34 protein-coding genes and 1 pseudogene are annotated in these 41,221 nt (G+C 66.1%); 21 read left to right on the plus strand and 14 right to left on the minus strand.

The genetic code is table 11. The annotated features are described in order from the left end of the window. Positions 1-93 precede the first annotated feature (93 nt). From ABD255_RS00785 to ABD255_RS00805, 5 genes are read left to right on the plus strand one after another with little or no spacing between them, the layout of a single operon-like run. Positions 94-855 (plus strand): amidohydrolase family protein, encoded by a 762-nt coding sequence (locus tag ABD255_RS00785; RefSeq protein WP_344208613.1) that lies wholly within the window; start codon positions 94-96, stop codon positions 853-855. Between the two features lie 32 nt (positions 856-887). Beyond that, the gene (locus tag ABD255_RS00790; protein ID WP_344208614.1) at positions 888-1,955 is read left to right on the plus strand and encodes a mandelate racemase/muconate lactonizing enzyme family protein; all 1,068 of its coding nucleotides are present in this window, start codon (positions 888-890) and stop codon (positions 1,953-1,955) included. Continuing rightward, on the plus strand, positions 1,952-2,827 hold the full coding sequence (locus tag ABD255_RS00795; protein WP_344208616.1) for an amidohydrolase family protein: 876 nt from the start codon (positions 1,952-1,954) through the stop codon (positions 2,825-2,827). Before ABD255_RS00790 ends, ABD255_RS00795 begins: the two co-directional genes overlap by 4 nt. Further along, complete coding sequence (locus ABD255_RS00800) at positions 2,824-3,564, plus strand: amidohydrolase family protein (RefSeq protein ID WP_344208618.1); 741 nt, start codon at positions 2,824-2,826, stop codon at positions 3,562-3,564. Before ABD255_RS00795 ends, ABD255_RS00800 begins: the two co-directional genes overlap by 4 nt. After that, a complete protein-coding gene (locus ABD255_RS00805) occupies positions 3,561-4,511 on the plus strand; it encodes a dihydrodipicolinate synthase family protein (RefSeq protein WP_344208620.1) in 951 nt (316 codons plus the stop codon). Before ABD255_RS00800 ends, ABD255_RS00805 begins: the two co-directional genes overlap by 4 nt. An 86-nt stretch (positions 4,512-4,597) precedes the next feature. Here ABD255_RS00805 and hisD read toward each other — a convergent pair whose 3' ends face one another. Further along, positions 4,598-5,863, minus strand: a complete 1,266-nt coding sequence (hisD, locus tag ABD255_RS00810; RefSeq protein ID WP_344208622.1) for a histidinol dehydrogenase — start codon at positions 5,861-5,863, stop codon at positions 4,598-4,600. A gap of 498 nt (positions 5,864-6,361) precedes the next feature. On the opposite strand from hisD, the gene ABD255_RS00815 reads away from it, so the two are divergent. From ABD255_RS00815 to ABD255_RS00830, 4 genes are all read left to right on the plus strand, one after another. After that, positions 6,362-6,784 carry a RidA family protein gene (locus tag ABD255_RS00815; protein WP_344208624.1) on the plus strand — a complete coding sequence of 141 codons (423 nt, stop codon included), beginning with the start codon at positions 6,362-6,364 and terminating at the stop codon, positions 6,782-6,784. 303 nt (positions 6,785-7,087) lie between these two features. Further along, entirely contained in the window at positions 7,088-8,425 is a 1,338-nt protein-coding gene (locus tag ABD255_RS00820) for an ABC transporter substrate-binding protein (protein ID WP_344208626.1), read from the plus strand. A 59-nt stretch (positions 8,426-8,484) separates the two neighbouring features. Then, positions 8,485-9,363 (plus strand): carbohydrate ABC transporter permease, encoded by an 879-nt coding sequence (locus tag ABD255_RS00825; RefSeq protein WP_344208629.1) that lies wholly within the window; start codon positions 8,485-8,487, stop codon positions 9,361-9,363. A 79-nt stretch (positions 9,364-9,442) separates the two neighbouring features. Further along, the gene (locus ABD255_RS00830; protein ID WP_344208631.1) at positions 9,443-10,252 is read left to right on the plus strand and encodes a carbohydrate ABC transporter permease; all 810 of its coding nucleotides are present in this window, start codon (positions 9,443-9,445) and stop codon (positions 10,250-10,252) included. Positions 10,253-10,545: 293 nt separating this feature from the next. On the opposite strand, the gene ABD255_RS00835 is transcribed toward ABD255_RS00830, so the two are convergent. Both ABD255_RS00835 and ABD255_RS00840 read right to left on the minus strand, forming a co-directional pair. Continuing rightward, positions 10,546-11,343: an IclR family transcriptional regulator gene (locus ABD255_RS00835; RefSeq protein WP_344208633.1), complete on the minus strand. Its 798-nt coding sequence runs from the start codon at positions 11,341-11,343 to the stop codon at positions 10,546-10,548. Between the two features lie 160 nt (positions 11,344-11,503). Next, positions 11,504-11,905, minus strand: a complete 402-nt coding sequence (locus ABD255_RS00840) for a TIGR03618 family F420-dependent PPOX class oxidoreductase (RefSeq protein WP_344208635.1) — start codon at positions 11,903-11,905, stop codon at positions 11,504-11,506. Positions 11,906-12,313: 408 nt separating this feature from the next. Between ABD255_RS00840 and ABD255_RS00845 the strand changes: the two genes are divergently transcribed. Both ABD255_RS00845 and ABD255_RS00850 read left to right on the plus strand, forming a co-directional pair. Beyond that, on the plus strand, positions 12,314-12,919 hold the full coding sequence (locus ABD255_RS00845) for an HD domain-containing protein (RefSeq protein ID WP_344208637.1): 606 nt from the start codon (positions 12,314-12,316) through the stop codon (positions 12,917-12,919). An 813-nt stretch (positions 12,920-13,732) separates the two neighbouring features. Further along, complete coding sequence (locus ABD255_RS00850) at positions 13,733-14,014, plus strand: VOC family protein (protein WP_344208639.1); 282 nt, start codon at positions 13,733-13,735, stop codon at positions 14,012-14,014. Here ABD255_RS00850 and ABD255_RS00855 read toward each other — a convergent pair. From ABD255_RS00855 to ABD255_RS00865, 3 genes are all read right to left on the minus strand, one after another. Then, complete coding sequence (locus ABD255_RS00855) at positions 13,963-14,748, minus strand: glutamine amidotransferase (RefSeq protein WP_344208641.1); 786 nt, start codon at positions 14,746-14,748, stop codon at positions 13,963-13,965. The genes ABD255_RS00850 and ABD255_RS00855 overlap by 52 nt on opposite strands. Further along, entirely contained in the window at positions 14,745-15,032 is a 288-nt protein-coding gene (locus ABD255_RS00860) for an MDR/zinc-dependent alcohol dehydrogenase-like family protein (RefSeq protein WP_344208643.1), read from the minus strand. Before ABD255_RS00860 ends, ABD255_RS00855 begins: the two co-directional genes overlap by 4 nt. A 350-nt stretch (positions 15,033-15,382) precedes the next feature. Then, complete coding sequence (locus tag ABD255_RS00865) at positions 15,383-16,669, minus strand: MFS transporter (RefSeq protein WP_344208645.1); 1,287 nt, start codon at positions 16,667-16,669, stop codon at positions 15,383-15,385. Positions 16,670-17,134: 465 nt separating this feature from the next. On the opposite strand from ABD255_RS00865, the gene ABD255_RS00870 reads away from it, so the two are divergent. The 4 genes from ABD255_RS00870 to ABD255_RS00885 all read left to right on the plus strand — a co-directional run bounded on the left by ABD255_RS00870 (position 17,135) and on the right by ABD255_RS00885 (position 21,520). Continuing rightward, positions 17,135-17,731, plus strand: a complete 597-nt coding sequence (locus ABD255_RS00870) for an amino acid synthesis family protein (RefSeq protein WP_344208647.1) — start codon at positions 17,135-17,137, stop codon at positions 17,729-17,731. Between the two features lie 73 nt (positions 17,732-17,804). Continuing rightward, a complete protein-coding gene (locus ABD255_RS00875) occupies positions 17,805-18,728 on the plus strand; it encodes a LysR family transcriptional regulator (RefSeq protein WP_344208650.1) in 924 nt (307 codons plus the stop codon). A gap of 54 nt (positions 18,729-18,782) precedes the next feature. Beyond that, complete coding sequence (locus ABD255_RS00880; RefSeq protein WP_344208652.1) at positions 18,783-20,312, plus strand: aldehyde dehydrogenase family protein; 1,530 nt, start codon at positions 18,783-18,785, stop codon at positions 20,310-20,312. Continuing rightward, entirely contained in the window at positions 20,309-21,520 is a 1,212-nt protein-coding gene (locus ABD255_RS00885) for a CaiB/BaiF CoA transferase family protein (RefSeq protein WP_344208654.1), read from the plus strand. The genes ABD255_RS00880 and ABD255_RS00885 overlap by 4 nt, the downstream gene beginning before the upstream one ends. A 70-nt stretch (positions 21,521-21,590) precedes the next feature. On the opposite strand, the gene ABD255_RS00890 is transcribed toward ABD255_RS00885, so the two are convergent. The 3 genes from ABD255_RS00890 to ABD255_RS00900 form a co-directional block, all read right to left on the minus strand. Then, entirely contained in the window at positions 21,591-22,106 is a 516-nt protein-coding gene (locus tag ABD255_RS00890; protein ID WP_344208656.1) for an SRPBCC family protein, read from the minus strand. Positions 22,107-22,483: 377 nt separating this feature from the next. Further along, positions 22,484-26,359: an RICIN domain-containing protein gene (locus ABD255_RS00895; RefSeq protein WP_344208658.1), complete on the minus strand. Its 3,876-nt coding sequence runs from the start codon at positions 26,357-26,359 to the stop codon at positions 22,484-22,486. Between the two features lie 86 nt (positions 26,360-26,445). Beyond that, positions 26,446-32,664, minus strand: a complete 6,219-nt coding sequence (locus tag ABD255_RS00900) for an RHS repeat domain-containing protein (RefSeq protein WP_344208660.1) — start codon at positions 32,662-32,664, stop codon at positions 26,446-26,448. Between the two features lie 114 nt (positions 32,665-32,778). On the opposite strand from ABD255_RS00900, the gene ABD255_RS00905 reads away from it, so the two are divergent. The 4 genes and pseudogenes from ABD255_RS00905 to ABD255_RS43595 form a co-directional block, all read left to right on the plus strand. Continuing rightward, complete coding sequence (locus tag ABD255_RS00905; RefSeq protein WP_344208663.1) at positions 32,779-33,150, plus strand: LLM class oxidoreductase; 372 nt, start codon at positions 32,779-32,781, stop codon at positions 33,148-33,150. A 120-nt stretch (positions 33,151-33,270) separates the two neighbouring features. Next, positions 33,271-33,876: a macro domain-containing protein gene (locus tag ABD255_RS00910; protein WP_344208664.1), complete on the plus strand. Its 606-nt coding sequence runs from the start codon at positions 33,271-33,273 to the stop codon at positions 33,874-33,876. A 9-nt stretch (positions 33,877-33,885) separates the two neighbouring features. Continuing rightward, positions 33,886-34,026, plus strand: a complete 141-nt coding sequence (locus ABD255_RS00915) for a phosphotransferase-like protein (RefSeq protein ID WP_344208666.1) — start codon at positions 33,886-33,888, stop codon at positions 34,024-34,026. Positions 34,027-34,226: 200 nt separating this feature from the next. Next, positions 34,227-34,454 (plus strand): annotated as a pseudogene (locus tag ABD255_RS43595) (phosphotransferase-like protein); the annotation flags it as partial. A gap of 1,113 nt (positions 34,455-35,567) precedes the next feature. Here the strand turns inward: ABD255_RS43595 and ABD255_RS00920 are convergent. Together ABD255_RS00920 and ABD255_RS00925 are read right to left on the minus strand one after the other, a co-directional pair. Then, a complete protein-coding gene (locus ABD255_RS00920; protein ID WP_344208668.1) occupies positions 35,568-36,029 on the minus strand; it encodes an Rrf2 family transcriptional regulator in 462 nt (153 codons plus the stop codon). A 76-nt stretch (positions 36,030-36,105) separates the two neighbouring features. Next, the gene (locus ABD255_RS00925) at positions 36,106-37,260 is read right to left on the minus strand and encodes an MFS transporter (protein WP_344208670.1); all 1,155 of its coding nucleotides are present in this window, start codon (positions 37,258-37,260) and stop codon (positions 36,106-36,108) included. A 194-nt stretch (positions 37,261-37,454) separates the two neighbouring features. Here ABD255_RS00925 and ABD255_RS00930 point away from each other — a divergent pair, with 194 nt between their 5' ends. Then, positions 37,455-38,048, plus strand: a complete 594-nt coding sequence (locus ABD255_RS00930; protein WP_344208672.1) for a TetR/AcrR family transcriptional regulator — start codon at positions 37,455-37,457, stop codon at positions 38,046-38,048. Positions 38,049-39,103: 1,055 nt separating this feature from the next. On the opposite strand, the gene ABD255_RS00935 is transcribed toward ABD255_RS00930, so the two are convergent. After that, on the minus strand, positions 39,104-39,475 hold the full coding sequence (locus tag ABD255_RS00935; RefSeq protein ID WP_344208674.1) for a nuclear transport factor 2 family protein: 372 nt from the start codon (positions 39,473-39,475) through the stop codon (positions 39,104-39,106). A gap of 134 nt (positions 39,476-39,609) precedes the next feature. Here ABD255_RS00935 and ABD255_RS00940 point away from each other — a divergent pair, with 134 nt between their 5' ends. Next, positions 39,610-40,200 (plus strand): TetR/AcrR family transcriptional regulator, encoded by a 591-nt coding sequence (locus ABD255_RS00940; RefSeq protein ID WP_344208676.1) that lies wholly within the window; start codon positions 39,610-39,612, stop codon positions 40,198-40,200. Positions 40,201-40,583: 383 nt separating this feature from the next. On the opposite strand, the gene ABD255_RS00945 is transcribed toward ABD255_RS00940, so the two are convergent. Then, the gene (locus ABD255_RS00945; protein ID WP_344208677.1) at positions 40,584-40,910 is read right to left on the minus strand and encodes a DMT family transporter; all 327 of its coding nucleotides are present in this window, start codon (positions 40,908-40,910) and stop codon (positions 40,584-40,586) included. 52 nt (positions 40,911-40,962) lie between these two features. Further along, the coding region (locus ABD255_RS00950; protein ID WP_344208679.1) for an SDR family oxidoreductase at positions 40,963-41,221 on the minus strand (259 nt) is incomplete at its 5' end.

Here is a 41,221-nt window from a genome sequence, read left to right on the forward strand (position 1 = left end):
TCCCGAGCGCGGCTCGGAGGACAAAGGCAAACAATGGTTCGACCTGCTCGCGGCCACACTCAGCAGTCGCCTGATCGAGCTGGCGGAGGCACTGTGATCGACTTCCACACCCACACCCCGGCCTGGGAGACAGTGACCTGGCTGGCCGGGACGCCGTTCGGCGCCGATGAGTTCGTCACCTTCATGGACTCGGCCGGCCTCGATCAAGCGGTGGTGCTCAGCCATGACGGGTTGTTCAACGCAACCCCGGAGGCGAATGACCAGCTCGCCGCCTTCGTCCAGGCGCACCCGGACCGGCTGGTCGGATTCGGCACGGTGAACATCCGCCGCGACGGCGCGCTGGCCGAGACCGAGCGGATGGTGACCGACCTCGGCCTGCGTGGCCTGAAGCTGCACCCCTGGCTACAAGGATTCAGCATGCACGAGGTGGCGCTGGACCCGATCTGCGAGGTGATCACCGAGACCGGCGGGATCCTGCTCAGCCACGACGGCACCCCGCCGTACTCGACTGCCGGCCAGATCGCGGCCCTGGCAAGGCGGCACCCGCGGCTGCCGGTGGTGCTCGGCCACGGTGGTCTGCACGACCTTTGGCGCGAGTCGCTGGCCATGACCCAGGAGACCGACAACCTCTACCTCTGCCTCTGCGGCACCCCGCCGTACGCAGCTCGCCGGATCCTCGCCGAGGCACCGCCGCACAAGGTGCTCTTCGGTACTGATGCGGGGCTTTCGGACAAGCCGAGTCAGGACTATGCCGTGGCCCGGGTCAAGGAGATCGACGGCTGGGGTATCACCGACGCCCAGCGGCAGGCGATGCTCGTGGACAACCCGGCGCGACTCCTCGGCGCAGCGGCATGAGGCCGACCATCAGGGCTGTCCACACCGCCCATGTGAGCCTCGATGCGCACCCCGACCTGATGGTACGCGGCGCCAAGGGTGCACACGAGCGCTCAGAGTTCCTCCTGGTCCGTGTGGTCACGAGTGACGGCGTTGAGGGGTACGGCGAGGTCAGCGCGACGCCCCTGTGGAGCGGCGAGGACGGCGCCAGCGCCGACCACTTCATCCGCTCGGTTCTCGCGCCGGCCCTCATCGGCACTGCGCTGACACCGGTCGGCGCGGCGGATGAGCTGATGGATAAGGTGCTGCACGGCAATCCGTTCACCAAGGCAGGGCTATCTATCGCCTTGTGGGACGCGTACGCCCGGACCTTGGATGTCCCGCTCGCCGTGGCCCTGGGCGGTCCCTATCGTGACGAGATCCCGATCAAGCTGTCGTTGTCCGGCGACGGACCTGACCTCGAGCGGGCCTACCACGCTGCCCGCGCGGCCGGGTTCGGCGCGTTCAAGGTGAAGGTCGGGCTGGGGGTGCCGACGGACGTGGCGCGTTTCGACCAGGCCCGTGCGCTGGTCGGCGACGGTGTGTTCCTCGGCTCGGACGCCAACGGCGGCTGGTCGAGGGCAGAGGCAGTCCGGGCAATCCAGGCGCTCGACCGACTAGGCGTCGCTTTCGTCGAACAACCACTCCAGCGAGATGATCTTGCCGGTCTCGCAGACCTCCGCGGGCTCGGCCCGCCGATCGTCGCCGACGAGTCGGTCTTCGGCACCGCCGATCTGGTTCGGGTGATCGAGGCCGGCGCAGCCGACGTCATCAGCCTGTACGTCGGGAAGTCGGCCGGCCCGGGTCGGGCCGTCGGGATGGCCGCGCTGGCTGCGTCATTCGGGCTGGCGGTGGTGATCGGGTCGAACGGCGAGCTCGGGCTCGGCGCCGCGGCACAGCTTCACGTAGCAGCCGCGATCCCTCGGCTCGCGGCGATTCCGAGCGACATCATCGGCGCGCACTACTACACCGAGGACGTACTGGCGAAACCGCTCGACAGCGATGGCCGGCGCGTGCGGCTCAGCAGTGAACCAGGACTGGGAGTTACTGTGCGAGATGACCTGCTACGGGAGTTCCGATGATCGTCGACGTGCACACCCACACCCCGACGCATCGGTTCGCGGTGCCCGCAGAGGAGCGCCGGGTGTACGAGAACTGGCGGACCGACCGACCGGTGGTGACGACGAACTCGTGGGCCGACTACGACGAGGCGATGGCAGCCGCGGACGCGACGATCGTGTTCAACATCGCCGTCGACGATCCACTCGCGGCGACCGGCCTGTCCTATCCTCCTGAGCGGTGCAACGACGCGACCGCCGAGTTCGTCGCGGACAACCCGGCGAAGCGGATTGGGTTCATGTCGGTCAATCCGGCCCGGCCCGGCGCATTGGAGGAGGCAGACCGGGCCCGCTCCCTCGGTCTCGTCGGCGTCAAGCTTGGGCCGAACTATCAGGACTTCGACCCGCTGGGTCAAGCCGCGTTGCGGTTCTACGAGTACTGCCAACGGCACAGCCTGCCGATCCTGTTTCACCAGGGTGCTTCACCGATGCGCCACGCGCCGCTGCGATACACCTATCCGCTGGTGACGGACGAGGTGGCGCTGCGATTCCCTGAGTTGCGAATCGTGATGGCACACATGGGTCATCCGTGGAGCCGGGAGACGGTGGTGACGATCCGCAAGCATCCGCACGTGTATGCGGACGTGTCGTCGATCTACCTGCGGCCCTGGGTGCTGTACCAGTCGCTGATCAACGCGGTCGAGTGGGGCTGCGCCGGCAAGCTGCTGCTCGGTTCGGATTTCCCGATCGCCAACACCGGTGAGGCCATCGCCGGGCTGTGGACCGTGAACAACATGCTCGAGGGGACCAAGCTGCCACGGGTTCCGGACGAGGTGATCCAGCAGATCGTGCACGCGGACGCGCTCGGTGCGCTCGGTTTGGAGCTACCCGCATGATCATCGACGCGCACGTCCGGATCGGTGACAGCCGGGACGCGAGCCTGCCGGTCGACCGGTTGCTCGCGACGATGGATTTACTCGGCATAGACATGGCGCTGGTCGCCCCGGCTGAGCACTGTATTGCCTACGACAACCGTGCGGGAAACGAGGCGACAGTTGCCGCTCACCACCAGTCGAAGCGATTGTTGCCGTACGCGGTGGCCAATCCGTGGCGCGGTAAGGCGGCCGTCGACGAGTTGGACCGGGCCCGCGACGCGGGAGCCGTCGCCCTGGCCGTGGACTCCGTGCTGCAGGGATTCGATCTGCTCGATGGGCTCCTCGATCCCTTACTGGACTTCGCGGCCGAGTCCGGCTGGTTCGCCTACGTCCGCACCGGCACGCCGCCGACCGCGCTCCCCTTGCCGCTCGCGACTGTGGCTCGTCGGCGACCCGAGCTACCCGTACTGATGGGCAAGAGCGGCGCGACCGACTTCTGGATCGACGCCGTGCCTGCCCTGCAGTACGCACCGAACCTGTACGGCGACACCGCGTACGCGCCCTGGGACACCGTGCTGACCGGATTCGCTCGCGAACCCGCGATCGGAGCCGGGCGACTGGTGTTCTCCACCGACTCCCCATACACGGTGCCGGTGGCAGAACTGGACCGGATCCGGGACTGGCCGATCAGCCCGGACGACAAGGCAGCGGCTCTCGGCGGAAACCTCGCCGAACTGCTCGAGGGGAGCCCGAAATGACTGTGGATATCCAGACCGACGCGTCGTTGCTGGTGCGGGGCGTGTCGCCCGTGCTGGCAGTACCGTTCACGGAGTCGGGTGAGGTCGACTACGGCGGCTTCGACCGGGTGGTGCGCTACGTGCTGTCCACCGGCGTGACCAGCATGATGTTCCCGGGCTTCGCCTCGGAGTTCCACAAGCTGTCCGAGGACGAGCGCTGGCAGCTGACCGAGATCCTGCTCTCACAGACCCGGAGCCGGCCGGACGTCGCAGCGGTGATCGCCGTCCAGGATCACGCGACCCAGTTGGCCGCACGGCGGGCCCGGACCGCGGTCGACGCCGGCGCCGACCTGATCAACTTGCTTCCGCCGCACTTTCTCTCGCCGTCCCGCCGGGCCCTCGTACAGCACATCGAGGCGGTACTGGACTCGGTCGACCCGGTGCCGGTCGTGCTGCAGTACGCTCCGGTCGAGACCGGCACGGTTCTGGATGCGGACGTAATCGGTCAGATCCAGGCCAAGCATCCGAACCTCCGCCTGGTAAAGGTGGAGTCCTCGCCACCCGGCCCGCTGATCGCCGAGCTCGCGGCACGGACCCCGCCACTCCTCGCCGTCGAGGGTTATGCCGGCGTTCAGCTACCGGACGCAGTGCGCCGCGGTGCCGTCGGCACGCAACCCGGTTGCTCGGTCACCGAGGTGTACGTCGATATCTGGCGGCGGCTGACCTCGCCGGACCCGGCCGAGGTGGAGTCCGGGTTCGAGCTGCACCGGAGACTGCTGCCCTACATCTCCTACTGGATGCTCGACACCGAGCGGATCATCGCCGCAGAAAAGGTGATCTCGGTCCGCCGCGGACTGTTCGTCAGTGCGTACTGCCGCGAACCGGCTCACCGCCTCGACGCCGAGGAGATCCGGATGATCGACCGCTTCCTCGCAGACTTCACCGATCTCCTGCCCCACCTGGGCTGACCCCGCGGCGGCGGAGGCCACGCCATGTGCCGCATCATCGGAGGACTGGAGGAACATTCCTCCGGTCCTCGGACGTGAGCGACGGATCAGGGCTGGCGGAGGCGGGCGGTCAGGGCGTGGCCGTACATCAGCTCGGCATCGGAGATCGCCGCTGTCGACGGAGCGATCGAGGCAGCACCTGCAGTGGTGAGTCGTTGGTAGGTGACGGTCTTGAGGAATTTCCCAACCCATAGCCCACCGGTGTAGCGACCCGCCCGCCCGGTCGGCAGGACGTGGTTGGTGCCGATCGACTTGTCCGAGAAGGCGACCGTGGACTCGGGCCCAATGAAGAGCGACCCGTAGTTGCGCAGGTTCTCCGCGTACCAGTCGTCGTCGCCCGTTTGCACCTCCAGATGCTCCGGGGCATAGGCGTCCGACACTTTCACGGCCTCCTCCCGCGACTCGCAGACCACCACCGTGCCGTGCTCACGCCACGCGCCGCCCGCGATCTCGACGGTGGGCCAGTCAGTGGAAAGCCACCGGTCGATCTCGGCGATGACGGCCTCTCCGAACGCGCGGTCGGTCGTGACCAGCAGCGCCGGACTGTTGAAGCCGTGTTCGGCCTGACCGAGCAGGTCCGCCGCCACCAGACGCGGGTCGGCCGTCTCGTCCGCGATCACGGCGACCTCCGTCGGCCCGGCGAGCAAATCGATCCCGACAATCCCGAACAACTGCCGCTTCGCCTCTGCGACGTACGCGTTCCCTGCACCGACCACGAGATCCACCGGCTGGACGTCCTCGAAGCCGAAGGCAAGAGCGGCGAACGCCTGCACACCCCCGAGGCAGGCGATCACGTCAGCCCCGGCAAGGTCCATCGTGTACAGCTGCGGTCCGTAGATCCCGCCGCCGTCCCGGGGCTGCGCCATCGCCACCACGATGTCCACCCCAGCCACCTTCGGAACTGTAACCGTCATGATCGACGACGCGATCAGCGGATACCGTCCGCCGGGAGAGTACGACCCGACGCGGCTGACCGGCAGGTGCTTGTGCCCGAGAATCACACCAGGCCTGGTCTCCGCCTCCAGATCAGTCATCGTGGCCCGCTGGAGCTTCGCGAATCCCTCCACCTGGCCACGGGCGAACTCCAGGTGCCCCGCCAGCTCCTCGTTCACGGAAGTGGCCGCGGCCTTGATCGTGTCCGCGGACACGACGAACGACTCAGGACTCCAGTTGTCCAGTTGCTCGGAGTACCGGCGGATCGCGGGAAGCCCCTCGCGCTCGACGTCGGACAGAATCCGGCTGACGGTGTCGATCACCTCCTGCGCCCGCTGGACCCGCTCCGGCCAACCCTCCTTGAGGTGCTCCACGGACATCATCTCCCATTATTCGACATTATAGATATAGATCCAGATATCTGTATGATCATATGTCCCGGGCGGACGGGAGCGCCACCAGAACAGGACATCGGCCGGGCGGCCGGCAGGGCGGAGGAGCACCAAGTGATGTTGGAACGGCTGCCGGGTCGACTTCGGATGGGCAATGGCGTCAATCTGCTCAAGTCCACCTCTCGGAGTGGGCGGGCCAGGTCACACTGTCCACGGCCGGCCCGGAAAGCAGCGTCACCATCGGCTCGTCTCAGCCACCACCGCACGCGGGCCGGCGTTCTCGGCAGGGACGAACCAGGACCACTGAACCTCGTCGCCCCCATCGTCGTCGCCATGGGCCGCCGTCGCGTCCTTCCTGCGTCGCTCGATGCCAGCCCACGACAGCGCTCGCGCCGACGACCACCCGGAATCCTCGGCGACCAAGATGGCCAGTCCGATGACCTGTGAACCGCAGGCCGACCACCTCAGAACAGGACCTCTCTCGTCATGACGTCTCTTCCTCGGAATCTCCCGGCAGTCGACACTACGACCGCGCCGCGTCCACGCGGGCACTACTCACAAGCCCGGATCGCGGGCGATCTGATCTTCACGGCTGGATTCGGGCCGGTCGATCCGGCAACCGGCGCGATCGTGGGCGACGGCGATGTCGCAGAACAGACCAGGCAAACCCTGCGGAATCTGCGAGCGGTGCTAGCCGAAGCGGGCGCCACGCTCCACGAGGTCGTCAAGATCACCGCGTTCCTGGAGGATCCAGACCGCGATTGGGATGCCTATGACGCCGTCTTTCCCGAATTCTTCGAGCCACCCTATCCGGCTCGGCTCACGGCCGGCGCCCGTCTCGGGACGATCCTGGTAGAGATCGAGGTCATCGCGAGGCGTCCGCAATCGCAATCCACTTCCGTGACCTGATGATCTCAAGCCCGGAGCGGAAACCGGGCGGCAACGGCTGCAGGCCGCCACCCGCTGACCGTCAGCGCTTGCATCGGGCGGTGCCACAATCGGCCCTTGCGTCAGTCACCCATCGCCTCATACGATTCGCGTAGCTGAATTTAAATCTGTTATTTCGAATGATGGTCGGAGATGGTGCGATCGGTTCACCAGCGACCTTTGCCGCCGACCGACCGACTCTTGGATACCGAAGGAGCCGCAATGGGCGACCGCATCCTCGGCGCTCGCCGCCCTCCTCCCCTGCCCTGGAAAGGGAGCACTCCGATGATGATGAGGCGCGCGGCTCTGGTAGCCGCCTTCACAATGGTGCTTGCCGCAGGCTGCAGCGGCAGCAGTAGCGTTGAAACGCAAGGCCCGGACGCGGCGTCCTGGCGTGACCAGGTCAAGCCAGGAAAGCTGGAGGTCGGCGTCCTGTCGGCCAAGGGCACACCCGGCCTGAAGTTCTTGGAGAACGTCGGCGCCGGGCTGGAGAAGGATCATCCTGGCTCCGAGGTGACGTTGACGTTCGCCAACACCGAGGCACGGCCAGGAATCGAGCAGCGGTGGCGCGCAGGTGAACCGCCGGATTTGGACTACGCCATGTTCGACGGCACCATCCCCGACCTGCGTGCGTGGGCCGATGACGGTGCGCTGGTCGACCTCACGCCGTACCTGAAGCAGGAGGATCCGGGGACCGGCAAGCCGTGGCTGGACCGATACAGCCCGACTGTGCGGAAGTTCATGGAGCATCCGGAGACCAAGCAGATCTACGCGGTCCCGTCCGAGTTGTCCCTTCACGTCCTGTTCTACAACGCGAAGATGTTCAAGGACCTCGGAGTCAAGCCGCCCGCGACCTGGGACGACCTGCTGAGGGCCGCCGACGCGCTGAAGGCGAAGAACGTCGACCCGATCGCGCTCACTGGCCTGTTCGAGCCGTACATGGGGATGTGGAGCGACCATCTCTGGCTACGGACTGTCGGGTACGGCAAGGCCCGCGCCGTGCTGACCGAGGGAAACGGCCACATCACCGACGACCCCGGCTTCTTGAAGGGCCTGCAGATGCTGCAGGAGTTGCGCGACAAGAACGCCTTCCTGACGGGGTTCAAGGGCACCGACTTCACTGCCGCGCAAGCACAGTTCTTCCAGGGTAAGGCCGGCATGATTCTGATGGGATCGTGGCTGGTCAGCGAGATGAAGGATGTGATCCCGAAGGACTTCGAGCTCGGCGTACTCGCGTTCCCGAAGGTGGCGGGAGCGGCCGGAGACCAGGGCGCTGTGATGGCCGCCCTGCAGAATGTGTCGATCGCGTCCAAGAGTCCGGATATCCCGCTGGCCCTGGAGTGGGTCAACCGGCTGACCAGTGTAGAAACCCAGACGAAGCGAGCCAACGAGATCGGTGAGGTCTCAGCGGTGGTCGGTGTTCCCAGTCCTCCAGGTGTTCCGGGTATCGACGCGGTGCTGTCCACGGCGGAGTCGCTGCAGCCGCGCGAGTTCGGTCTGGGCCAGAGCAAGGCCGGTAAACCCGTGTACGCCGAAATCGCGCGGCTGCTCTTCGGCCAGCAGGACGCGGACGAGACGCTGAAGCGGCTGGACGTCGCGCTTCGACGCGTCCACAAGAACTGACATGCATCGGATCGCCCAGCGGCGGATCATCGCGCTTCGACGCGTCCACAAGAACTGACATGCATCGGATCGCCCAGCGGCGGATCATCATCCCGTTCCTGCTGCCCGCCGTTGTCCTGCTGGCGATATTCTTCCTCTACCCGCTGGCACGGACGGTCGGCATCTCACTGTCGGACTGGACCCGCACTGGCGCGTCGAGGTATGTCGGCAGCGCCAACTACACCGCCCTGCTGTCCGATCCGGACTACCGCAGCGCACTGAAGAACACCTTCCTGTTCACCTTCGTCGGTGGCTGCATGCTGTTCCCGCCGGCGGTGGGGATCGCCTGGGCGCTGAACCAGCCGATCCGCGGTGAACGGTTCTTCCGGTTCGTGGTGTTCGCCCCGGTGGTCCTGTCCGCAGCGGTGGTCGCGCTGATGTGGAAGTTCGTATACCACCCGACGCTCGGCCTGATCAGCCCTGCGCTCGCGGAGCTTGGTCTCGGCGGCTTGGCACGGGAGTGGCTGGGTGATCCGTTGACTGCCCTGCCCGCGGTGGCTTTCACCACCGTGTGGCAAGGCGTCGGGATCTGGGTCGTGCTTCTGTCCGCGGGTTTCGAGCGGCTGCCCCGGGAGGTGCTGGAGGCTGGGCGGGTCGACGGTGCCGGTGAGTGGCGGTTGTTCTGGTCGGTGATGATGCCGCTGCTGCACGACCTGCTCCGAATCCTGCTGGTGTTGTGGATCGTGCAGAGCATGCAGGCGTTCGCCTTCATCTACATCATGACCGGCGGCGGTCCGTTCGGCTCGACCGAGGTGGTCGGCACACTGATGTACCGAACCGCCATCGACCAGACCGAGTTCGGATACGCCGCGGCGATGGGAGTCATCCTGGTCGTGGTGATGCTGGCCGTCACGACAATCCTCAACAAGGTGCTGAAGCGCGATGACCTTGAATACTGAAGTCCGGGCCACGCCCCCGGCAGGCCGCACCAGGCCATCCTCACAGGACGAGCCCACGTCATACCGCCGACACCATCTGGTGATCTATCTGGTCCTGGGCACCATCGCCTTCTCCGCCGCGTCTGCCTTCGCCTGGGTGCTGAACGTCTCGCTGAAGACGAACCAGGAATTTCTCGGGACGCGACCGTGGAGCGTCGCCGACGAGTTCCATCTGGAGAACTACGCGAACGCGTGGACCAACGCGGACGTCGGTGCGTACTTCGGCAACAGCGTGGTTGTCAGTATCACCTCTACCGTCCTCGGCGTGGTCGTGTCAGCCTTCGCGGCGTACCCGATCGCGCGCATCCCCTTCCGGCTGAACGGTGCCGTCCTGGCGGTCTTCCTGATGGGCCTGATGGTGCCATGGATGGTGACGTTCATCCCGCTCTACCTCACCCTGCAGGACCTGGGGCTGCTCGACACCAGGATCGGGCTGATCCTGGTGTACGCGACGTACAACCTGCCCTTCAACATCTTCGTGCTCGTCGGCTTCCTCCGAAGCTTGCCCGGCGAACTGGAAGAGGCCGCCGCAGTAGACGGCGCCGGCCCGACCACCACGTTCGTCCGGGTGATCCTCCCGCTGCTGGGACCGGGGCTGGCCTCCGTGACGATCATCAGCTTCCTGTCCAACTGGAACGAGTTCTTCTACGCCCTTGTGCTCATCCACAGTCCGTCGAAAATGACTTTGCCGCTCGGCCTGTTCCAGCTCGGTCAGGCGGCCGACTACGGCACCAACTGGGTCACCCTCTTTGCCGGCATGATCATCACCGCTCTCCCCGTCCTCATCCTGTTCGCCCTGCTCCAGAAACAAGTGACCAAAGGCCTCACCGCAGGGGCGCTCAAAGGGTGACATCGCGGTCAGAGGTGTGGCAGCCGAGATCAAGCGATCGCGGCGGGCCACGAATCGCAGCCCGGACACTTACTCAGTCCGTCGCCGCGAAAGCTGCGAAGACCTTCGGTGCCCGCCGTGCCTGCGGCACGCGTTAGGCGTGCTCGACGTGCTATCTCGGGGACAGAATGCTGTGGTCAGCTGAAAATCGGCCAGCGCGCAACCGACAACTACTGGCTACACAGACCAGAACCACAGACAGGTTCTGCTTCGTCGGCGGTCGCCAGGGACCAAGTCGCCACGACGTCTGTCGGCTAGGTTCCCACGACATCCGCAGCGTCAGTCGCTCCAAGACGCTCGGAGATGATCCCGCTGAGGGCGACGAGCCCTTCCCTCGCTTGCTTACGATTGTTACGCGTCAGGTCCTTCGCGAATCCGGTCACACCGACCGAGCCCGCGACGTGTTCGGTGGCATCGAAGAACGGTACCGCCACACAGGCGATGTCCGCCTGCTCTTCCTGATCCTCCAAGGCGAATCCCTGCTTGCGAATTGTCGCCAGTTCAGCGCGAAACCCTGTCACAGTGGCCTGCGGCGCCTTCGGGCCACGGCCCTGTTCCAGTTGCTTGAGAAGAGGCTTCAGTTCGTCCTCCGGCAAGAAGGCCGCGATCGCCTTGCCGAGGGCTGTGAGGTTGAAGGGTGCGACCTTCCCCGGGTAGGTATCGAACTGGATGAAACCTGGCATGGCAGCTTTGGCAACATAGACCAACGACGCACCGGTGAGGACGCCGATGTGCACAGGCATTCCCATGCGGTCAGCCAGCTCGCGCATTTCCCGCATGGCAACAGATGACAGGTCGACCTTTCTGATCAGGCGCGTAGCAAGGCTGTACAGCCGCAGAGTGGGGTGCCAGAAATGACTGCGGCCGACAACCCGGCGCATCGCATAGTCGCGCTGCTCCAGCGTGTAGACGATCGAGGCGCACGTGGCCAAGGGGATCTCGGCCTTTCGCGCCAGAGCCGTGAGCGTCAACTCTTCGTTGGACTCCACGAGGATCTCGAGCACCGTGAGGGCCCGCGCGACCGCAGGCGACGGTAAGCGATCTGCACCCATTCAAGGCCTACCCTCCGCCGGACATCCGGCAGCCGACGACTCGATATCAGTGAGTCTATCTCCTCTATTCTGAAGATTGCTGCCGGGTGCCTGCGGGCACACCCTGCTGTCCGTCAGTCTCCTGGCGCCCCGCGCAGTCCAGCGTGGCGGTCAGTCGGCGTCAGCTCGGTTCAGCCTGTTGGCTGGTGATTCGCTCGACGAGGATGCTCGTCGCATACCGCGTCGCGCCGGAGGCCTCGACGTCGGTCCACTCCCCCACATACTTCATCGCAACCGCACGCTCCAAGGAGCAGTCCCAGTCAGGAACGAGCTCATCAATCCGGCCACGCAATTCAAGGTAAAACCCAGGACGCGTCGGCTCGACCACCACCACCGAGATCCGCGGCTCACGACGCAGGTTGAGCAACTTCTGCCGACCCTCGACAAGACTGAACCGCACACGCTCACCATCCCAAAGGAACCACAACGGTGTGGCCTGTGGCTCTCCGCGCTTGCCGATCGTCGAGACCAAGGCAAGCGCCTTCGACGCAAGCAGACCGTGGAACACCTCGGGAATCTCCATACTCTCCTCATCTCACGGGCCAGGTGGCAACTCGCGTCTGATCGTTATCCCGACCGAGCCAACTAGTGCTCAGAGCTGGAACGGCGCCTGTCCGGGCTGATCGCACCAATAGAGCTGGCAGTATCCATTCCAGTAATGCACCCGGTCGAGCCTCCGGAACTTTCCTTCCGTGCATGGCGGCGGACACCTCGACAAGTGTAACACTTTAACTTACACTCTCGATCGGTCGAAGGCCATGGCCAGTGGGACTCTTCGACGTGGACCGATCCGCGCTTCGCCGCTCCGCCCTCAGTCGAGCGACTGGCGTGCCGGACCTACATCAGGGTGAGCCACGCCTGGCTCCGCCGTCGGGCTTGTGAGCCCGCACCATTCGCCAGAGCATGACGAGACTCCAGGAGAAGAGACGACATGCAACTCGACGCCATCCCGGTACCCGACACGGCTCCCGCGCGCCTCAGCCGCGAAGTCGCCGAGCGCTACTACTCGCGCGCCATGCTGAACCACTGTCTACGGTCCTACTACTTCGCGGCAGGAGCTGGATTACACGGGGGTCTGGCCTTTGACGAAGAACTCTTGTACGTCGCAGCCATGCTGCATGACCTCGGCCTGGCTGAGCCGTTCGACGCCCACCGCATGCCCTTCGAGGCCGCAAGCGGGCACGTTGCCTGGGTGTTCGGGGCTGGCGCCGGCTGGCCCGTCCAGCGGCGTGAGCGCCTCAGCGAGGTGATACGACGCCACATGGGCGACGCCGTCGACCCAGGACATGACGTCGAGAGTCACCTGCTCGAGGCCGCGACCAGCCTCGACATCGGCGGAACCAACGCGAACCTGTGGCCACACACCATCCTCGCCGACGTCATCCACGCCTATCCCCGACTCGAACTCGCAGACGAGTTCGCCGGCAGCTTCGACGCACAAGCAGCCAGAAAACCCGACAGTGCGGCCGCCCGCGCCACCCGCGGCGGAATCCGCCAACGACTTGCCAACAACGCCTTGGAGACCATCAAGAGCTGAGCCACGACCGCCCCTCCCATAGACAGCCCGCACGGACACACGTCGCCGTGATCCGCAAACGACCGCCATCCAACATGAGCAGACCTCGCAAGACTGCGCGCCAGGGCCGGGCGTGGCGAGTCAGACATGTCGCATCTCAGCTGCCTCGAGCAAGCCCGTCAGGTCGCATTGACTGATAGGTGACGGCCGCGCAGCGCAGGGTGCGGAGCAGTTCGGCGTACCTCGGAGAGCTTCCCAAACGTCCTCCGTATGGCGAATACCCGCTCCAACTCCGGGACGCGCGAGAGCGTCTTGGCGGCATCGCTGTCGCCACCGCGCTCGGGGTGCCGATCGGCACCGCGCTCGGTCACCAGGCCGGCTGGCGGGCAGGGTTCCTCACAATCGTGATCGTCGGAGTGGCGGCGGCCCTGATGACCGTCACCGTCGTACCGCCCGTTCCCACTCCGGCATTGGCGGGCTGCGCGCCCAGGCGCGCTACGCCTTCGCCCCGTTACCTTCCGCGTGCTCGCCATGCTCGGTGTCGAGCTCTTGATCATGGGCAGTCAGTTCGCCGTGCTCACCTACCTCGCCGTCTAGCTGGCCGATGTCACCGGCATCTCGGGCGCCGCGGTCAGCTGTTTCTGCTGGCTTACGGCGCCACCAACGCGCCAGGCACCTTCGCCGGGTAGGCGGCCGTCCGCGCTCTGCCTCCCGCACGATCGTGGTCGCAGGCGTGGTGCTCGTCGTGGCGCTCGCCGTCCTCTACGTCGGCGGCACCGAGCCCGCCATCGCCCTCCTCATGCTCATCGCCTGGGGCGTGCTCGGCTTCGGTTGGTGCCGTCCCTGCACTACCGCGTCACCAGCCTCGTCGGCCCCGGCCGCGACCTGGCCGGCGCGGTGATCTGCGCGCTCGGTGTCCTCGCCGCCGCTGCGACGTCACGTCTGCGGCCCCCTGATGCCGAGCGCACCACCCGTCTGACCGCCGCCGGCCCGACTCCCGGACCCGTCGACGACCTCGGCGGCCCGGACGGTCCGAAGACCTCCTGGCTCCTCGACCCTGACGGCTACCGCCACGAACTCGTCGAATGGGCACCCTCCGGGCCAGTCGTCGAATGAAGCGCCGCCCGATCCAGCTGAGTGAGCCAGGTTCCGAAGATCTTGCCCGCGCGGACGGCGAGCTCAGGTCCGTGGGCACGCGCATCGGCTCGGACGGACCGCGGATCGATCCGGTGAACGGCGAGCTCGTGGGCGTGACCGACGAGCCAGCGCTCGATCTGCGTGTGGTCGGCTTCCAGGTGAAACTGGAGACCCAGCACGTTCGGCCCGGCGAACGCCTGGTTCGGGTACCCCGGTGTCTCGGCCATACGAACGGTGCCGGCCGGGATCTCGAACTGGTCCCCGTGCCAGTGGAGCACCGGTGTGCCGCCGAGCAGTGCGAGCGCGCCAGACCGTCCGGACTGCGTGAGAGTGATCGGGGCGTAGCCGATCTCAATTCGACCGGTAGGCGTCACGGACGCACCGAGTGCAGCGGCGATCAACTGCGCGCCCAGGCAGATCCCGAGAGTGGGTTTGCGCTGTGCGAGCCGCGCCGCGATCGTGCGTAGCTCCTGACCGACGAAAGGATACCGCGCCGCGTCGCCCACGCCGATCGGCCCGCCGAGTACCACCAGGAGGTCAGCACCCACCACTGCCGCCTCGCTCAGTTCGTCGACCCCGGCATCGAGGTAACGGACGCAGTACCCGCGATCGACCAGCAGCGGAGCCAAAATGCCCAGATCCTCGAACGCGACGTGCCGGATCGCCAGAGCAGTGCGATCCGTTCCCGGATCGACTGCGTCACCACACCTCATGGTTCTCGCAAGACCAGCGTCGTGAGTTCAGGACTGCCAGGGCCGACCACCCGGTCGGCGGCGCTCTTGGCTGCCGGGTTCCGGGCAGCAGCCACGACCGACGTCGCACCGAGGATCGTCGCGATCTGGACGGCGAACGGTCCGATGGCGCCACCCGCACCCAACACCCGACCCTCTTGACCGGGGCGCAGCCGGGCGCGACGAGCCAGCGCGTACCAAGCTGCGAGGCCGGCGAATCCCAGCGTCACCGCCACCTCATCGTCGAACTCGCCGGGGATCTCCACCAGATGTCGCCGTCGACCGCGGTCAGGTGTGCGAAGGACCCACCGAGCCGCCCCCGCTCGTACCAGACGCGACCACCTAGGGGTGGGGGCCTGCGCTGCGAAGTACCCTGCCGACGCCTTCCACCCGCTACGTAAGGAGGTTCCGGGGCTCCGAAGTAGAAGGTACCAGCGGACATTTCCAGGTCGACCGGGTTGACCGCGGCCGCCAGGTTACGGATCAGCGTCTGCCCGGGCGCCGGTTCCGATGCTGCCCATTCGCGCAGCTCCGGCGCCTGACCGTAAGCGGGTACCACTGCGGCATCCATCGGTTCTCCTTCTGGTCCGAAGAGGTCGCGAGAGCGGGTGCGTTCTCAGGTGAAGGCCGGGCCCGTCTTGTCGGCGACGGTGGTCTCGAGCTGCTGGTCGGTGCTGAAGCTGGATGCGGACCGGCGAGTGTCGGGAGCGAGCGTTGCGCCGATGAAGGTGATGACCTGGAGCCCCGCGACGTACAGGATCACGTAGATCGGAGAACCGTCGCCGGCGAGCAGGAGGCTCGCGCCGACGAGCGGAGCAAGCCCGCCCACCACCGACCCGAGCTGGTACCCGAGCGACGCACCGCTGTACCTCACCTCGGCACCGAAGAGCTCGCTGAAGAACGCCGCTTCGGGTCCGTACATCAAGGCGTGCACGACGGCGAGCCCGATGATCAACGCCAGATAGATGAGAACCGGTTGGCCGGTGTCCAGCAGGGCGAAGAAGGGCAACGCGAAGACCACCGCCGCGGCGGCGCCGATCCGGAACAACGTCCGGCGGCCGAAACGGTCGGACAACGCACCGAACAAGGGCAGCGTGAACAAGGCCGCCAGAGCCGCCAGCAGTGTCCCGTTCAGCATCACGTCGCGGGTGACGCCGACCTGTTCGGTTCCATAGGAGACGGCGAAGGTGACGACCATGTAGAAGATCGTGGTTTCCTGCCGCATCGCGGCCGCCAGCAGGATGTTCTTGGGATTGTTGCGCACCGCAGCGAACACCGGGTTCTTGACCGGGCCGCCGGCGGCCCGCAGCTTCTCGAATTCCGGGCTCTCGGCGACAGTCAGCCGGATCATCAGCCCGGCCACCACAAGGACACCGCTGGCCAGGAAGGGGAGGCGCCAACCCCACGCGGCGAACTGCGCGTCGCTGAGCGGGGCGAGCGCGATGAAAGCGCCGGAGGCGAGAATCAGGCCAGCGGGGACACCCATCTGCGGGAAACTGCCCGCCAGGCCACGACGTTGCGACTCGGAGTGCTCGACCGCCATCAGCACCGCGCCACCCCACTCACCGCCGACCGCGAAGCCCTGGCAGAACCGCAGCAGGACGAGGACGACAGGGGCCAGCCCACCTATCGAGTCGTAGGACGGCAGGACCCCCACCAGGACGGTCGCGGTTCCCATTAGCAGCAGGGATCCGACCAACGCCGACTTCCGGCCGCGCCGGTCCCCGAAGTGACTGAACACGATGCCGCCGAGCGGCCGGGCGAGGAATCCGACCGCGAAGGTCGCGAAGGCACTCAGCGTGCCGACGACCGGATCGAACTTCGGGAAGAAGAGCTCACCGAAAACCAACGCAGCCGCGAGGCCGTAGACAAAGAAGTCGTACCACTCGATGGTGGTTCCCACGAAACTGCTCCAGAACACCCGTCGCCGCATGACCCGGCTGGACCGGGTTCGGGCAGGGAAATCGTCGACGCCCATTGGTCCTCCCAAGCGAAGATTTGCCACGCTGACGCGCCATGCATTCCGTGCCGGCATTGTCGACCAGTGCGGCGAGATCGGTTGCTCTGAAGCTAGCAGCGCCCGGCGGAGACCGAGAATGGTCACATCTGCACAGATCGTTGCATCGAATTGCCGCCACTTCCATACCTGAACCCTGAACCGCGGAGGAGGCAGCGCCATCGTCACCGCCTGCGCTGTACCGGTCACCCTCAGGAGCACCGCGCCAGGCGCGGCGCCAGCACCGCGCGCGCCACGGCGCCGATTTCGGCTGTGCGTCGACGCAAATCCCCGTGCATTTCTGGCCCTTCTCACGCCTCGTGCCGCCGGGCTACGTTTGCCTCCGGCCCAGTGAACTCGAAGGAGCGAAATATGGATGCGACTGCGTTGATTCGCAAGCTGGTCTATTTGGAGGAAGAGATCCGGACCGAATACGGTCGAGAGGTGGATCCCCCGCTGCGGCGCGTCGTCCAAGGCGCGGTCATTTCCAATCCGTGCCTTTCACCGGGCAGCACCGCGGAACTGGAGGACCTCGTCGGTATTTCCGCGCAGCTCGGCACCGAACTGACCCGGCGGGTCCTCGACCGCCTGGGCGATGCGGCCGGCATGCGCGCCTACGCCAAGGCCGTGGTGGTCGGCACCGCCGGGGACAAGGAGCACGGTGCCGCGATGATCCACGCCAGGCTGGGCATGGCGATGCGGGAGACGATCCGCCGGGGCCGGGTCCTGATCCCGGGCAACGCCAAGGTCGGACCGGCGGGCACGCCGATCGACGTCTGCTTCGGGCCGATCGACGAGGGCTGGGACCTGGACGCCATGGACAGCATGGCCGTATCGGTGGCCGACGCCCCGCACCCCGACGAGATTCTGCTGATGGTGGCCTACGCCTACGGGCCCCGCGCGAACGCCCGAACCCAAGGCCCGAGCCAGGCCGATGTCGACCAACTCCTCGTTGCCGCGAGCGCCTGAGCGGTTGCCGTCCCCGGAGGCCACCTGGTGGCGTTCCGGGACAACCGGCCCGTTCCGCCACACAATGGGGGGCATGGAGGATGGGAGCCCGGGGAACGACGGTCGTCCGGAGCCGCTGCCCTGGGACGACGTGCAGTACTTCCTCGAGCTCGCACGCCGGCGAACACTCGCCAAGGCGTCCCTGCGGCTGGGCGTCGCGCACACCACCGTCCTTCGCAGGGTCGCCTCACTTGAGCGGCGCCTGGACCGTAAGCTGTTCGATCGCTCGCACTCGGGCTTCGACCTGACCAGCGCCGGTCAGGAACTCCTCGATCGCGCCGAGGAGATGGAGGCCGTGGCGGACACCATCTTCAGCGCGGCAGGCGAACGCGGCCGGGTGGCGGGAACGGTCCGGCTCGCGATCGTCGAGGGCCTGGCCAACGCGGTCGTGGTACCGGCTCTGGCTCCCTTCCACACCACGTTCCCGGACGTTCGCCTGGAGCTGATCACCGTCATGCAACTGGCGAACCTCACCCGGCGCGACGCCGACATCGCCGTCAGCCTCTCGCAGCCGAGCGGATCGAAACTGTACGCACGCAAGGTGGCGCAAGCGAACGTACACCTGTACGCCGCGACCGCGTACCTCGGCAAGCATGGTACACCGGCCTCGGTGTCCGACCTCGACCGTCACTTCTTCGTCGACTACGTCGAGGACATGATCGAGATCCAGGCCCTACGCTGGCTCTCCGACGTCGTCCAGTCGAACCGGGTCGTGTTCCGCAGCACCAGCCCGCTGGTCCAGTTGGCGGCCGTGCGGAGCGGTCTGGGCATCGGCATGTTCCCTACGTACCTGACGCGCGACGAACCGGACTTCGTGCGCCTCCTGCCCGACGAGGTCTGCGCACACCGCGAGTTCTGGGCAGCAATCCATCAGGATCTCCTGCGCCTGCCCCGTATGCGGAGCGTCTTCGAGTTCCTTCTCAACTGCCTGACCGAGGAACTCGAGTCAGAGTCCTGAGGTCCCTTTCGGGGCCGTCGAGCACGACCCCCTCTGTCGAAAAGGAAACCGCCGATGACGACACAGTCATCCCTCCAGTCGTACCACCCGACGCCGTCCGACGCCGCGGCGGATCCGTGGCCCGAGGCAACCGTGAAGCACATGCTCGTCGGTGGCGAACGGGTCGAGAGCGTGACCGGCGCATGGAGAGACGTGACCACCCCCGCCGCCCGCGAACGGGTGATCGCCCGGGTGCCCGAGGCCGGACCTGAGGACGTCGATCGTGCCGTCATCGCCGCACGCGCCGCCTGGCCATTGTGGCGGGACCAGCACTTCACCGGCCGGCAACGCCTGCTGCTGAAGATCGCCGAACTGGTGGAACAGCAAGCCGAGGAACTCGCCCAGGTCACCGCCGCGGACACCGGAAACGCCATCCGCACCCAGGCACGGCCCGAGGTCGCCGTCCTCGTCGACCTGTTCCGGTACTTCGGCGGGGTCGCCGGTGAGGTCAAGGGCTTCACGCTGCCTGCCGGCTCGACACAACTGCAGTACACCCGGCAGGAGCCGCTAGGAGTCGTCGGCGCGATCCTGCCCTGGAACTCGCCGTTGATGATCGCCGGTTTCAAGGTGCCGGCCGCGCTCGCGGCAGGGAACACGGTGGTTCTCAAGGCGGCTGAGGACGCACCGCTGTCGATTCTGATGCTCGCCGAAATCTGTCAGCAAGTCCTTCCCCCTGGTGTGCTGAACGTCGTCACCGGCGAGGGCGCCGTCGTGGGAGAAGCTCTGGTGCACCATCCCGGCGTGGACAAGGTCTCCTTCACCGGCTCGACCGAAGTGGGTCGGCGCATCGCTCGGAGCGCAGGATCGCGGCTGGCGCACGTCTCGCTCGAACTCGGCGGGAAGAGTCCCTCGATCGTCTTTCCCGGCGAGGTCACTGACGCGCTCATCGACGGCCTGCTGCTGTCGTCGCGCGTAACCAGACAAGGTCAGAGCTGCACAGCCGGTACCCGGCTCCTTCTCCATCGCGACGTGCACGACGAAGTGATCGGCCGCCTAGTCGAGCGGATGAGTTCTCTGCGCGTCGGAGATCCACTGGACGATGCCTCCGACATCGGCGCGATCATCAACGAAACCCAGTTCTCGACCGTCCGTGAGTACCTCGACGAGGGTCTGTCCGACCCGCGGCTGACGATGGAACTGGGCGGTCTGCCGCCGGATACAGGACCGCTTGCCGAGGGCTACTTCCACCTGCCGACGGTGTTCTCCGGCGCCGACAATTCGTTCCGGCTGGCGCGTGAGGAGATCTTCGGTCCGGTGCTGGTGGCCATTCCCTGGGTCGACGTCGACGACGTGATCCGGATGGCGAACGACTCGGCCTACGGGCTGGCGGCCTACATCTGGAGCGACGACATCAATCGGGCCGTCGACACCGCACACCGTCTCGAGGCCGGTTGGGTCCAGATCAACCAGGGCGGCGGTCAGATGGTCGGCCAGTCGTACGGCGGCTACAAGCAGAGCGGGATCGGCCGCGAAGTCTCGCTGGAAGGCATGATCGCGGGATTCACCCAGACCAAGCAGGTCAACGTCCACCTGGCGATCCGGTGAACACAGCCACGCGCCGCGACGGCGCCGGCCCGCTGAGCGGCTACCTGGTCGTCGATCTCTCGAGAGCCCTTGCCGGACCGCACGCCGCGATGATGCTCGGGGACCTCGGTGCCCGCGTGATCAAGGTCGAACCCCCGGGCGGCGGTGACGACATACGAGCCTGGGGGCCGCCCTTCGTCGGGCCGGAGGACCGGCCGCAGTCCACGTACTTCCTTGCCGCGAACCGCAACAAGGAGTCGATCCAACTGGATCTGAAGGACGATGCGGATCTCCGGACACTGAAACGGCTGATCGGACGGGCCGACGTCCTTGTGGAGAACTACCGGCCCGGTGTCCTGGACCGGCTCGGCCTGTCCGGGTCGGTGCTTGAGACGTTGAATCCGCGACTCGTGGTCCTGTCCATCACCGGATTCGGCCACGACGGCCCCGAGGGCAGCCGCGCCGGCTACGACCAGATCGCCCAGGGCGAGGCTGGGCTGATGAGCGTGACCGGACCGGATGCCGATTCCCCCACGCGGGTCGGTGTTCCCGTCGGCGACATCCTCGCCGGGCTCAACGGTGCGATCGGCGTGCTGGCGGCGCTGCTCGAACGTCAACTGACCGACCAAGGATCGGTCGTCCGGACGTCGTTACTCGCCGGTCTGGTCGGAGCTCACGCCTTCCACGGGACGGCGTGGACAGTCGCCCGTCAGATCGGCCGCGCGGGCGGAAACCACCACCCGCAGATCTCACCGTACGGCGCCTTCCGGTGTCGTGACGGCCATGTCCAGGTGGCGATCGGCTCGCAGACATTGTGGCACACCCTCGCCTCGATCCTCCGGCTCGACGCCGCCGACGAACGCTTCGCGACCAACGCGGCGCGACTGCGGCATCGCGACGAGCTGACCAAGCTGATCGAGCAGCGGCTCCTGACCGGCTCCCGCGACCACTGGCTCGAACTGTTCACCGCGGCAGGCATCCCAGCCGGAGCGCTCAAGACGATCGACGAGGTCTACGCCTGGGCACAGACGCGCAGCCAGAACCTTGTCGTGTCGGTGAGACACGCCGCCCTGGGCACCATCGAACTGCCAGGCCCCAGCTTGCGTCTCGAAGACTTCGGCGGACACGACATCGGTCGGCACACCCACGAGGCACCACCGCTGCTCGGGGCACACCGCGACAGCATCCTCGAGTGGCTCGAATCCGGCCCGGCAAGCACCCGCCGCTGACCACTCCCCTGACAACGACCCGGTCAGCGGTGGGCCAGACGGCGGACGAGCTGCGCCAGGACGGCTCCGATCAGGAAGGGGCGGCGCGGCGCGCGAGAGTCGGGATGAGGGCGTCGCCGAGGTCGAGGACGGCCTCGTCGGCGTCGGCCGCACCCAGGGCCGCCGAGCCGGACGGCGGGTCGGCAGCGGTCTGGTTCGGCGACGGGGCGGTGCTGGTGTCCAGCTTGGTGGTCAGGCGGGCGGTGAACTGGTCCAGGAGTTTGTCGGAGACGTCCTGGATCAGGCCGCGGCCGAACTGGGCCGGGCGGCCGGTGATCGTGAGGTCGGTGTCGACGGTGACCTCGGTGGTCCCGGAGTCCGTGCCGGTCAGGCGGGCGGTGACCCGCGCGGTCGCCGTACCGTTGCCGCGGCGGTCCTTGCCCTTGGCCTCGATCACGGCGTGATGGTCGGACTCCTCCCGCTCCAGGAACGTGCCGGTGCCGCTGTACTGCAGCGACACCGGCCCGAGCTTGACCTTGCACGCGCCGGTGAAGTCGTCACCGTCGTGCGTCGCCAGGGTGGCGCATACTACGCGCGACCTGGCCATGCCCGCCAAGGGCGTGACCGGTCGTGTTCTGTCGTTGGCAAGGACCTCCTCAAGCAATCCGTGAGCTTCCCAAGCAACGGACCCGGCTTTCGGCGAGCGGGCCGGCCTGATCCGCAAGTGCACCGTCGTCACGCTAACGAGTGGCCGGCCCAACCAGTTTGCCGGCCTAGTGGATGACCAGGATGCCGCAGCTGTCGCAGCGTTTGCGGCGCAGGTGCCGACGACATCGAATCCATACGGCGACTGACCGATGCGACCGCCGGACCCGCTCCAAACCACGGACAGGAGCCAGACGATCTCTAGACGAGAGGGGTGACACCAAGGTGTACGACGGATTGAGCCGGTACGGTTGTTCGGTCGTACCGGCTCAGATCCCGTCAGGGTTGGTCGATCCAGTAGCGCTGGCAATAGCCGTTCCAGTAGTGCCAGGTGATCAGCCTCGCATCCGGATTCGGGTTGCAGTCGGCCACATCCAGGGCATTGCCGTTGGCCTCCTGGGTGATGGACCAGCTTCCGTCGTACGCCGGCTCGACGCGCCAACGCTGGCATGGGGTGTCGGTCTCCGGCATCGTCACGACCTGCTGTCCGACAGCGTTCGTGCAGCCGAGGACGTCGACCGCCTGCGCCGTGCTGGGCTCGATGATTTTGTAGACGTCGTCACCGAGCGGCCGGAACTCCCATCGTTGGCAGGGGCTCTCGGGGATCCAGTTCCACATGCGAAGGTCGGCATCCGGCCCGCAGTCCACCACGTCGAGTGACTGTCCACCATAGACGGCACGGACTCGGTACCTCCCGTCCGGCTGGGACGAGTTGAAGCCGGCTCGCAGGATCCATTGCTGACTCGCCTCGGCGGTGCAGGTTCGCTGAACGATGGTGACGTCGCTGGCCATACTGCCTTGGGAAGGAGACGCGCATTTGCCGCTGTGCGCGAATCTGAGCCGGACGACAGTGTCGTAGCTGCTGCCCTCCAGGTACTCGATCCGCAGCTGCTGATTCGCCGTTCCCATGCATGGCCATTGCAGGACGGTCACCTCGTCGCCGAGCAGCATGTCGTTGACATCGAGGCACCGCGGTCGAATGTCGCTGTGGTTACCTTTGTAGTGAGCGGTGTGGATCTCGTACTGGTCGGTGCCGGCGATCTGCTTGATCCGAAATCTCTGGTTGAGTCCACCATGGCACGGGTGCTGGACCAGCCGCTCGGCATCCGTCTGGCTGCCCAACCAGACATCCAGGCACTGGCTGCTGTGCCGGGCGACCAGTTCGTAGGTCCGGCTCTCGATGTCGAAGCTCGGACCGGTACTGGCGCCGACGCGCGGTTCCTTCCACCCGCTCGTCGCCGGACCGAACGAGGTGCCGGTCGAGGTGAGCGTGAAGACCTCCCGGCCGCCGCCGACCATCGAGTAGAAGAGACCGACGTCCTCCTTGCCGTCTCCGCTGAAATCACCGGTGGACAGCGCGGTCCGCGCCGGGTCGAACATGGTGGCGTCGCGCCACCACTCGGACAGGGTCAGCGCGCTGCCCGTCGACCGGAACACCTTGAGCGAGGCGTCCGTGCTGCTGTTCTCGTAGAGCGTGACGATGTCATCCCTGCCGTCACCATCCACGTCCGCGACCTGCGGCTTGCTGCGCTCCCAGCAGTAGGCGCCCGCACCGCTGTCGTGCAGGACGACCGGGGTGGCGACGAACGCCGTACCGGTGGACTTGAAGTACCTGGTGACCGTCTGGCAGCCGCCGAGGTTCTGCATGTCGACCAGGTCGGCTTGCTTGTCGCCGTCGACGTCGGCGAGTAGTGGAGCACTGCCGGACCATGGAGCAGAAGTCTGCAGCCATTCGACCGGATTGTTGAGCGCCGGGCCGAGGAAGATAATTGTCCGCCAACCCGAGCTGGCGCCCTTCAACTGCGCGACGACGTCGGACTTGCCGTCGCCGTTGACGTCACCAGCGATGATCCGGGCCGCACTGAGCGGCCAGCCGCTCGCTCCGCTGTGCCAGACCGGCTCGGATTCGAAGTTGTAGCGCTCGCTGTCCGACAGGCCGCGGTACATACCGATCCGACGGCCGGCTTCCTCCCGGATCAGTACGGCGTCAGTCCGGCCGTCCCCGTCGAAGTCGCCGCGGACCGGTCGGGTCCGGTACATGGCGAAACCGCCACTGGCACCGCTGTCCCAGGCGAGCTGGCCGGTGTGCAGACCACCGCCGACCTTGGAGACGACGTTCCAGATGGCGGTCCGGCCATCGCCCTGGTCCAGCACCGTGGACAGGTCGGCGCGGCCGTCACCGTTGACGTCGCCCCGGCGCTGGGCGGGCAGCTGGGTCAGTTTGGTGGCGCTCAGCTGCCAGACACTCGTCTGGTCGCTGATGTTATTTGCACTGTCGACCGCCTTCACATAAAGCATCTTCGCCGGAAGGTAGCCGGCGGCGGTCTGCCAGACGGTGAGCGGGATCTTCACCGTCCCATCGGACCCGGCCTTGATCCGGCTGGTGATCCGCTCCGGCTTGAAGCCATAGAGGTACTCGGCCACGTCGGTGTCGCCGACCGCCGGCCGCAACGTGACGGTACCGACGGTCCGGGCTGGGATCTGCGCTTCCCCGTCCGGAAAGTCGATGGACTCCAGTACTGCCTGCTGCGGCTTCTTGGCATCGACTCTGAAGTAGCAACGCGGCGACGCGGACCCGAAATCGATCCCGTCGTCCGCGACATTGTCATTGCTTCGGGCCACATAGTAGTACGTCTGCCCGTGAGCGAACTCCTCACGAGGGATCGAAGGCCAGGCGAACGCCGACCCCGAGGTTGTCGTGGCCGAGTCGATTTCGTATTCCAGCGCGCCGTCGGACGCGCGGTGGATCGACAGCCGGGTGATCAGGTTGTCGCCGTCCTTGTCGGAGGAGACCGCACTGAAGGAGTAGCCGGACAGCGGCCAGCTGACGTCGGTCGGCGCGCTCGCCGTGCCACAGGGCCGGGCGTGGCTGAAGTTCACCCGCTGCGGAGCGTACGGCGCGTTGTTGTACGTCACCACGATCTTCGCGGTGTGCCCGTGGAACCTCTTCCATTGCGAGGTGTCTGTCTCGTTCGGCGCCTTGAGACCGAACGTGATGGTTCCGCCCCGGCTGTCAGCGATGGTCTGGAACGACGCATTGAGCCCGGCACCCTCCCAGCCCATCAGCATGTCCGGCTGACCGCCGTCGGTCCGGGCGTTGCCGCTGGCCGTGGCTACGTGCGCGCGCCAGTGTCCGGCCGTGCTGTTCCAGGTCACGGCCTGGTTCCGGTCGAGGCTGTGCGTCCACCACAGCTCGGTCGGCGTCGGTGATCCCGACGAGCTGTGGTCGAGCCAGATCTCGAACCGGCTGTTGATCACCCGGGCGCCGCCGAGGTCGCCGGTGCCGAACTGGAAGAACGATCGGTAGGTGATCACGTTGTCGTACGACCGTCCGACCTTGGCGCCCTCGCCACGGTCGTAGTCCCAATAGGACTGGTTCTCGTACTCCTTGCTGACGTGGGTCCACAGATAGTTGTTCACCGACCACGACGGATCGATGTAGACCGGATAACGAGCGGTTGGTGCGGTCAGCAACTTCTGATCCGGCTCGATGACGAGGTCCTGCGCGGACTTGGTGGTCGGAATGTCCGCGTGCTTGGGCCTCGTCTCTTGTTGCGGTCCGTCGGTGGCGCTGTCCCACATCACAGCCCTTCCGGCCGCGAACAACGCCTTGCCGGCCGAGTCGGCGGCAACCGTCGTTCCGTCCGGCTTCGTGGTCACCTGAAGCCCTGTACCGCTGATCGGGAAGCGCAACCGCTTGAGTGCTGGGTTCTTAGCCGCCTCGCGCTGCTTCACGATGAGAACGTGCTGGAAGCCAGTTGCCTCAACTCGGATCCTCAGATCCACGCCAGGCAGGACGTTCGGGTACGTCGCGGTGTCGCCGGCCAGTACCGGTCTGGGCAATCGGCCACGCCAGCCCATCCGAACCTGCTTCTTGTCCTTGCCCAACGCAACGAGGTTGCCGTCACCACCACCGGACAACCGCAGGTCCGTGACGATCTGCGCGGGCCGCACCGACCCGTCCGGCTGGAACGCCAGCTTGGTGTCGATGGGCGCCCAGCCCGAGCCCTTTCGGGCCCGAACCGGAGAGACGAACTGCTCCATCGTGTGCACACCGGACGGCTCCCGGAACACCTGGGTCGTCTCCGACCGCAGATGCTCCAGTTCAACCCGCTGTGCCGGCTGCGGCGCCCCCGGAGCCGGTACAGCGGACATCGCCACACCCTCACCAGCCGGCACGACCATCGGCACCAGCAATGCGCTCGCGGCCAGGGCCGTCAACCCTCGCCGTGCTCCCCGGCTCAACATGCGCCGATGTCGCAGACCGAGCGGCCGTCGGACAGGCCGAGGGTCAGCGGCATTCCCGGCGACCTCTGCCAACTGTTGCTCGGCTTCGACCAGAGATAGTCACCGACGTCCGCGGCCCTCCCGACAAGCCAGGCGAATTTCTCCGCCTGAAGGTTGGCGGCCGCCTGTCCGCCCAGCGGGCCGTTCATGCGATTCCAGATTCCGGAGGTAACAAGCCCTCCCACTGCTGCGACGGCTGCGGCCACAGCGCAGCCCGCACCGCCAGTTAGGAGGCACGCGACGCCGCCAAAGACGCCAGCGCCAACGCCGGTCGTCAGCATCTTTCCGAGTGAATCGTCCTCCGGATCGAGTGAGCACACTGGGCAGGTGCTGTCGGTGCTCTTCTTCTTGGTCTGGTCCGCGTTCTGCGAGCGGTTCGCCGCCTCGGCGATCTGCGCCTCTTTGGCGCGTTCGCCGATTCGTTTGGCGATGTCGGCTAGTTTGTCGCTGGATCTCTCCAGAGTGTTGACCGTGGTGTCCGCCTGGTTGGCTGTCGTCAGCGCCTGGTTCATCTCGTAGGCATCGTCGCCGGCGAGTTGGACGAAGCGTTTGGTGACAATCCGGATCACTTCCTTGGTGTGGTATCTGATTGTCTTGACGACTTCCTTGAAGATCGTCACTTGACGGGCTACCTCGGCGGTTATCTTCTGCGTCAGCTCGTGGAAGCCGAACGCTGCGGCTAGCTTGGCGACGAAGGCATAGATCACGATCTTGACGTAGACCGTGATGACTTCCTTATGCAGCTCCTTGATTCGCTTGACGTGCTGGCGCACGATAGTTTTCAGCTCGGTGACCGTCTCTATCCTGTAGCGCTTACCGTCGGCATCGACGAAGCTCACTGGACTGTTGTTCGCGTAGGCGTAGCCGTTGAGCTGCTGGGGATCGTTCGCATCAACCACCGGATCGACCGAGATGAATCGCCCGGTGGTCGGGTCGTACTCTCGAGCGCCCAGATGGATCAGCCCGGTGGAGGCGTCCTTGATGCCGCCGACGAAGTCCTTCTGACTCGGCCAGGCGGCCGGCACCGCTCCACGGCTCTCACCGAACGGTGTGATCCGGCGCCGCTGGAAGGCCTGTGACTCGGCGTCGACCAGCAGCGTGGCAGAGCCGTGGTGGTCGGACCCGAGCCAGGTCAGCTTGCCGCCGCTCCGTACCCCGATGACCTGCTTCCCGAAGGTGTAGTGTCGGGTGCCGACCTGGGTTCCGTCTGGTTTCAGCAGGACCTCGGTGGCGCCAAGGTACAGCGTCGTGCCGGTGTGGTCCTTGCGCATCAGCCGGTTGCCGTCGGCATCGTAGATGTACTCGGTCTTCTGGTCGCCCTTCGTGACGTTGGTCAGCCTGCCTTCGGCATCCCAATCGAAAGTCTCTCCGACTCCGGCGACAGTCCTGCTGGTCTGGTTGCCGTTGGCGTCGTACCCGTACTGGCTGACATTGGTGCCATTCGGCCCTGTGGTCGTAATCTTCTGCACCGCATGCGGTCTCGGCTGACCGGTTGTTGGGTACTCATATGTGCTAGTCGTGACACCGGCTGTGGTCACGCGGGTCTCCGACGCTCGGTTGCCGATCTTGTCGAACGTCCACGCGTGCCAGTACGGGGCCGGGCCGCCCAGTTGACTCGCGCTCGTCGGTTCTAGGTCGCAGTTGCCGTCGGCCGGTGTCCAGGCCTGGGTGAGCCGGCGCGGCTCGTCGTAGTTGAAGCACTGCGTGTCCTTCGGGTCGGTGCTGCCGGACGCGGGAGAGTCGACGATCTTGGTGACGTTGCCGGCGTGGTCGTAGCTGTAGGTCTGGTCAAAGACACGCTGCGGACCGGTGGTCTCCCGCTGGCTGATCGCCCGAGTCAAGCGGCGGGTGGCTTCGTCGTAGATATAGGAGTGCCGCAGCCACTTACCGTCGGTCGGTTGCACCTCGAGCGTGGTGAGGTCGCCGAACGAGTTGAACTCCGACGCTGTGACGTAGGTGCTGAGTTCACTGGAGAGTCCGGTCGGAAGGTCGTTCGTGTCGTAGCTGGTGGTCAGAGTCTCCTCGGGCAAGCCACCGACCTCCGGCATCGTCGTTGTCTCCGGCAGGCCGGTCGTGGTGTAGGTGTTCTTGACCGTGTATGTCTTCGCCAATGCGCCTTCGGCTGCGGGGATGGTGACCGAGGTCCCGGTCGGATGACCGCTCGCGTCGTAGCCGGTCACCTCAGTCTTGTAGGCCGCACCGTCGATATATCGCGTTGCCGAGCTGGCCGAGCCCTTCACCAGGCTGTCGTAGGTCCGCTCCAGCCGCAGTGCACCGCCCTCGGTGCCCTCACGGACCGTCGTCGGGCGGCCGATCACATCGTAGGCGTAGAAGAGCTTGGTGCCCCTGGCGTCGGTGCTCGAGGTCACTTGGTCAAGCTGGTTGTAGGTGTAGGTGGAGGTACCGCGGTCCGGCTCCTCAACCTTGATCCGGCGCCCATGGAGGTCGTACGTGTAGCGCCAGACGTTATTGGCCGGGTCGGTGACCGTGGCCAACTGACCCGCCTTGGTGTAGGTGTAGCTCGTCTTATGGAAGTCCGTGCCCGGGTCCGGGGTGTCGTACGTCCACAGCTCGGTCTGGCGGCCCTGGGCGTCGGTGATCTTAGTTGTCGCCTGCTCGCCCTCCGGCGGGTTGACCGTCTGCCTGTCCGGCCCGTAGGTGTGGGTGGTGTACCACACCTCACGGTCCATCGACCAGAAGGCCTCCTTCGTCGGCCTTTCGATGCCGTCGTACGACGTTACCCTTCGAGCAGTCAGGCCCGCCTCGTCCGGATTGAAGACCACGTCGCCGGGGGGAGCGTCGTTGTAGTAAGGGCGGTTCTCGATCACCGCCAGCCCGCGGGAGTCGTACTCGACGTCGGTGATCACCCGTCCGATGCCGTCGGCGGCCGGCCTCTGGATCTGCCGCTTGCGCTGCAGCCCATCGAGCAACTCGTAGCTGGTCTCGACGGTGCCGTCCGCCTGGAGTTTCTTCGTCTGTACGACGCTTGCCTTGTCGACGCCACCGAAGTAGGCGTGCTCAACGTTGGGCGTCTGCGACTCCGCATGACCGGGCAACCAGACCTTCGCGATCCGGCCGAGGGCGTCCCGCTCGGAGACGGTACGGCGTCCTCCGACATCGGTGATCGTGATGGCCTGTCCCCAGGCCGGGTCGAGCTCGGTGCTCGAGACATGCCCGTTCGCCAGCGTCACCGAGGTCACGGTCACCGGACCATCCAGCGGGACGTAGCCGTACGTCGTGGCCTGGCCCTTGGAATCGGTCTCTGTCTGCTTGCGGCCGTGGTCGTCGTACGAGAAGGTCTTGACGGTCTCGTACGTCGGTTCCCCTGCGCTGGTGAACCCGGACAACCGCCAGGCCGCCGTGGGTTTGGCGCTCGCAGGCGTTGCGCCACCGGCGTAGTCCACCTTCTCATCGGTGATGACGTCGCCATTGGTCCATGGTTGGTCACAAGCCTTGGCGACGGTCTGTGTCCGAGTCGGGAGCTCGGTGATGCCCAAGGCCGCGTTGCCGACGTACTCATACCGGGTGCACGTGTCGTCCGAGGTAGTGGCAAGGTCGTTGGCGTTGGTGGCCTCGGTGAGCACGCCTGCCGGGGTGTACTCGTTCTTGGCCGAGGTCTCGCGGAAGCCGCCGCCCGGCTTGGCCTCCCATTGCCGGACGGACTTCTGCTCGAGCTTGAAGGCCTGGGTGGCGCCCCAGTCGCGAACCCGGGTCGAGGTCGCGGAGGACAGCCACGGCTCGGTGATGGTGCGTTCGACGACTCCGCCGTTCACCAGTTTGCTGCGCTCACGCTCCTGGCCGGCGAAGGCGTTCAGGTCCTTGACCTTCACCCCCGTGGAGTCCTCTAGCTCGCGCTCCTTGAATCCATTGGACGCCAGCTTGTCGCCGTCCATGCCCTGGAAGTAGCGGTGTTCGGTGACCGACTGCGGGCCGGACGGGTTGCCCTTGGTCACGGTCACCCGGTCGTACCCGCGCCACTGGGACCACGTCTTGCGGCCGATCTCGACCAGGCCGTCCTCGTCGTCGTGCCGCCAGGCCGGCGCCCCGGGATAGTCGATCGTCGTCAACACCGGTTGCATGCCGCTGATGCGGTCGGACTCGGTGACCGAGGTGACGACGTACTTGTGGAACCAGTCCTCGTGCTCATCGACAGCACCTGGCCGCGTCCACTTCGCCGGGTGGCAGCGGCGGTTGTTCAGGTCGGCCGGTGGGACGTTGCCGGGCAGGCTGCAGTCCTTGCCCGAGTACGTGATCGCGAGCTCGCCGCCGGTCCCGTAGTGGATCGCGCTGATCCGGAACCAGTCCAGCAAGGACTGGCCGCTGCTGTCGTCGACCCGGTTGTTGAGCTGGATCTTGTCGAAATTGACTTCGGGGGTGGTCAGGGCGCCGTCGCCGACCTGACCGGTGTGGGAGATTGCCTCCAGCCACAAGCGGGGCCCGGTGTTGTCGCCTGGGTTGGGGAAGCTGTGGCGCAGCGTCCATGTGTCAACGGCGTCGAACCCGGTCTCCGGTCGCCAGACCTCGGTGCGGACCTTGGTGAGTTTCTTCTTGGTCCAGAAGCTGGGGTTGAACTTAGTGCACGAGGTGGTGCTGGTGCACTCCAGATCGAGCGGGGTGTCGAAGTAGTCGGCTGGTGCGCAGTTGACGCCGGTCGCGCAGCGCTCGGTGGTGTCGAAGTGTGCCCGCGCGACCGGCTGCTCGGTGAACACCGCACCAGCGGTCTGGCCGTAGTCGATCCGCTTGATGCGGCCGGCCCGGTCGTAGCTGCTGACCATCGTCTCAGTGCCGTTGCGGGCATAGTTGTTCTTCTCGGTCTCGTAGAACAGCGACATCGTGTTGCCGTGCGGATCGACGACGTAGTCGAGGTTCCAGCGGTAGGCCTGCTGACAGAACGAGTTGGCGAACGCGGTCTGGTGGCACGGCTCGTTGGCGTGATTGCCGGCCACCGGCACAGTCCAGGTCGAGTTGGTGTCCTGGGCGCTTGGGCTCGGGATCTTGTTCAGCCCGAAGTAGAATTTGGTGCCGTCCTTGGTGGTGATGACCCAGTACTCCCCCGTCTCAGCCGCCGTACCACCCTGGTCACCGTTGATGGCACCGGAGAGGCGCTCGACCTTGGTGCCGTCGTCCGCCTTCGGCCGCCACTGTTTGGTGGCGTCGTCACGGACGAGCTCGCCGCCCTTGCCGTTGAGGGTGAAGGTCGCGTTATCCGTCGCGAAGCAGAGGTCGCCGACCGGCTTGGTCCCGTTGTTGCCGGACTGCTCGGACTTGGAGGAGCAGGACGCATAACGGCGTTCGATCGCCCCGCCCGGCGACAACTCGAACCCTTCACCGACCCATGACGTCTGGTTGTTGGTACCCGACGTACGGCCGTCGACGCTGCCCGACGAATAGCCCAAGGTGATCTGTGGGGTCGGACCACCGGTGCCGGGCGGTGTGCGCATCGGGTACTGCCAGTTGAAGTCACCCGACGATCCACCCACCGACCACGAGGCGGAGGGGGACAGCTGCGTGGAGTTGAAGTCGCCTGCGGTTCCGCTCCCGGCCGCCTCCATCATGAACAGTCCGTTGGCCGGTACGTCGGCGCTGAGCTTGCCCGACCCCGTGTTGCGGGTCGGGATCGGCCGACCGATGCAGGCGGCACTCGCGGTGCAGGCGGGAACCTGAACCAACCGAAGGCGGGTCGCCCAGTCGCCGCCGTACGCGTGCCGGAAGGCCTGGTAGTCCAACTCCAATGACACCTTGCCTGAAGCCTTGTCGGCACTGGTGAGTTTCACGAGCAGCGAGGCCCCACGCCGGCCGAGCATCTCCACCTTGACCTTGCTCGGCGCCGTGCCGTCAGCGGTCGGCCCGACGGCGAGCGGAAGTGTCCCCACAGCCTTCTTCGGCAGTACGCCAGACAGCCTCGCGGACCACGTGGTCTCCGGCAGGACGACCTCAGCTGTCCCAGCCGCGGGCCAGACCACGGCTGGCGTCTTCACGACGTCGACGTCGAGATCCGGCTTGCGCGGAACTACCTTGTAGTTCGAACCCCGCACCGACTTCACCTTGGTTGACTTGACCAGCGGCTCGTCTTCGGCAGCCGCGGGCATGGCGCCCGCCGGAACATTCAACCCGGTGACCAGCGTCAGCCCGACCACCACGGCCAAGGCACCACGAACCCCACGTTTCGACATCAGGACCTCCCAGTCTTAGGCGAGATCACCATGCGAGAGCACAAGGACTTCCCACAAACATTTCGATCACGGGGCGTACCGTTACTCGCCGACCTTCGACACTGATCGAAGGGCTTGAGTCGTTCGATCTCTGGGCCCCTGGCTCAACCACCACCGCTCCTCATCGGCGGCCGCTCGACCCGCACCCTCCGCGTCGCCGCCGAACACGCCGACCTGTGGAACATCCCCGGCGACAACGCCCTGCCCGACGCCGTCGAACGCAGCCTGATGCTGAACCGCTACTGCACCGAGATCGGCCGAGGGCCGAGAACCATCACGCGCTCAATCGCCCTCTCCGTGTCGTACGACGATCCGGAGCTGACCCGCACCGCAGCCGGCGCCGCCATCCAGGCCGGCTTCACCCACATAGCCCTGATCCTCCCCACACCCTGGCCTCCTCAGGTCGTCCATCGCCTGGCCGACACGATCCGCCCGCTGCTCACCTGACGGGCTTGGCCAGACAGCTCGTCTCAGCCGGCGGTCCTGCCGGTGGCGGTCTGCACGACGTACGGATCGGGCCGCCAAGGCAGCGTGGCGATCTCGGGCAAGGTGTCGTAGCGTCGTCGCATGGTCTCCACTCGCCGGGTGACGCTGCCCTACCTCCTCCTCGTCAACCTCGACGCCGACCTCATCTCAGCTTGGCGTCGGGTCTTCGCCGGAGAGATCGCCGAGGGCGCGATCGAAGTACGCCAAGGATCGTTGCTGGACGTGCTGCCGGAAGTCGACGCCGTACTGACGGCCGGGAACAGCTACGGCCAGATGGACGGCGGCGTCGACCGAGCACTCGCCGGGCACTGGCCCGGCGTCCAACGATCGGTCTGGGCGGCGGTGGCCGACGAGTACCACGGGTACCAGCCGGTCGGCACGGCGAGCGTGGTTCCCACTGGAGACGAGCACTGCCAGTGGCTCGTGTACGCACCGACGATGCGGGTGCCGATGGCGTTGTCGGGCGGGTTGGACATCGCCGTACACGACGCCTTCTGGGCCGCTCTGTTGGCCGTCGGCCGTCACCCGGCGAATCTCACGAGGGTTGCCTCACCGGGTTTCGGTACGGGCTACGGCCGCGTGTCACCCGCCCGGGCCGCACAGCTCATGGCCGCCGCCTACACCATGTGGGGCCTGCCGGCCACCACGCGCATCTCCCAACGCGAGGAACTGCTCCACGTGCACTAGGGTCACGCGATGACTCCTTCGGTCATCTTCCTCAACGGCCCGTCATCCGCCGGCAAGACAACGCTGGGCAAGGCGCTCCAGGACACCTTGGACGAGCCGTACTTGTTGATGGGCCTGGACACGTGCTTCGCGATGGTCCCCGCGCAGTGATCCGGCGGTCCGATGGGGACTCATCGCGCGCAGGGCGGTCGGGCTGCGCATGCTGAAGGGGTTCCACCGGGCCGTGCGCGAATTCGTTGCGGCGGGCAACGCTGTCATCGTCGACGAGATGATGCTGAGCCCCGACGTATGCGACCACTGGGATCACCACTCTCGCGGATCTCGACGTCACGTGACTCGGCGTCCGCTGCGACCTGGCCGAACTCGAACGCCGAGAGACCACCCGCAAGGGCCGCGCCGGGCTGGCTCGCTGGTCCGCGAAGCGCGTCCACGAAGGCATGTCCTACGACGTTCGCGTCAGTACACAACGCTCGAGCTGCGCAGCGCCACATACGAGCTGCTGGATCAGCTCGCCGACCTCGTCTGCGCGGGCAAGACTCATGTCGAGCCTCCGCACTACGTTCCTCCCCTTGCCCTGAAGGCATGGCATACCTGTGACGCAAGAAGACGGAACCACCGCTCGCGGCCGAGCTGCCGAGCTGCCGAGCTGCCGAGCTGCCGAGCTGCCGAGCTGCCGACAACGAATACCGAGTTCCGCCCCGTGAGCATCGCCGACGGGCTCGTGTCTCGCCCCGCGTCCGCGCACACGGCGACGGTGCACGCGTTCCTCGAACACCTGCGATCGCAGGGCCTGGAGGACGTGGGTCCCGAGCGTTGTCGAACGACGGTACGACGGAGACCCTGCGCCTCATCGAAGGCGACGCCGGCGGGGACGCCTGGCAACACCAGCACAACCTTGAGGGCCTCGAGTCGGCCGCAAGACTGCTCCGCCGGATCCACGACGCCTCCCGCACCTGGGAACCACCGGCCGACCCAGTAATTCGGACACCCGGTCCTCGCGGCCCCACCGCAGCCCGGCCAGGTCTTCTGCCACGGTGGCCCAGGCCCCGTGAACTTCGTCTAGCGAGACGGCCAAGCCATCGGCCTGTTCGAGTGGGACTACCTCCCCCCGAGATCCCGTCGACGACATCGCCTACACACTCTTCTGGTTCGCGCTAACCCGAGCCGACGACCACTGCTGGCACTCGAAGCGAGCTGTTCACCATCTACCGTTATCACGTGGTGTTTCCCCAACAGAGCACTGCCGATGCTGGAGCGGAGAAGGCCCACGGCGCGCAAGCGATCGTCGAGCAGGTCATCGCCGAAACCGGAACATCACCTGCAGACCCAACCGGCCGGCCCGGTCCCGCAAACACGCCCATCCACCGTCAGAGACCAAGCCGCATCGCACGAATCGTCACTGGCCGGCTCACGGTGGATCCGGGCCAAGGCCGCTCTCCCGCGCCCGTGGGACGATGACGGGATCCGGCTCGACCTCCTGGCGAATCCTCGATGACCGGCTGCTCTACTCCTGCCATCGTTCACAACTCTACCGGAGCCATCGCCTATCCCCCGCCTCACTGATCAGGCCTTGCACGCCTTGCAGGGCAGGTGCGCCGCTGGCGTGTTTTACGGTCACGGATAGGGTTCCGGGCCGGGGTTACCTGCTGAGAGCCGTCGGCAGGAATGGCACATCACAAGGATCATGCCCACTAGAAGTCCCGTCCGCCCGATCCCGCTTTGTCGTTGGCAAGGATCTCCTCAAGCACGTCAGCAATCGTCGTGGCTCGCAACTGCTGCGCCATCACGTCCCGCACTCCGTCGTAAACTGACTCCAGGACCGGCCGTATCCCCCCTCCGACGGTGCATTCCGGATTGGGGTCATGAGCATGCAAGGCGAAGGGTCCGGTGTCGCCGAGAGCGTCGTACACATCGAACAGCGTGACTGCCTCGGCCAGTCGAGCCAGCGTCCAGCCAGCACCGGGGCCACGGCCGGTCACGCTAACAAGCCCTGCGTCCCGCAGATACCCGAGACTACGCCGCACCTGAACCGGATTGTTGGCCAGGCTTGCCGCGATCTCCGAAGAAGTCAGCGAGGGCCGACCCCGGCGCGCGGCAAGCTCCAGCCAGCACAGGGCATGCACGGCCATCGTCAACTGACTGTTCGCGCTCATACGGCTCCATTCACGAGTTCAGTCTCGGCTCCGAGAGGTTGGTGAGCAACCCTGCACAGCCCGGTCTGTAACAACCCTACTTGCACATATCCAGAGGACTCGCCGACGGACTCTTGACCGACGGCCGGGCGAATGTCGCGATGAGCGCGGCAAGCAGCAGCACGCCCGCCCCGGCCCATGACGCTGCAGCGGTGGCCGTGGTGTCGACCGTACGACCGCCGAGGAGCGCCCCGACTCCAATCGCGGCGTTCCAGATACAGACCCACAGCGCGGTTGCCGGTTCGGGAGAGTCGGGCGCCGCTGAGATCATCCAGGTCTGCATCGCGACCGACAGCCCCCCGAAGACGAGCCCCCACAGGACCAGCACCGCGACACCACGAAGCGGAGTCAGACCGAGGGTCGGCATCGCAACCAGCATCACCGTCATGCCACTGAGCACGCCGATCACGACCCCGCGCAGATGACGAGCCAGGAACGCTCCAGCGACGAAGTTGCCGATCATGCCGGCAACACCGAACGCGAGCAGCGCCGGCCCGACCAGGCGCTCCGGCATCCCGGAGACTTCCTGGAGAATGGGACTCACGAAGGTAAAGGCTGCGAAGTGACCTAGGACCGCCAACAGAGTGATCGCCAGGCCTGCAACAACGCCGCGATGGGCCAACTGCGAACCGAGCACTCGCAGACCAACCGCTTGGCCAGCAGCGAGGCGGGGCAACAGCGCGATGAGCGCGACCATGGCGATCAGAGCCAAGGCGCCCAACGCGGCGAAGGACAGTCGCCATCCGATCAGTTCGCCGAGCACAGTCGCGAGCGGTACCCCGAGGACGTTCGCGGCTGCAACTCCGCCGAAGATGACGGCAATAGCCCGGGGAACCGACTCCGGCGCAGCCAATCGGACCGCCAGGCTTCCAGCCACGGCCCAGAACCCACCGATCGCGATCCCCACCAGCACCCGCGACGCCATCAGCACACCGATGTTCGGCGCGATTGCCGTCACGGCGTTGGCCGCGGTCATCAGCACCATCAGGGCGATCAACAACGCCCGGCGGTCCAGTTTCCCCACGACCAGTGGTACGCCGATTGCAGCCACCGCAGCGACCACGCTGGGGACGGTAACGCTCAGCCCTGCGACTCCTTCCGTCACCCGTAGGTCGCTTGCCAATGCGGTCAAGAGGCCGATCGGCAACTGCTCGGCGGTGACGAGCACGAACGTCCCCAGCATCGCTGCCATGACCGCACCCCAACGAGTACGGCTTCTGCCCTGGTCCCTGCGCATACCGTCTGAGCCGACCTCGGTCGTCGTCACATTTCCTCCTTGATTCGGGATCGATCGTTCCCTAATCGGTGGACGGTACCATTGGGATCGATCGATCTACAATCGAGTTCGAGCCAACAGGCCGCTCGAGGACCAGCAGAGGAGTGCCCATGGCGAGGCCTCGAACCTTCGACACGGAGTCAGCCGTCGCTGCGTCAATCGACGTCTTCAGGCGCCGCGGCTACCGCGGGACGTCGATTCGCGACCTCAGCACTCACCTCGGGCTCAGCCTGAGCAGCATGTACCGCGCGTACGGCGACAAACACGGACTCTTCCTGCGGGCGCTTGACCACTATCGTCACACCGAGTCGACCCAGGGCTGCGAACTCTTCTTGGAGAGCGAAGCAACAGTCGATGGGCTGTGCCGGAGCCTGGCCGCGATGGTGCTCGCCGAGGAGGATCCCGACGACCCGGCCGGATGCTTTGCCATCAACACCGCTGCCGAGCTCGGTCGCACCGACGCGAGCGTGGTTGAGCGCACCGAGGCAGCCTTCGGGCTCACACGGGCCGGACTGCGCGATGTGGCTCAACGGCTCCACGAGAACGGCACCCTACGGCCGGACTGCGAGGTCGACGCGTTCGTCGACACGCTGTTCACCCTCATCCTCGGCTGGCGTTTACGCGTTCGCTCGGGTCACGACCCGGCCGCCATCAGGGCTTCGATCGTTGCTGCCGTCATCCCATGGTCAGCCCAAGCCACTTAGGATTCCCCGAGCCGTTTGTCAAGGTCCCAACCAGCGGACTCCGACCAAGGCCTAGCACCCTGCAGAACGCGCGGTCTCGGCATGGATTGCCATCGACACCGCCCTTGCCAGCTTCGACTACGCCACCGAATTGGTCGGCTACCGGCGGACGCTAGTCGTTCCAGCTGTGCCCGTCGCACTCGCCGGCGCTCCTCGGGCAGCCTTGGGGTTTCGCGTTGCCGAGGAGGGCCAATCCGTTCCCACGCGGGTTCGCGGCCGGGCGATCTGATCGTCGGGGTTGCGGCGGGAGGTACATGCGCCGCGGAGTGGATCTTCGACGGCCTGCAGGATGAGACCGACGCGTCCGCGATGTCATCAGGATGGTGCGGCGCAGGTTGCGACGGCATCGCGAGGTGCAGAAGAACAAGCGCTTCTTCGGTGCGGTCGTAAGCCGGTTCCTCGCCGATGTGTCAAGGCCAGTCGCAACCGCCCCGTGGCAGACGTGAAACCTGCGCCAACGGCCGCGACAACCGCACCACAGGCTGCGGCCACCCACCGGCCAGGGGCATCACCCCTGGCCGGCGAGTGCTTGGTGAGTCGGGACGCGATCCCGCTGGTTCGGCAGACGTGGGAGTGGCGCAGCAGTCATTCGACGGCGGCGGCGAGGGTCCTGGCATCACCTCGTCGAACCCATCTGGGTGCAGGTTCGAGCTGATCGCGGCCGACAACTTCTCACAGGCGGCGTCGACGAGCTGGTAGAACTCGTCGGCGACATAAGCCGCGACGGGCAGCAGGCCGATGTTCATGGACAACTGACCAGGTTGCCCTGCGTAGGGCACGGGCGATGGCGTTGGTGACAATGTCGCCAGCACGATGGCGACGCAGCAGGATGTCGAGGCTTCCGAGGTCAACCACGCGACTTGAGCCGTTTCTCGGCTGCCAGGCATCGAAGGTCTTCACAGCCGAGTAGCCCCGCGGCCGCACGCCGGATGGCGTGGATGCAGCGTTCCTGGCCAGCGGCATCCTCTCGGAGCAGCGCCTTCAGGACCTCAGCGGGCCGAGCGGTCTGGCTGTCGTCACGATGTCGCTCCTGCCATCGCAGCCTGGGCCTGCGGGTAGTCGTAGAAGGTGTCCTTGCGGGTGACGAGGCCTTCTGGGGAGACCTCGACGATGTCGATGCAGTGGAACTCCCTCGGATCGGAACCGTTGAGGGTGAAGTGCAGGGTCCAGTCCAGCAGCCAGTGCTCCGGCCCCAGAAGGAGTCGGCGGGCTTCGCCGTGGAAGTTGGGGTACAGCTCGAACACGCCGTGGAAAGCCTTTCGAAGGGCATCAATGCCTTCGATCACCGGGGTGCGTCCGTGCACCTGGAACGTGGACGTGTCCGAATGCAAGGCGAGGATCGCGTCGACGTCGCGCGAGTTCCAGGCATGCATGTAGGCATCGGCCACCGCGGCTATGGCGGGCGTGGCGGGTGTGTGAGTCACTTTGGTTCCACTTCTGGGTTGTTGGGCTGTCTCCAGACAGTGAAGCATACACATGTACGCATCTCTACAATCGTACGTATGTGACGTAAGATACGGCCATGACTAAGCCGGGAGACGAACGACGGACAGCGGTACTCCACACGGCGGTGCACGTCGCTTCAGTCGAGGGGCTTGAAGGGCTCACCCTCGGTCGCCTCGCCGTGGTCAGCGGAGTTCCGAAGAGTGCGCTTCAGGCGTTGTTCGGCACGAAGGAGAGACTCCAACTCGCCATCGTTGCCTACGCCGTCGAGGTGTTTCAGCGGGACGTTCTAGCCATGTCCGAGGACGAGCCCGACGGCCTCGCTCGACTAAGGGCCTTGCTGTCGGCGTGGATTGACTATCTCCTGACCTTCGACGGCGGATGCCTGTTCATAGCGAGCGCCAGCGAGCTCGACGGTCGTCCAGGGCCGGCTCGCGATGCCATCGTCAACGCAGTGGTCACGGGCGAAAAGCTGCTGCTCCGTCAAGCCAACCTGGCCATGCGGCTCGGGGAGCTACCACGGTCTGTCTCCCCAGAGCAAGTCGCCTTCGAGCTCCACGCCATGCTGCTCAAGGCCAACCACGATCGGCAACTGCTCGGTCGAGACGATGCCCTCGAGCGCGCCCGAGACGCCGTCGAGCGCATCCTGATGCCCACGCCGGACGCTTGAGTGATGGACGCTGATATGCGAGCACAAGGGCCGGGCGGCCGATGAGTGCACCTCGGGGATAACGGCATCCCCAGGCGCGGGTTGTTCATCTCGAGGTCGACGCGGCGGCCTCTGTTCCCTTGGCTAAGTTGACTCCGTAGCCGCGTCACGGTCCGGTGGCCGACTCGATGCGTCCGCTGAGAACGCGGTTCGACATTCCGGTGCTGGGCATCACGTCGGATCGCGGCGTAAAGCTCAGCTTGAGAGGGATCCATAGGCACAGCCATCGATACGGACAGGTTCAGTTCCGGATGTTCCGGGTGGTGTCCGCGAGTCCCGTCACCGATACAGATCAACTTCCACTCCCTCGGGCTCAGGCGGTCTGGGGACGCCGACGGATCACCTCACCCTTCTAGGAACCGGAGGCCGACCACACCGGTGACGATGAGCAGGATGCATAGCAGCCGCTGCAAACTGGCTGCCTCGCCGAGATAAATGATGCCGGCGAGGGTGACACCGACGGCACCGATGCCGACCCAGACTGCGTAGGCAGTGCCAACTGGCAGGTGGCGCAGGGCGAGGGCGAGCATGGCGAAACTGGCCAAGGACAGCGTGACCCCAATGACGCTGGGCCAGAGCCGGGTGAACCCGTCGGACTGCTTCAGGGCGGTCGCCCAAACAAGCTCCAGCAGCCCGGCGACAGCGAGCAGGATCCATGCCAGGCTAGTCATTGGAGATCCCAAGGTTGCGCGATCCAATTTCCGCAGTTGGGCGTTCGACAGGTCACGCGGCATATCCGCCGTCGACGCTGATCGCGGTGCCGGTGATGTAGCGCCCACCCTCCCCTGCTAGATGCGCGACGGTTGCCGCAATGTCCACAGCAGCACCGTACTCACCCAGGGCGATAAACGGCCGTTCCTGCTCGGCATCGGGTCCGTCAGCAGGGTTCATGTCGGTATCGGTGTTGCCCGGGTGCACCACAGTTGCGGTGATGCCCCGCTCCCCGAGATCACGTGCCAGGCCCTTGGTCAGCCCCAGCAAC

The sequence above is a fragment of the Kribbella sancticallisti genome (assembly GCF_039530625.1).
GTDB lineage: Bacteria > Actinomycetota > Actinomycetes > Propionibacteriales > Kribbellaceae > Kribbella > Kribbella sancticallisti.

Coding starts and splice junctions, on each gene's coding strand:
- ABD255_RS00820 (WP_344208626.1), top strand. CDS start 7,088: ATGATGATGAGGCGCGCGGCTCTGGTAGCCGCCTTCACAATGGTGCTT.
- ABD255_RS00910 (WP_344208664.1), top strand. CDS start 33,271: ATGGTCTCCACTCGCCGGGTGACGCTGCCCTACCTCCTCCTCGTCAAC.
- ABD255_RS00800 (WP_344208618.1), top strand. CDS start 2,824: ATGATCATCGACGCGCACGTCCGGATCGGTGACAGCCGGGACGCGAGC.
- ABD255_RS00895 (WP_344208658.1), bottom strand. CDS start 26,359: ATGTCCGCTGTACCGGCTCCGGGGGCGCCGCAGCCGGCACAGCGGGTT.
- ABD255_RS00900 (WP_344208660.1), bottom strand. CDS start 32,664: ATGTCGAAACGTGGGGTTCGTGGTGCCTTGGCCGTGGTGGTCGGGCTG.
- ABD255_RS00890 (WP_344208656.1), bottom strand. CDS start 22,106: ATGGCCAGGTCGCGCGTAGTATGCGCCACCCTGGCGACGCACGACGGT.
- ABD255_RS00825 (WP_344208629.1), top strand. CDS start 8,485: ATGCATCGGATCGCCCAGCGGCGGATCATCATCCCGTTCCTGCTGCCC.
- ABD255_RS00870 (WP_344208647.1), top strand. CDS start 17,135: ATGGATGCGACTGCGTTGATTCGCAAGCTGGTCTATTTGGAGGAAGAG.
- hisD (WP_344208622.1), bottom strand. CDS start 5,863: ATGTCCGTGGAGCACCTCAAGGAGGGTTGGCCGGAGCGGGTCCAGCGG.
- ABD255_RS00945 (WP_344208677.1), bottom strand. CDS start 40,910: ATGACTAGCCTGGCATGGATCCTGCTCGCTGTCGCCGGGCTGCTGGAG.
- ABD255_RS00940 (WP_344208676.1), top strand. CDS start 39,610: ATGACTAAGCCGGGAGACGAACGACGGACAGCGGTACTCCACACGGCG.
- ABD255_RS00915 (WP_344208666.1), top strand. CDS start 33,886: ATGACTCCTTCGGTCATCTTCCTCAACGGCCCGTCATCCGCCGGCAAG.
- ABD255_RS00925 (WP_344208670.1), bottom strand. CDS start 37,260: ATGGCAGCGATGCTGGGGACGTTCGTGCTCGTCACCGCCGAGCAGTTG.
- ABD255_RS00805 (WP_344208620.1), top strand. CDS start 3,561: ATGACTGTGGATATCCAGACCGACGCGTCGTTGCTGGTGCGGGGCGTG.
- ABD255_RS00795 (WP_344208616.1), top strand. CDS start 1,952: ATGATCGTCGACGTGCACACCCACACCCCGACGCATCGGTTCGCGGTG.
- ABD255_RS00930 (WP_344208672.1), top strand. CDS start 37,455: ATGGCGAGGCCTCGAACCTTCGACACGGAGTCAGCCGTCGCTGCGTCA.
- ABD255_RS00920 (WP_344208668.1), bottom strand. CDS start 36,029: ATGAGCGCGAACAGTCAGTTGACGATGGCCGTGCATGCCCTGTGCTGG.
- ABD255_RS00845 (WP_344208637.1), top strand. CDS start 12,314: ATGCAACTCGACGCCATCCCGGTACCCGACACGGCTCCCGCGCGCCTC.
- ABD255_RS00880 (WP_344208652.1), top strand. CDS start 18,783: ATGACGACACAGTCATCCCTCCAGTCGTACCACCCGACGCCGTCCGAC.
- ABD255_RS00840 (WP_344208635.1), bottom strand. CDS start 11,905: ATGGAGATTCCCGAGGTGTTCCACGGTCTGCTTGCGTCGAAGGCGCTT.
- ABD255_RS00875 (WP_344208650.1), top strand. CDS start 17,805: ATGGAGGATGGGAGCCCGGGGAACGACGGTCGTCCGGAGCCGCTGCCC.
- ABD255_RS00835 (WP_344208633.1), bottom strand. CDS start 11,343: ATGGGTGCAGATCGCTTACCGTCGCCTGCGGTCGCGCGGGCCCTCACG.
- ABD255_RS00815 (WP_344208624.1), top strand. CDS start 6,362: ATGACGTCTCTTCCTCGGAATCTCCCGGCAGTCGACACTACGACCGCG.
- ABD255_RS00855 (WP_344208641.1), bottom strand. CDS start 14,748: ATGAGGTGTGGTGACGCAGTCGATCCGGGAACGGATCGCACTGCTCTG.